Origin of the sequence: Streptomyces sp. NBC_00203 (genome assembly GCF_045206325.1) — a bacterium.
In the GTDB taxonomy this organism is placed as follows: Bacteria; Actinomycetota; Actinomycetes; order Streptomycetales; family Streptomycetaceae; genus Streptomyces; species Streptomyces lutosisoli.
In genome coordinates, this window is the sequence record NZ_CP108126.1 from 10592789 (window position 1) to 10650459 (window position 57671).

A 57671-nucleotide genomic window follows, 5' to 3' on the forward strand; every position below is an offset into this window, starting at 1 on the left:
TGAACCCGTACTGCCCGTCCACCGGCTGCCACGGTCCGCCGCGCGTGCCGTAGACGGCCTGGCCACAGGTGGACAGGAAGGAGCCGACCCTGCGCACGACGGCGGCCTGGTCGGCGGGAACCACGCCGGTGCGGTCGGGGCCGACGTTGAGGAGGCAGACCATGTTGCGCACCCAGGAGTTGACCAGGATGTTCATGATGGTGCCGAAGCTCATCACGGGTGCGCCGGCCTTGTAGCCCCAGGATCCGCAGATGGTGAAGTTCTTCTCCGCCAGACGCCCGCTGCGTATCGCCCCGGCGGGGATTGCGCCGCCTTCCTCGCTGAGGTAGTCGCCCATCCAGCCGGAGCGCGGGTTGACCACGATGTCGGGCTGGTGCTTGCGCACCACGCCCATCACACCGAGGGGGCGGCCGGTGCCGGCGTCGGTCTCGCTGTAGGCGGCGTCCACTGGCCACTGGTTGGCGCCGTCGCGGAGCTTGCCGGGTTCCCAGAAGAAGGCGGAGTCCGCGTCGGAGCCGTGCTGACCCAGCCAGCCGCCGTCGAAGTAGATGTCGTCGATCTTGCCGTACTGGGTCATCAGCTCCTTGACCTGCTGGTACACCTCGTTCTTCATGATCCGCGCGTTCTCCTTGTGCGCGGGATCGGTGGTGTAACCCCACCTATTGGGCAGGCAGTTGGTACCGGTGACGTCGTAGTAGCCGGGATAGCGCCAGCTCATCGGGGAGTAGTAGAGACCGACCCTGAGCCCGGCGTCGCGTACGGCGGTGACGTACTCGCCGATCAGGTCCCGCCGCATCGGAGCCTGTCCGGCGTGGAAGGCGTTGGGGTGGGTGGACGGCCACAGGGCGAAACCCTCGTGGTGACGGGTCGTCAGCACGGTGTACTTCGCACCCATATCCTTGGCCAACTGCGCCCAGTCGGCCGGTTTGTAGGCGCTCGCCGTGAACTGCTCGCCGGTCGTGTCGGTGAAGTACTTCCGGTAGTTCTCGGGCGGGACGGCGGAGTTCTCCATGTACCACTCGCCCCTGGCCGGGCCGGAGTAGACCCCCCAGTGGATGAACATGCCGAGCTTGGCGTCCTGCAGCCACTGGATCTTCTCGTCGGACTGCTGCTCGATGCCCAGCTCCGACTGGGGGACCCGCAGCGGGAGAAGAGGCAGCGGCTGGGGGGCGGAGGCGGCGTGCGCCGGTGTCACCAGCGTCGGCGAGACGGCTGCGGCAACCGTCATGGCGGCCATGCCGGTCAGCACTGTGCGGCGACTGATCGGTTCGGACAAGGATCTCTCCTGACTCTTCGCAGAACAGCACGGACGGTGGTACGGCGCAGGTCGGAGCAGGCACAGGGAGGGCGTCCCCGCGTGAACCGCATGTCACCGCACCATCCAAGAACATGGGATGTATTCGTGGGTACGGAAGGGGTTGCTGTCCATAGGCGGGACGTGAATCCCTGAATTCGCAGGAGTTGAGAGGTTGCCTTCTGGCTACCGGGACGCTCGTCGTGGGATGTATTTACCTTAGCGTAACTATTGACGGGGACATGTCGCGTGCCTAGTGTCCTGCGACGGAACCGAACAGATTCCAACAATCTGAAGCCCTGTCCTTGGGAGTCGAGTGCCGGCGTGGCTGCCTGCCTCGGGACACGCACCGGTGGACGGGCAGCCGCACCCGGCAAGGGAGAGACAGATGAAGGGCATGCTCAGGGCACGCAGGGTCCCGTGGTGCGGGAGGCGTACGGGGGTGCTGACCGCGGTGACCGCCTTGCTCGCGGCGTTGCTGACCGGCTTGGGCGCTGCGGGGTCGGCGCGGGCGTCCACTGTGGATACGACCGTGTCGTATGTGCTGGTCAACCGTGGCAGCGGCAAGGCGCTGGACGTGGCCGGGGCGAGCAGTGCCGACGGGGCGGGTCTCACGCAGTGGACCCGTACCGACAGCGCCAACCAGCAGTTCCGGTTCGTCGACTCGGGCGGCGGCTACTACCGGCTCAAGGCGCAGCACTCCGGCAAGGTGCTGGACGTCTACAACTACTCCACCGCCGACCACGCGGATATCGTGCAGTGGAGCGACCTCAACGGTACCAACCAGCAGTTCCGGCTGGCCGATTCCTCGGACGGTTACGTCCGGCTGATCAACCGCAACAGCGGCAAGGCCGTCGAGGTCGACAACGCCTCCACCGCGGACGGCGCCAAGGTCGTGCAGTACACCGACTGGGGCGGGGCCAACCAGCAGTGGCAACTGGTCCGCGTCGGCGCCGGCAGCGGCGGCGCACTGCCGTCGACGTTCCGGTGGTCCTCCAGCGGCGTTCTGGCCGGCCCGAAGCCGGACGCACAGCACCCTGACGCGGCGGCGATCAAGGACTTCTCGATCGTGCGGTACAACAACCAGTGGCTGACCTTCGCGACCACCGCCAGCCCTTCCGGCTGGGGTCTGGTGCAGTTCAACTTCGACGACTGGTCTCAGGCCGCCTCCGCACCGCAGACCTACCTTGACACCTCGCCCATGGGCTCCGGCTACCGGGCCGCGCCCCAGGTGTTCTACTTCGCGCCGCAGAACCTGTGGTACATGGTCTACCAGACCGGACCGCCCACCTACTCCACCAGCACCAACCCCGCCGACCCGCACTCCTGGTCCGCGCCGCGCACCCTCATCTCCCAGGAGCCGCCGATCGTCACCCAGAACAAGGGAAACGGCACCTGGATCGACTTCTGGGTCATCTGCGACACAGCCAACTGCCACCTGTTCTTCAGTGACGACAACGGCCACATCTACCGCGCCCAGACCAGCCTGGCGAACTTCCCGAACGGGTTCGGGAACACGCAGATGGTCATGTCGGACACCAAGAACAACCTGTTCGAGGCGACCAACGTGTACAAGGTCGTCGGCAGCGACCAGTACCTACTCCTCCAGGAGGCCATCAGCAACACCTCGGGTCGGCGCTACTTCCGCTCCTTCACCTCCAGCAGCCTCACCGGGAACTGGACACCCCTGGCCGCCACGGAGAACGAGCCCTTCGCCAGCCGCAACAACGTCACCTTCCCCGGCGGTGCCTGGACCCAGGACATCAGCCACGGCGAGATGGTCCGTGCCGGCAACGACCAGACCCTGACCATCAATCCGTGTCGACTGCAGTACGTCTACCAGGGCATGGACCCGGGCGCCGGGGGCGACTACATCCGCCTGCCCTGGCGGATGGGTCTGCTCACCCAGACCAACTCCACCTGCTGACCGCCTGGACCATCGCCGCGGATCCACGCACCCCGCCGGGCAACTCGCCCGGCGGGGTAACGGCGCTGCCTGCCGTGCCGCCACCGCAGCCGACCCGGGCTGACCCTGCGTGACATCGCTCGGCAGGCGGGTTTGCCGTGGGCCGTCGACCTCAGCCGCGGTGGTGCTCCGCCGTACCTGTCACCAGCAGGGCGGTGGTGCGGGAGGCCGTGAAGATCCTCTCGGCGCTCGGCCGGGTCCGGGCGCACAAGGGGCGCGGGCTGTTCGTCGCGGACGACGAGGGCATGCTCATCACCAGCCGCTGGGGCGGCTTCTTCCGCCCCGTCGACCTCGATCACGTGCTCATGCTGTTCGAGTTCCGCAGGGTTCAGGAGATGGCCGCGAGCAGTCTGGCCGCCACCCGTGCCACGCCCGCCGAGCTGCGGACCATCGAGGTGGCCATGCAGCAGTGTCGGCACGGGTTCGTCAACGGTCAGGTCGAAGTGTTCAACGAGGCGGACAAGGACTTCCATATGGGCGTTGCCGTCGCCTCGCACAACACCTTCCTCGTCAGCGCCGTGCGTGACGCGCGCCGACTGCAGCGGCAGTCCAGCGCGATAGGGATCCACGACACGCTCGGTGAAGGAACCGAGGCCGCGGTCGTGGAGCACGAGGTGATCTACCGGGCCATTCGCGACGGCCGGCCCGACGAGGCGGCCGAGGCCACGGCGACACACCTCGACAGGACCCTCGAGGACTACCGGCGGGAGATCCAGCGACGCCTGTTCGGATAGACGTAGAGGTGCTCCGACCTGCCCCGGCGGTGGCTCCGTTCAGTAGCCGTAGATCATCTTGTAGGCGACCTCGGGGAGGAACTGTCCGGCCGAGGAGCCGGTGCCGGCGCCGCAGTTGCCGTCGGACTCACCAGGGACCTTGATCCACAGGAGCATCTCGGCGCCTCCGCCCAGCCGGGTGGGGGTGCCGATCCGGCGGCCTGAGGGGTTGCACCACTGGCCGTTGGAGCCGTTGCCGTTGCGGCTGGTGTCCACGACGAACGGCTTGGTGTAGCCGTACCGGGCGCTGAGTTCACTGTTGACGGCGTTGCCGTACGCGGTGTTCTCGGCCGTGGTCAGGTAGTTGGAGACGTTGAGCGAGAAGCCGTGGGCCTGTTGGAGGCCGGCTTCGTGGAGGCGCCGGGCCATGGTCGCCGCGCTCGCCCAGGCCGGGTTGCCGGCGTCGAGATAGACCCAGGTGTTGGGAGCCTGGCGGTTGAACTCGGCGAGCGCGCCGGTGAGCATGCCCTCGCGTTCGTCGATCTGGGCCTGGGTCATGCAGCCGTAGTCCCCGAGGGAGTCCGGTTCGAGGACGACGACGGCCGGACGGCCCGCGATCCCGCCCGCGAACTGGGCGATCCAGTTCGTGTAGGCGGACGGCGAGGAGGCTCCACCCGCGGAGTGCCCGCCGCAGTAGTCGCGGTTGTAGATGTTGTAGGCGACAAGGATGGGCAGCTTGTCCCGGGCGTCCGCGGCGCCCACGTACGCGCCGGTGGCGGTGCCGATGGTGCCGCTCCAGGAGCCGAACCAGCGGGCCGTCGGGGTGTTGGCGATGGAGGCGTTGATCGCGGGCGCCCGGCCGTCACCTTGGTTGGCGGCGACCCACCGCTTCGCGCTGGAGTCGGGGTCCACGTAGAACCCGTTGGTCATGGTCGTCGGGTCGGCCGCGTGGGCGGACGGTGCGGTGGCGAGCGCCAGCGGCAGCGAGGAGAGCGCTGCTACCAGAACGAGCAGTCTGCGGCGCATGACGGTACCTCGGCTTTCTGACAGGGATGCGTCCGAAGGTCGGCGGCGAGCATGGGGGAGCGCTCCCACCGGAAGCGCTCCCCACGGCCCGGTCGGTCAGCAGGTCGAGTTGGTCTGGGTCAGGAGTCCGAGCCGCCACGGGAGGAGGTTGTAGTCGCCACCCGCGTTGGGATTCACGCCCTGGTAGAGGTACTGGAGTCGGCAGGCGGGAATGGTGAGTGTCTGGTCGTAGCCTGCGCGGATCATCTCGCCGTGACTGACGTCCTTGCTCCAGGCGCCCGAGGGGAAGCTGACGTTGTTGGCCCGGGCGAAGGGATTGCTCTCGGATGCGGCGAGCTGCGTCCAGGAGCCGGCGAGGCTGCTCGTCGTCCAGGACCGGAAGTAGCGCCGCCCGTCGGACCCGATGGCTTCGACAAGGAGCAGGTACTGGTTGCTGCCTTGCACCTTGTACACGTTGCTCGCTTCGAACAACGCGTTCTTGGAGTCCTGCAGTGCGATGACCGTGTTCGTGAACCCGTTCGGGAACTGGCCGACGGTCGTCTGGGAGCGGTACAGGTGTCCGTTGTCGTCGGAGGAGAACAGGTAGCAGTTGGCGCTGTCGCAGATCACCCACATGTCGACCCAGTAGCCGTTGCCGATGTTCTGCCGGATGATGTCCGGCATCGAGGCGTAGAAGTTACGCGGCGCGCTCCAGCCGTTTGGGTTGCTGATGTCGGGGTTGGTGGAGTACGACGCGTTGCCGGTCTGGTAGACGAGGTACCACAGGCGTTGCGGCGCGTTGTAGAAGACCTGCGGCGCGGCCCGGTAGCCGGTGCCGATGGCGGTGCGGTCCAGGTAGTGGTGAGTGGCCGAGCCGGCCTGGGACCAGTCGCTGAAGTTCAGGTACACCAGGTTGTAGCCGGAGGAGCTCGCGGTGCTGGCGAACACGTGGTACTTGCCGTTGTAGTAGACGACCGTCGGGTCCTTGATACCGGCGATGTTGTGGGTCGCGTCCGGCTTCGGCGCGATCAGCGGGCCGCTGGAGCTCCACGAGTACCTGCCGGGCAGGGCGGCGGCAGACTTGGCCGAGCGAACTGCCTTGCTATGAGCGGTGGTTGATCCGCTCGCGGCGGTGGGCGTGCCGCCCAGCGCGGTCAGTGTCGCGTTGTAGGCCGGCTTCTTGTTGCCGTTGCGGTCGAACAGCAGCGGGTTCTCGTTGCTGCGCCAGGAGTCGCTGTCGCGGATGCCCCAGACCGTGATGCCGGTGCACCGCGGGACGTTCATGCAGGCCCTGACCGTGTTCGCGTACGCGGTCGGCGAGGCCTGCGCGATGTCCAGTTCGGTGATCTGGACGTCCACGCCGAGGGCGGCGAAGCTCGACAGCGTCGTCTGGAAGCTGGCGGGGGGACCGCCGGCGCCGAAGTGGGCCTGGAGTCCGACGCAGTCGATGGGCACGCCGCGCGCCTTGAAGTCGCGCACCATGCGGTAGACGCCCTGGGTCTTGGCGGCGTTCCAGTCGTCGATGCTGTAGTCGTTGTAGCAGAGCTTGGCCGCAGGGTCGGCCGTCCGAGCTGTGCGGAAGGCCTGTTCGATGAAGCCGTCGCCCAGCAGGTTCTGGAATACCGAGGAGCGGTGCTGGCCGCTGCCACCGTCGGCGAAGGCCTCGTTGACCACGTCCCAGGCGTAGATCTTTCCCTTGTAGTGGTTCGCCACGGTGGTGATGTGGTTGTTCATCACGGATCGCAGGGTGTTCGCGTCCCTGATGGAGCTGACCCAGCTGGGCAGTTGGGAGTGCCACACCAGGGTGTGGCCACGCATGCGCTGACCGTGGGACGTCGCACGGTTGACGATCTGGTCGCCGGGGCCGAAGTTGAACGAGCCGCGGGACGGCTCGGTCGTGTCCCACTTCATCTCGTTCTCGGGTGTGACCATGTTGAACTCGCGGTCCAGGATGCCGGTGTACGTACGGTCGCCGAGCCGGCCTGCGGCCACCGCGGTGCCGAAGTACCGTCCGGACTGGGCTGCTTGGGCGCCCAGGGTGGAGGTCCGAACGGTGTCGGGAGCGTCGGGCGCGTCTGGCGCGCCCGACGCGGTCCCGGGTGTCACCAGGACGGTCGCGGCCAGCAGGCCCAGGACCGAGGCTCGGCGACAGCCGAGCCGTTTCAGCGGGTTCATGGTTCTCCTCGGGTGGGTGGGGGGTTGGGTGGTGCGATCGGTGGGCCTCTTCAGGGCGTGGTCAGCTCGAACCGTGCGATGCGCACCGAGCCGCCGAGTGCCTGGGTGGCGTGGTTGAAGAGGGCGAAGCGGTAGCCCATGAAGAACCGCCAGTCGTTGCCCAGGGAGAAAGCGGGTCCGAGGCGGGTGAAGTTGGTGCCGTCGGTGCTGTAGGAGAAGGTCCCGGGGCGGGGCGCGCCGGGGCGGATGTCCGCGTTCGCGCGCAGCCAGATGCGGCTGCCGGAGACGGTCGCGCTCGCGGCCTCGGTGCCCGTGCCGGTGGTGTTCCAATTACCGTCCATGGCCAGCCCGTTGACCATCACCACCCGCGTCGTACCGCCGTCGCGCTTGAGGCCGATCCAGGCGGAGGAATCACGCAGCAGCGCGAGTCCGGCGCGGTCGCCGTCGCGCATCGCGGAGTGGTCGAGCTGGACCGTGGCGGTGGAAGTGGGCCCCTGGATGCGGTGGGTGAGGGTGTTGCGGGCCCAGTAGAGGTCGTTGGTGACGGTCGCGGTCCGCAGGGTCAGGCCGTTGTTCACCGACCACTTGGTGTTGTCCGGGTTGTGGTTCCACTCCCATCTCGGCTTGAGGGCTGTGCCGTCGAAGGTGTCGACGCCGGTCATGGGGGTGACCTGACGGGGTGGAGCGGGCACGGCCGGACTGGGATACGAGGTGCCCCATGCGCCGTTGACGAGTTGCACGACGGGCCAGCCGTCCGGGGTCCAGGTGACCGGCGCGAGGGCGGGCATCCGGCCGCCGGGGTAGGCGTCGACGAAGGCCATGTAGTACCAGGCGCCGTTCTGCGTCTGCACCAGCCCGCCCTGGTGCGGGACGCCACCGCCGGGGATCGGCCCGTGCAGGTCGAGGAGGACCTGCCGCATCGTGTACGGGCCGAAGGGGCCGCCCGATGACTTGAGGATGTACTGGCCGTTCGCGGGGCGGGTCAGGAAGATGTAGTACTGCCCGTTGATCTTGTAGAAGCGGGAGCCTTCGAGCGTGCCGACATTCGACGGTGTGGTGAACACCTGCTGCGTGCACACCTGTTCGCGGCCGTCGGGCGAGAGCTGGGCCACACTGATGGTGGTGTTGCCGTACGCCACGTACAGGGTGTCGTCGGTGTCGACGAGCAGCCCGGCGTCGTAGTACGGCGTGCCGATCGTGGTGAGCCTGTTCCAGGGGCCCTCGGCGGCGGTGGCGGTGTAGACGTACGTCCGGGTGAAGTCGATCTGGCCGAGCCAGTAGAACGTTCTGTTGCTCGGCCGGTAGGCCAGCGACGACGCCCAGACTCCCCGCACGTAGCCGCGGGCGCCGTTGAGGTCGTACTTGGCGCCGAAGTCGAGGACGGGTACCGAGTGACCGGCGATCTCCCAGTTCACCAAATCGTACGAGCGCAGGACGGGTGCGCCCGGCGAGTAGTGCATCGTCGAGGCCGAGGCGTAGAAGGTGCTGCCGACGCGGATGACGTCGATGTCCGCGAAGTCCTGCCAGATCACCGGGTTCGTGAAGGCCGCCGCGGTCGCGAGGGTCGACCCTTGGGCGGAGGCGGTGCCGCGGGCCGCTGTTGGAGGAAGCAGGGCGCCGGCGGCGAGGCCGGTGGCGGCCGTCAGCGCGCGGCGACGAGACATCGCTTGATGAGTCCATGACATCTGCACGTGTGGCGTTCTCCTTCTGTGGCCCAGCCGTTGGCGGTTGGAGTTGTCCGGAGGTGCCCTGCTGGATCGCGCGGAGCAGCTGCTCTGTATACGAGATGTCGAACATGGATCGACTTGTCGAGCATTCTGGATGATAGGGGGCCGGTGAATCCCGTCAATACCTCGCGCATGAATCGTCGTCAGCTTCGAAACATTCGAAGATGTTTGATCCCATGTCGCTGTAGGTCAGTTGCCCGGATGGTGTGGATGCGTCACCTTCCACGAGGCTATATGGCCGGATCGTCAAGGCAGTGTGGTGATGGGTGTTGACATGTTCGACGACCTCTCTAGTATCCCTGAGGTCTTAGTTTCCGAATGGTTCACGAAATTGCGAACCGCCCATCTCGCTTCTCTCCAGTGTCATGGACGTGACATCGATCTTCGTGTCACCCGCCCATGGCGCCCTTCCGTGAAGGAGCCCTTGGTGCCCAGACGATCAGGCGGACGACTACTCCGCCTCCTCGCGACCATCGTGCTGACGGTCACCGCGTCCGTGACGGCCTCCGCTCACTCCACCGCCTCGGCCGCGCCCGGCAGCCCGGCGCTCACCCCACCGTTGGGCTGGAACAGCTGGAACAGCTTCGGGTGCGGGGTCACCGAGGCTCAGGTTCGCCAGGCCGCCGACGCGATGGTGTCCTCGGGGATGCGGGACGCCGGTTACCGGTACGTGGTGGTCGACGACTGCTGGTTCGACCCGCAGCGTGACGCGGCCGGCAACCTGCGGGCCAATGCGGCCAAGTTCCCCAGCGGGATGAAGGCGCTCGGGGACTACATCCACGGCAAGGGGCTGAAGTTCGGCATCTACCAGGTGCCGGGCGAACGCACGTGCGCGCAGACCAGCGGCGGCTATCCCGGGTCGACGGGCAGCAGGGGGCACGAAGCTCAGGACGCCGCCACGTTCGCCGCCTGGGGTGTGGACTACCTCAAGTACGACTGGTGTTCCTCCAGCGGCACCCGTGACGAGCAGGTCGCGCGGTTCACGGTGATGCGCGACGCACTGCGTGCCACCGGGCGGCCGATCGTCTACAGCATCAACCCCAACAGCTTCCACGCCATCACCGGCGCCACGTACAACTGGGGCGAGGTCGCCGACCTGTGGCGGACGACCGAGGATCTGCTCGACATCTGGCAGAACGGCAACACCAACAGCTATCCGATGGGCGTCGGCAACGTCCTGGACGTCACCGCACCGCTGGCGGCGCAATCAGGCCCGGGACACTGGAACGACCCCGACATGCTGGTCGTCGGCCGTCCCGGTCTGTCACTGACCGAGTCCCGCTCGCACTTCGCCCTGTGGGCACTGCTGAGCGCCCCGCTCATGGCCGGCAACGACATCCGCACCATGTCCCCCGACGTGAGCGCGATCCTGCGCAACCCGCGTCTGCTGGCGGTGAACCAGGACCCGCTGGGCGCGGGCGGGCGCAGGGTGCGCGACGTCGGCAGCACCGAGGTGTTCGCCAAACCCCTGTCCGACGGCTCGGTCGCGGTCGGCCTGTTCAACCGGGGAGGCGCCACGGCGACGGTCACCGCCGCGGCCGCGCAAGTGGGGCTGTCCGGTGGGCCGTTCACCCTCACCGACCTGTGGACCGGCGGTACGTCGAGCACGTCCGGCCAGATCTCGGCGAGCGTCCCCGCGCACGGCGTGGCCGTGTTCCGGGTGAGCGGTGGCAGCCCGCTGGCCGCCACCACCTCGCGGCTGCGCGGCACCGGATCCGGCCGCTGCGTGGACGTGGACAACGCCTCCACCGCCGCCGGGGCGACGGTACTGCTCTGGGACTGTCATACGGCCGCCAACCAGCTGTGGACCACGTGGGCCGGCGGAGAGATCCGCGTCTTCGGCGACAAGTGCCTGGACGCCTACAACCAGGGCACCACCGACGGCACCCGTGTCATCACCTGGCCCTGTAACGGCCAGGACAACCAGAAGTGGTCCGCCGGTTCCGACGGGTCGATCCGCAACGTCCACGCGGGGCTGTGCCTCGACGTCGACCGGGCCGGCACCGCGAACGGGACCCCGCTGGTGCTGTGGACCTGCAACGGCCAGGCCAACCAGAAGTGGATCCGCGCGTGAGCAACCGCGGCTTCAGAAGGGGAGTTTCACGATGACGAGGACAAGATCCCTCTTATGGTCCGCCGTGGTCGCGGTGGTGGTCGTCCTGAGCATGGGAGGCACGGCACTGGGCCGCGGCCAGGGCGAGAAAACCCCGCGCACGGTCTCTACCACGGCGGCCGCATCCGCCGGCGCCGCTGCCCCGACCGCAGGGTGCGGCAAGGCTCCCGCCCTGACGAGCGGAACGCACACGATCCAGAGCGGCGGCAAGAGCCGGACCTTCATCCTGCGCATCCCCGACGGCTACGACCGTAACCACGCCTACCGGCTGGTCTTCGGGTTCCACTGGCTGGGCGGCACCTCCACCGATGTCGCCACCGGCCGCACCGTGGAAACGGGCACCTGGGCCTACTACGGACTCCAGCACTTGGCGAACAACAGCACCATCTTCGTCGCACCCCAAGGCCTCAACAACGGCTGGGCCAACAGCGGCGGGGAGGACGTCACCCTCGTCGACGACATCCTCAGGCGCATCGAGACGGACCTGTGCGTCGACACGACACAGCGCTTCGCCCTGGGCTTCAGCTACGGCGCCGCCATGTCGTACGCCCTGGCCTGCTCCCGCGCGACGGTCTTCCGCGCGGTCGCGGTCCAGAGCGGCGGGCAGCTCAGCGGATGCAGCGGTGGCACCCAGCCCATCGCGTACCTCGGGGTGCACGGCCTCCGTGACAACGTCCTCGGCATCTCCGGCGGACGGGAGTTGCGGGACAGGTTCGTCAGGAACAACGGCTGCACCCCCCAGAATCCGCCCGAGCCGGCCCAGGGCAGCCTGACGCACCGGGTCACCACCTACTCGGGCTGCTCGGCCGGACATCCGGTCGCCTGGGCCGCCTTCGACGAAGGACACATCGCCGCTCCGCAGGACGGGGCCACCGGTGACAGCGGCTCCAGGACCTGGGTGCCGCAGGAGGTCTGGAAGTTCTTCACGCAGTTCCAGACCTCCGACCCGCCGCCGGGGACGGTGACCTGCCGGGTCACCAACACCGTCAGCGCCTGGAACACCGGCCTGACGTCGAACATCACCATCGCCAACACCGGCACCACCCCGATCGACGGCTGGTCCCTCGCCTTCACCCTGCCCGCCGGCCAGACCATCACCTCCGGCTGGAACGCCGGCTACTTGCCCGCCTCCGGCCAGGTGACGGCCAGGAACGTCGCCCACAACGCCACCGTCGCTCCAGGCGCGTCGGTCGACATCGGCTTCCAGGCGACCCATACCGGCAACGCCGCTCCGCCGAGCTCCTACACCCTCAACGGCACGGCCTGCGCCGTCACAGGGAGTGCGGCGCCGAAGTGACGCACATCCGGATGGTGTGCCGGGGCCGGCAGGCACCGCCCTGCGTCACACCGGCTCCATGCTGCCTGACGGCTGTGCCCGCCCGGGAGCCTTCCCGGGCGGGCACCGGCCTCAGCTCAGGACGTCCTGTCAGGACGTCGTGCCGGTCACCGTGCCTCCCGACTTGGTGATGTGGTACGTCGTGGTGGCGCCACTCCAGAAATGGAAGGTGAGCTTGACAGGCGTGTTGTCCTTGACCGCGTTGAGGAAGGCGGGGGTCAGGCGGATGGACTTCTTGGCATAGTCCGGCGCGAAGGCGGTGTTGAACTGCTGGTACGGGGTCCAGCTGGTCGGGCCGGCGTTGCCACCGTCGGCGTACGTGGCCTGCATCGTCGCCAGCACGTCACCCCGGAACTGTGTGGGGATGGGGAACGACGCGGTCGTACCGGTCGTGTTCGACTGGACCGGGGTGTCGTAGGTGATTACCTGGATGCGCCAGGGGACTCCTTGGGAGAACCCGGCCTGGAGCGTCGCGTTGACCCCGGAGGAGCGGTCGCCGACGAGCCGGGTGAGTGTGGCCGCCTTCAGGGTGAGCCGGTTGCCGGAGAGGGTGTAGTCCCGGCCGCTGACCAGCTTGGTGGTGCCCTGCTTGAGCGCCGTGAAGGTGGCGCCGTTTAGGTTCAGGGTGAGCGAACGGTCCTTGACGGGGCCGGACTTCGGCACGAAGACGCTGTCGGAGGAGGCTGTCGCCGAGCGTGTCGTCCAACTCGACTTCATCTGGCGGAACAACCCCGCGTCCTTCCAGCGCAGCTTGCCGCGGTCGTAGAAGGAGCCGTTGTCCCACAGCACGGTGGTGACCTTGTTGGTGCGGGCGGCGTGGCCGAGCGCCTCGAAGTACTTGAGCATCTCGCCGCGTTCGACCGCGCCGGGACCGTTGTCGTAGCCGAGCAGGCCGTACTCGCCGAGGACGACGGGGATGCCCTGGGCGACGAAGGTGTCGCGCATCCGCTTGAACGTCTTGTCCAGGTCGCCCTGGGCCTGCGCGTCGAAGCGGGTGGAGCCGGCGACGTTCACGCTGAACGGGAAGTAGCCGTAGTAGTGCACGGTCGCGATCAGCCGGGAGTCGTGCAGCGACTTGATCGTGGTGACCAGGCTGTCCATCAGCCGCTGGTCGGGGGTGCAGACCTCGGTGGGCAGCATGAGCAGACGGTTCTTGTTGTTGCCGCCCGAGGCCCGCACGACCTTGTGGAAGGACGCGTTCAGCTCGTTGAGCAGCTGCGCCTTGCGGGTGTTGTCGGCGTTGTCGAACTGGGGCTCGTTGACGCTCTCGAAGACCAGCTGTGCGGGCTCGTTCCGGAACGAGGTGGCGATCTGGGTCCAGGTCGCGTCGAAGCGGGCCAGGACCTTGTCGTGGTCGGTGGACATCTTGCTGGTCCACTGCCAGGAGTCGTGATGCACGTCGATGATCACGTAGAGGCCGTCGGCGATCGCCCAGTCGACAACCTGCTTGACCCGGCTCATGTACGCCGGGTCGATGGTGTACTTCGGCGCCGCTCCCTGGTGGTCGCTCCAGGTCACGGGGATACGGATGCTCTTGAAGCCCTGGGCGCGGACCGAGTCCAGCAGTGCCTTGGTGGTGCGCGGCTGCCCCCAACTTGTCTCCTCGGGGCCGGCGTCCAGACTGTTGCCCAGGTTCCAGCCCGGCTGCATCGCGGCCACGGCCGCCGTCGCGTCGCCGGGCACCGGGACCGGCGCCGCTGCCGCGTGAGGCTCGGCGTCGTCGCCGAACGTCCCGAAGACCGCGCCGTAGGCGAGAACACCCGCGGCGATCAGCGCCAGCGGCGCACCCACCGCCAGCCGGATCCTGCGTCGGCGGTGCTGTGGGGCTTGCTGCTTCCTCATTGCTCATCCGTTCTGGAAGATCGAGCCGGTGTTGCCTTCCAGTGGTCGCCGCCGGGCAGGAGGTTGCCGCGTTTCACAGAAATGCCACAGACAAGCGGTCCATGAGGCCGACGCTGAACAGGGCCGGGGCCGTGGCGACGGGCGACGCTGGTCTTCGCGAGCATCGGGGTAGCGGTCACTTCCGTGACGCTGAGCACCGGAGTTGTGGTGATCCGGGCTAGTGGCCAGGGCACGGACGAGGGCTGTCCAGGCTGCGGCCATGACTCGATGCCGGTGCACGAGCGGTATCTGCGCCGGCTGTGGGACGTGCTGCTAAGCAGCCGGCGAGTCGAGATCGAACTGACCATGCGCCGCTTCGTCTGCGAGAACGCGGACTGTGAACAACGTACGTTCGCCGAACAAGTGCCAGGTCTGACCAGCCCCTACGGACGCTGCACCGGGCGTCGAGCAGAGCGGATGCGCGCCCACCATGCTCTCGCGCATCGATGCCTCGGCCTACGGCATCCCCTGGGGGTAAGCCCATGAGGCGGAGCTTGCGCGTGACGAGCACTCCCACGCGCTGGCGAAACGCCCCTACGACCTGCGCCACGTCGGCATCTCGTTCCGGCTGGCCTCCGGAGTCGACGCGGCGGAGTGCGTGCGCCGAGCAGGCCAGGAGCAATGCTCAGGACTTGTGGATCAGCTTCGGGAGCGAGCGAAGGGCGTACCTTCCCAGGTGATTGATCGAGAAGTCACTGAGTAGACCTGCGTTGCAGCGCGGGTCAGCAAGGCACGCCCATGCTGAGCGTAGTCATCGCCGAGGGTTCCACCGAGTACGGCTCCTTGATCGACGAGATCGTGCGTGAGGGCGCCCGCCGGATGCTCGCCGCCGCGCTGGAAGCGGAAGTCAACCAGTACATAGCCGAGTTGGCGGCTGAGACCGATGCGGCCGGGCGCCGTCTGGTGGTCCGCAACGGGCACCACCGGTCCCGGACTGTGGTCACCGCGGCCGGACCGGTCGAGGTCTGGTCAGAGGCGGAATACGGGTGGGAGAGACTGGGAGTTAGGGAAAATTTCGTCTCGCCTCCCAGATGTCGCGGGGGAAGGGCGCCTGCTGGGTATCTGCCCTGGTCAGGCGCCCTTTCTCGTGCTTCTAGAAGAAGACCAACTTCTTCGGCGAGTACGACACCAGCAGGTTCCTCGTCTGCTGGTGGTACAGGCCTCACGCGTCGCTGACCTGCGTAAAACGTGGCCACATATGGCTCGTTGGAGCCGTCGGCCCGGGAATGGTCCGGATCTTGTCCTCAGCGAGACGGGCCTGGTCATCCGTCGACGCCGCATCCCTCGGCTCGTGGACTGCTCCAAGCGGATGTGTCGGCCCGCCCAGTACTACGGCGAGGTGGGCTGGTGCGGGGAGCGGAGCACGAGCAGGGTGATCTCGCTGGGGGCGAAGACGCGGAACGGTGGGCCCCAGAAGCCGGTGCCGCGGCTGGTGTAGAGGAGGGTGCGGGGGCCGTGGTGGCTGAGGCCGGCGAGGGCGGGCTGGTCGATGCGGACCAGGTGGTGGAAGGGCCAGATCTGGCCGCCGTGGGTGTGGCCGGAGAGCTGGAGATCGACGCCGCCGGCTGCCGCCCGGTCGACGAACTTGGGCTGGTGGGCCAGGAGCAGGACGGGGTGGTCGGGGTCGGCGCCGTTCAAGGCTCCGGCGAGGTGGGCGCGGTGGCCGGCCAGGCCGGAGGACTCGGCGGTGACGTCGTCCACGCCGGCGACCACGAGGGTGTCGCCGCCGCGTTCGAGCAGCAGATGGCGGTTGCGCAGCGGCTCCCAGCCCAGCTCGTCCATCAGGTCGACCCAGCCCTGGGCCTCGCTGTAGTACTCGTGGTTTCCGGTGACGTATACACGGGCCCGGGTGGCCCGCACGGTTCCGAGTGGGGCGGCTTGGGCGCGGCGGCGTTCGGCCGTGCCGTCCGCGATGTCACCGGTGTGGCAGACCAGGTCGGCTTCCAGGGTGTTCACCGTCTCGCATACCTGTGCCGACCAGCGAGTGCGATCGAGTGGGCCGTAGTGGGTGTCGGTGATGAGGACGACGCGGATGCCGTCCAACCCGGCACCCAGCCGTGGGAGTTGTACGTCGAGTCGGCGCACGCGTGGCACGCGGCGGGCCTCGGCGTACCCCCAGGCGAGCAGTACGGCGGTTATGCCGAGGATGGCCCAAGTGACAATTCGGGCCCGGTCCTGACTCTCGCCGACGCCGGCCACGGTCAGGACGAGCCGCAAGGGGACGCCGAGCAGAACGGACCAGGTGAACAGAACCCAGCTGGTGCCCAGCAGGGTGTCACCGACGATCGCCGCCCGGTCCTGCTGGCGCCGGCCGTGGCCGCGCACCATCGCGAGCGGCATACCGACGAGGCCGAGGGCGAACAGGGCGGTGCCGGCGAGGGTGACGGGCAGCGGCCAGTGCTGGCCGCTGTGAAGGAGCACCCAGCAGGGCACGGCCAACAGCAGGACGGGGGCGATCAGGGGGATGTAGCGCATCAGGCGGTGCAGTCGGCTCTGCCGCGGCGCTTGCGCTTCACTGTCGGCGGGTCGGGTGTCGCTGGTGTCGGTCACGCTTCCCCTCACCTGTTTCTTGCGAGGATGCCCCGGCGTTCACGCTGGGGAGGAATCGCATCCGGGTGTTGCGACGTGGAGTGTCGCCGCATCTGGTTCCGGGCGCGGAGTGACCGTACCGCTGCCGGTATCGCCGAGGTGATGCGAACGCACGTGCGGGTGGTCGCTGGTTGGGGTGGTGACTGCGGGATCGGGGTACGTGTGTGCGGCCGTCGTACGTATGGTCCTTCGGTGGGTTCGGGATGTCATGTCGTCCCGGCCGGAGACCGTGGGGGCGAGATGACGCAGGTGAGGGCGGCTGCGGAGGCCGGGCATGCCCGCTACACCTACCGGCTGCGCGTGTCGTCCACCGCCCGCACCGCCCTGATGGCGGAGTGGGGCCGGTGCCGGTGGGTGTGGAACGAGTGCGTTGCCAAGTCCAGGGCCGTCTACCTGCAAAACAAGGCCACCGGGGAGAAGCAGACGTGCGGTCCGGCGCAGCTCGACAAAATGCTGACCGAGGCCCGCGTCCGTACGCCGTGGCTGCGTGAGGGCTCGTCGGTTCCCCAGCAGCAGCTCATCCGGGACTTCGGCAGGTCCCGCGCGAAGGCACAGAAGGACATCAAAGAGCGTCTGCCCATGACGCGCCGGGCCGGGATGCCGACGTACAAGAAGAAGCACGAAGCCTCGCCGACGCTGAACTACACCAAGCGCGGGTTCCGGCTGAAGGACGGGCGCCTGTACCTGGCGGGTGGGATCGTGCTGAACGTGGTGTGGTCGCGGGACCTGCCCGCCGACCCCACCTCGGTCCGCGTGTACCAGGACAGAATCGGCCACTGGCACGCCAGCTTCGTCGTCCCCGCCCCCGTCGAGTCGTTGCCGCAGACCGGCGCGGTGATCGGCGTGGACTGGGGCGTGAAGGAGACCGCCACCACTACCTCCGACGCACACGACCTCCCGCACTCCGAGCACGGCAAGAAGGCCGCCGCGAAGCTGTCGCGGTACGACCGGATGATGGCCCGCCGCAGACCCGCCAAGGGGCAGGCGGCATCCAAGGGCTACCACGAGGCGAAGAAACGGCGGGCGAAGGCGTACAAGAAGGTCGCGAGGCAGCGTGAGGACACCGGCCGCAAGTGGGCCAAGAAGGTCGTCCGCGACCACGACGCCATCGCCGTCGAGGACTTCCGCCCGAAGTTCCTCGCCAGGACCACCATGGCCCGCAAGGCCGCTGACGCCGCCATCGGCGCCACCAAGGCCGCTCTGATCGAGATGGGCCGCAAACACGGGCGGGACATGCGCCTCGTCCACCCCGCGCACACCACGATGGACTGCGCGCACTGCGATGCGAGAGCCAAGCACGCACTGCCGCTGGGTGAGCGCACCTACACCTGCGCCGCATGCGGAACCGTATCCCCACGGGACAAGAACTCTGCACGCGTCATGCTCGTCCGGGCTGGTCTCAACCCGGCTGGTGCCGATGGCGGAAGACCTCCTGGAGCGCTGCTCCAGGAGGCGGCCTGAGCCAGGAATCCCCTCCCTTCAGGAAGGGGAGGATTCAAAAACCAGGCTGCCGTCTCGCGCACTGTATCCGGTCGCCCTCGGGCCGGCCGGACCGGCGTTCATGGGCGCGGCCCCTTGTGCAGAACGCACGACGCCGACCACTACGGCCGCTACCAGGATTCATTCGCAGTGCTCCGGCCTTCAGGCCGGGGGTGGAGCGATTCTGATGGTGGCGACGCGGAGCGCCATGGTGGCTGGTCGCGGCGGAGCCGGGCGATGCTCACCGGCCAGTTTCTGCTGTTCGATGTACTGCTTGACCACCGAGAGTGGGGCGCCGCCGCCGACGGATCCGGCGAAGCAGGACCCGGACCACAGCTTGCTGGCGCGCCAGTAGTGCAGTACCAGGTTGAGGGCCGTTTGCCAGGTGCTATGTGAACCACGGGAATGCGATTGAGTGCGCTCAGTCGAAGCGCAGGTCGGAGAGCTGCTTCTCGAGCGAGGTGATGTCGGCTTCGGGTGCCGGATCGGCTGCCCTGGCGGCCAGTAGCATGGCCAACTCCCCACCTGCCCGCCGTATGCGTGCGGGCAGGCCCTGCGTGTATGCATCGCCGCCGGAGCCCCAGTCCTCGGACGCGGCGTAGACCGCCGTGGGGACGATGACGGCGCGCAGGTAGGCGAACAGCGGGCGCAGGGCGTGTTCCAGGACCAGCGAGTGGCGGGCTGTGCCCCCCCGTTGCCGCGATCAGGACCGGCTTGCCAGTGAGGGCCTCCGGATCGATCAGGTCGAAGAAGGACTTGAACAGCCCGCTGTACGAGGCGGTGAACACCGGAGTTACGGCGACCAGGCCGTCGGCGCCCGTGACCGATTCGATCACGGTGGCCAGCTGTGGTGCGGGGAAACCGGTCACGAGGTGGTTGGCGATGGCGACGGCCAGGGCGCGCAGCTCGATGACCTCGACCTCCACCTCGTGGCCCCGGTCGGCGAGCTCGTCGCGGACCGCATCGGTGAGCCGGTCGGCGAGCAGCCGCGTGGAGGACGGGACGCTCAGCCCCGCCGAGACGGCGACGAGCTTCACGCGGCGGTCACCTCCTCCGGTTCCGAGGCGGCGACGAGCTGGGACTCGTGGGTGGGCGCATCAGGCGAGCACTCGGTCCCATTCCTCGTTCAGGCGACATTGGTGTCGCGCTCGATGGCCTGTGTGTTCACCGCTGAGACGGCACTTTGCGAGCGGGATTCTTCCTTCGATGACGCTAGGGTCACGCCGGACATCGACGGCTGTCATCCGTCCTGCGGCAGCATCTGTCGCACAGAGGAGAACATCGACGAACTGCGGGCCGGGGTTGCCGAGTTGCAGGTCAAGGTCGCGGACGAGTCCAGCCCAGCGATCCGCTGGGAACGGGAACGTCGCCGTCTGGCCTACCTGGAGCGGTTCATCGACGGGCAACAGCGCGGACGCCCGAGCGGGGATGCGCGGTGAAGGCACGAGCTGTGGTCGCCCAGGCGCCCGCTCATCGAGTACCCGATGGACACCACGAGGGCGGTGGTCGACGCACTGCGGGACGCAGGATCGCGCAAGAATTTTGCGCATCTTGCGTTCACTTGCAGTCTCGGAGCGCAAGCCCGCAACCGCCACTGAGTCGCGGACCGGACTATGCGAGCCCGTAGAACGCGCCTCGATGCCAGCCACTTGACCGCCTCATTGGCCCGCAAGTCACGCACGCGCCGCCATCACTCTTGAGTCATGGGTGCTTCTGGTGAAAATTGTGCCGCTCTAGCTGTAGACCCACTTATGTTGCTCTGCAATATTTCGATGAAACAACGCAAAATCCTGCCTGCCGATTCCCTTATGGAGATCATGCATCTCCGTCAGGTCGGCTCCTGCCACCCGAACGCACTGCACCCCGCTTCGCACCGCACCGTTCGTCCTGCACCTTTCTGCACCACTCCGCCAGGAATGAGCCGCCCTCGCCGCCCCACCGGCGCGCGAGCCTCCGCAGGAAGTGACCCCGCATGACTCGACACAAGCAGAGATCCCCAAGGCGGCGCGCAGCGACCGCCGCGCTCGCCTCCGCCGTCATGGTTCTGGGCCTGCCCGCCGTCGGCGCACACGCGGCCGGCGGCCCCAACGCCGCCGCTGACGCCGCGACAAAGGCGGGCAGCACCCGTGGCGCGCACGCCGCCGCCAACGTCACCGACGGCGACACCGACACCTACTGGCAGGCCGGAAAGAAGTCGGCCCAGTGGGTGCAGACCGACCTCGGGCGGACCAAGCGCGTCCGCCAGGTTGTACTGCGTCTGCCTGAGCACTGGCAGACCCGCAAGCAGACGCTGGCACTCCAGGGAAGCGCCGACGGAAAGAGCTTCGCCACGCTCAAGTCGTCGGCGCAGTACGTCTTCAGCCCCGGCAACGACAACACGGTGAAGATCTCCATGCCCGCGACTCTGGCCCGGTACATACGGGCCGATTTCAGCGCCAACTCGGTCGCCGGTACCGCTCAGCTCGCCGAGCTGCAGGTCCTCACGACCGCCGCCTCGACCCCCAACCTCGCCCAGGGCAAACCCTTCAGCGAGAGCGGGCACGCCGACGTCTACGGCGCGGCCAACGCCGGTGACGGCAACCGCAACACCTACTGGGAGAGCACGAACAACGCCTTTCCGCAGTGGCTCCAGGTCGATCTCGGCTCGTCGGCCAAGATCAACCAGGTGACGTTGCGGCTGCCCAGCGGCTGGCCGAGCCGCAGCCAGACCTTCAAGGTCCAGGGCTCGACCGACAACCAGAGCTTCACCGACCTTACGGCCTCGAAGGCGTACACCTTCGACAGTTCCAACGACCAGTCGACGACCATCACCTTCGACACGACCACGACGCGGTACGTGCGCGCGCTGTTCACCGCCAACACCGGCTGGCCCGCCGGGCAGGCGTCCGAGCTGGAGGTCTACGGACCGGCGACCGGCGACACCCAGGCACCCACCGCGCCGACCAACCTGAGCTACACCGAGCCCGCCACCGGGCAGATCAAGCTGACCTGGAGTGCGGCCACCGACGACACGGCCGTGACCGGCTACGACATCTACGCCAACGGCCAGTTGCGGTCGAGCGTCGCCGGGAACGTCCTGACCTACACCGACACCCAGCCGGCAGGCAGCGACATCACCTACTTCGTGCGGGCCAAGGACGCCGCGGGCAACGTCTCCGCCAACAGCAACAACGTCACCCGCAAGGGAACGAGCGGCGACACCCAGGCCCCCACCGCGCCCGGCAACCTCGCCTACACGCAGTCCGGCAGCGACGTGAAGCTCACCTGGCAGGCGTCGAGCGACAACGTCCAGGTGACCGGCTACGACGTCTACGCCAACGACCAGCTCGTCAAGACCGTGGCGGGTGACGTCACGACCTACACCGACACCCCGTCGCCGACGGCCACGGTCACCTACTACGTGAAGGCCAAGGACGCCGCCGGGAACGTGTCGGTGGCGAGCAACAGCGTCACCCGGACCGGTTCCGGTTCCGGCTCCGACCTCGCCCAGGGCAAGCCCATAGAGGCCTCCTCATACACCTTCACCTACGTCGCCACGAACGCCAACGACGGTCAGATCAGCACCTATTGGGAGAGCGGGGGCGGCGCCTACCCGGCCACCCTCACCACCAAGCTGGGTGCCAACGCCGACCTCAGCCAGGTCGTCGTCAAGCTCAACCCCGAAGCTGCCTGGTCCACGCGCACGCAGAACATCCAGGTGCTCGGCCGCGACCAGGACGCGACCGCGTTCACGAGTCTCGCCGCGGCGAAGGACTACACGTTCAACCCGTCGAGCGGCAACACGGTGACCATCCCGGTCTCCGGCGCCGCCGCCGACATCCAGCTCAAGTTCGCCTCCAACACCGGCGCCCCCGGCGCCCAGGTCGCCGAGCTCCAGGTGATCGGCACCCCGGCCGCCAACCCGGACCTGAAGGTCACCGGCATCACCAACTCGCCTGCGGCCCCGGTCGAGTCGGATGCCATCAGCCTGACGGCGACCGTCACCAACAGCGGCACCAGGCCGTCCAAGGCCACCGACCTGAACTTCACGCTCGGCGGCACCAAGGCCGCCACGGCGGACGTCCCGGCCATCGCGGCCGGTGAGTCGGCGACGGTCACCGCGAGCATCGGCACCCGGGACGCGGGCAGTTACCCGCTCGGCGCCGAGGTGGACCCGTCGAACAAGGTCATCGAGCAGAACGAGGCGAACAACTCCTTCACCCGTTCCGACGCCCTCGTCGTCAAGCCCGTCTCCAGCTCGGACCTGGTCGCCGCGCCGGTCGCCTGGACGCCCTCCAGCCCCTCTACGGGCGACAACGTCACGTTCACCGTAGCCATCAAGAACCAGGGGACGACGGACTCGGCCTCCGGCACCCACGGCGTGACGCTCACGATCCAGGACTCCAGCGGCACCACCCTCAAGACACTCACCGGCACCTACAACGGCACCATCGCCTCCGGCCAGACGACCGCACCGGTCGCCCTCGGCTCGTGGACGGCCGCCAACGGCAAGTACACCGTCAAGACGGTCATCGCCGACGACGCCAACGAACTGCCGGTCAAACGAACCAACAACACCACCACACAACCCCTGTTCGTCGGCCGAGGCGCCGACATGCCGTACGACATGTACGAGGCCGAGGACGGCACAGTGGGCGGCGGCGCGAAGGTCGTCGGCCCGAACCGGACCATCGGCGACATCGCCGGCGAGGCGAGCGGCCGCAAGGCGGTGACCCTCACCGGGACCGGCCAGTACGTCGAGTGGACCACCCGCGCGGCGACCAACACCCTGGTGACGCGCTTCGAGGTCCCGGACGGCACCGACACCACGCTCAATGTCTACGTCGACGGCCAGTTCCTCAAGGCCATCGACCTCACCTCGAAGTACGCCTGGCTCTACGGCAACGAGACCGCGCCCGGCAACTCGCCCGGCTCCGGTGCTCCGCGCCACATCTACGACGAGGCGAACCTGCAGCTCGGCAAGACCGTGCCGGCCGGTTCCAAGATCCGCCTCCAGAAGGACGCGGCCAACACCTCCACCTACGCCATCGACTTCATCAACACCGAACAGGCGACGGCGATCCCGAACCCGGACCCGGCCGCCTACACGGTCCCGGCCGGCTTCTCGCACCAGGACGTGCAGAACGCGCTCGACAAGGTCCGCATGGACACCACGGGCAAGCTCGTCGGCATCTACCTGCCCGCCGGAGACTACGAGACCTCCAGCAAGTTCCAGGTCTACGGCAAGGCGGTCAAGGTCGTCGGAGCCGGGTCGTGGTTCGCCCGCTTCCACGCTCCCGCCTCGCAGGAGAACACCGACGTGGGCTTCCGGGCCGAGGCGACCGCCAACGGCTCGTCGTTCACCGGCTTCGCCTATTTCGGCAACTACACGTCCCGGATCGACGGTCCGGGCAAGGTGTTCGACTTCTCCAACGTCTCGGGCATCACCATCGACGACATCTGGGCCGAGCACATGGTGTGCCTGTACTGGGGCGCCAACACCGACAACGTGACCATCAAGAACTCCCGCATCCGGGACACGTTCGCCGACGGCATCAACATGACGAACGGTTCCACGGACAACCACGTAGTCAACAACGACGCCCGGGCCACGGGCGACGACAGCTTCGCGCTCTTCTCGGCGATCGACGCGGGCGGCGCCGACGAGAAGAACAACCTCTACGAGAACCTGACGTCGACGCTCACCTGGCGTGCGGCCGGTATCGCCGTCTACGGCGGCTACAACAACACCTTCCGCAACATCCGGGTCGCCGACACCCTGGTCTACTCCGGCATCACGATCTCCTCGCTGGACTTCGGCTACCCGATGAACGGCTTCGGGACCGATCCGACGACGATCGAGAACGTCTCCCTGGACAGAACGGGCGGCCACTTCTGGGGCTCCCAGGTCTTCCCGGCCATCTGGGCGTTCTCGGCCTCCAAAGTCTTCCAGGGCATCCGGGTCAACGACGTCGACATCGACGACTCGACCTACGGAGGCGTGATGTTCCAGACCAACTACGTAGGCGGTCAGCCCCAGTTCCCGGTGAAGGACACGATCTTCACCGACATCTCCATCACCAACTCCAAGAAGAGCGGGGACACGTTCGACGCGAAGTCCGGGTTCGGCATCTGGGCCAACGAGCTGCCCGAACCCGGTCAGGGACCCGCCGTCGGCGAGGCCACCTTCCGCAACCTGCGGATGAGCGGCAACGCGGAGGACGTCCGCAACAAGACCACCACCTTCACGATCAACATCCAGTGACTTGCTCCTCGGGCTGAAGCCCGAGGATTCTGGCCTTCTTGTCCGACCCTGTGCCGCTACGCGGCACGGGGTTCGGGCGGGGATCCGTGGCTTCCTGTTTCGTCGCGCTGTGCCGGGACGAGTCCTGGTCTTACCGGCGCTCCGCAGGCTGCAACCGCCAGTCCGGCGGCCGTTTTGACGTTGATCGCGGCGTTGTGGTCCCGGTCATGGAGGGTCCCGCAGGCGGTGCAGGTCCATTCCCGGACGTGCAGGGGCTTGGGCCCGTTCTTGGCCCCGCACGCCGAGCAGGTCTGGGAGGTCGGTGTGAACCGGCCGATCTTCACCACAGTCCGGCCGTACCGGGCCGCCTTGTACTCCAGCATGGTCACGAACGCCGACCATCCGGCGTCGTGGACACTCTTGGCCAGCCTGGTGCGCGCGAGTTCCTTGACCGCCAGGTCTTCCACGCCGTCAAACTCCCGCCTGCCCCGCGACGCCATGCACGCGCCCCCACCCTCGAACGCACCGCTCGACAAGGTTCAGCCAGGACGAGCCGGTCGGTGTGAAGTGGCTAGATCTGGGCGATGCATGGCTGGTCACTCTGGGCCGAAACCCGGTTGCGCAGTGTTGGAGGATGAGGGACATGGTCACCGAAGAGCGCGCCGCGCCGACCGAGCCCTCAAGGAGCCTGTCCCCCGGTGGCCGGCTCGCCCGCCCTTTGCTCTACGAAGAGCCGGCCCAGCGGCCCCATCACGTGCAGCGTGCCGATGTCCCACAGCGTGCGCATCACCATCACCATCGGCGGTGCGGACGGCCGGGCACGGGACTCATCCAGCCCGGCCTCCCTGGCCGCGGGCGGGCGACGTGGGGCCGATCCGCTGAACCGAGCCCAGCCCCAACGACCTCGTGCATGGTCAGCGTGAGCACATGATCGGCCGTGCCATCAGCGATGCCGTGTTCCACCGGAATCCGGGCTGATGAGTGGGCGAACCCGGCCGCAGGTCTGAGCACCCAGTCCCTGATAACCGGCATCAGCAGACCTGCCTCGATGGTGCTTGGCGCAGGGGAGCGGCCGATGCCTCGGAGGGCCGTGTGGACTGGTTCGATGACGCAGTCGAGCGGGCGGCAGGAGGGCCCGAGGGCATAGGGGTGCCCTGAGCAACGGGGAACGTGGGAGTTGCCCGAGCTGGGGCGTCGCGGGGTGAGCGAGCCCCGACAGGCCCTGCCGAAGACTGCATGAACGGATCGTCCACGATGCGGAAAGCAGCTTCCGTATGGATGGGTGGGGCTCTAGTGCCTCACGTGACGGCGAGTGTGTCAAGACCTCCTCTCTGGGAGGCGGGTGAGGTCAGGCTCCCTGGTGCGCAGCTGCCGCCACAGCTGTTCGTCGACCCGGTCGAGGAAGGTCAAGGCCTCGCGCTCGACCGCTTCGGCAGCAGCTCCGGTCCGGCCGTGGTTGTCGATCCGCTGGTACGCCAGGTGGAGCTGTTCCAGAGCGCGGTGGATCTCCGCCGGCGCCACGGGGACGATCTTCGCGACGGGCCGTACGTAGTTCGGCCACCACCCGGTGACCGCCTCGCGCAGCAGCACGCGCAGCTGCCCCGTCCTGCCGCATGCGCCGACGAAGCAGGCGGGCGGCGGCCGAAGTACCTCGAACAATGCCTGGGTCTGCCGTTCGGACCCGCGCCAGCGGTTGCGCCGTTCCGCCTCGGCGTAGCGGTCGCGGGTCATGCCTACCCCCAGGGCCACCTGCTCCACCGTCAGTCCGAGGAGCGTCCGGCACTGCAGGAGCGTGGCCGGTTCGCCGAGCAGATCACCCGGCGAGCACCACAACGCGGCTGCCAGTGCGTTGATTTGATGGACTGTCGGCGCCTCTGTGCCCCGCTCCCAGGCCAGGAGCGTGTCGGGGTGGAGGGGGTGCCCTTGGAAGGCCGAGACGGCCCAGGCGACCTGGCCGCGCGTGAGTCCGAGCTGCTCGCGCACGCGGGCGGCGTGGCGGGGCTCGAGCGGGGGATAGGCGGAGTCTTCTTCGCCCTCGGACGGGCTGTGGAGATCGTCTTGGGATGGCATAGCCGGACACCGTAGGGCCGGGGGCCGCCCCAGCCAAGACCTGCGGATTCCGCAGGAGTTCAGGACGCCGGTTGACGCGCGTTGACAGCCCCGGCCGACGGCGATTGTGCGTACCTCCAAAGAATCACAGGAATCAATTGGTCTGCCTGGAGGAGTTGACGACCAGGGGTCCTGTTCGTATGGTCGCAGCCGTCCACAGTGGAAAGTAAATTCCGCAACAGGGAATCGCGTCGTTCTCCGCACTCCGGAATCCGGCACGATTTCCGTATCCCTCCGGGCAGGTCCGTCCACTTGTCCGGCCGTGCTTCGCTCTCGACCGTCCCAGCCGTGCGCCGGCCGGGCGGTCTCTCGGAGGGACTGTCCCCATGCGCTCCCCTAGGCTCTTGACTCACGACCGCTCCGCCCCGTCCCTCCCCGCCCATCCCGCGGACGAAGTGCTGCCCATGCGGCGGATGATCCCCGCCGCCCTGCAGCACGTGGGCAGCATGTACGCGGGCCTCGCGGCGCCTCCGCTGATCATCGGCGGCGCGATCGGCCTGACCGCGGCACAGCTCACCGTTCTGCTGGCCGCGAGCCTGGTCGTCGCGGGCCTGGCCACCGTCGCCCAGACGCTGCGCTTCTGGGGTGTCGGAGCCGGGCTGCCCGTCACCAACGGCGTCTCGTTCGCCGTGGTTTCCCCGGTCCTGGCCGCTTCCGCGTCACGGGGGCAGGACACCCTGCCTCTGGTGTTCGGCGCCACCCTCGTCGCCGGGGTCGTCTGCTTCCTCCTGGCGCCGGCCTTCTGCCGGCTCGTCCGCTTCTTCCCGCCCGTCGTCAGCGGTTCCGTCATCACGTTGGTCGGCCTCTCGCTGCTGCCGGTGGCCGGCAAGTGGGCCCGGGGCGGCGACCCCGAGTCCTCCGGCTACGGCTCACCGTCCAACCTCGCGCTCGCCGCCGGAACCCTCGCCTTCACGCTTGTCCTCCACCGACTCCTCAGCGGACGTTTCCTGCAACGGGTGGCGATCCTGCTCGGCCTCATCGCCGGCACGGCCGCCGCGGTGCCGATGGGCAAGGTCGACTTTGACCACCTCTCCCAGGCACCGCTGTTCGCGCTCCCGCAACCGTTCGCCTTCGGCGCCCCGCAGTTCGAGGCGCCGGTCATCGCCACCATGCTCGTCGTCATGCTCGTTTCCATGACCGAGTCCACCGCGTCCCTGATCGCGGTGGGATCGGTCGTCGACAGGCCGGTCGACGACCGCGTCATCGCGGGCAGCCTGCGCGCCCAGGGACTGGGCACCGCACTCGGCGGCGCCCTGGGAGCCTTCGTGAGCTGCGCCTACGGGCAGAACGTCGGCCTGGTCGCGATCAGTCGCATCCGCAGCCGGTACGCCGTCACCCTGTGCGGAGCGATCCTGGTCCTCATGGGCCTCGTGCCGGTCCTGGGCTCTCTGGTCGCGCTCGTGCCGCTGCCCGTACTCGGCGGGGCGGGAGTCGTCTTCTTCGGCTCGATCACCGTCGCCGGAATCCGGACCCTCGCCAAGGCATCCCTGGCCACCGGGCACAACGGCATCATCGTGTCCGTCGCCCTCGCCTTCGGCCTCTTCCCCATCGCATCGGCCGACTTCTACGACCGGCTCCCCGCGCCCGTCACCATGGTGCTGGGATCGGGCATCACTGCGGGATGCCTCGCCGCCGTCCTCCTCAACCTGCTCCTGAACCACTTTGGACGGGGCAGCGAGGCCAACGAGAGCCACATCCCCACCGCACAGGTCAACGCCTTCGACGGCATCGACAGTCAGGCACACCTCCCCCCGCGTTCAGTCCGACAACGACGATGAATCAGGGCATGCCGCGCGACTCGTCACGCGGGCCCTCCAGCGGCTGCTGTTCGCCTTGGCCCGAGCGGCGCAGAACCCTGCCACACATCCCCGCCTCGCAAGCTGTGAGACCGCGTTTGGGATGGGGGACATGGTCACCAAAGAGCGCGCCGTGGTACTGGCTGAGGCTCTGCTGTCGAGAGAGCGGCAGGCGTGGCCATGGATGGCGCGCCTGCCCCCAGTCATTGTCCTCGATGTGGAGGAACACGCTCTCGGGTGGCTGGTCTTCTGGCAGTCAGTGGAGTGCGTCCGCAGCCGTGAGATCGAGAAGATGTTGGTGGGCCACGGCCCCTACCCGGTGGACCGACAGGACGGGGGTATCCACCACATCCCTGTCACCACATATGTCGGCGAGGACTCTAGCCACTTGCCCCTGAAGAAGTCGTTGGTGCCGCTGGATTGACCTATGGGGAGAGCTGGTCCGGGCTGTCGGTGGCCGCGACAGTTGAGCTGGGGCGCCGGCAGCCGGGGGTGGTGGCGGTGTTGCGTATCGCGGCAGTGCAGGACACGTGGTGGGAGGTGCTGCCGGAGCAAGCGCGACAGCTACCGGTCGAGCCGGCCCAGATCGATGCGTACCTGGACGACGAGCGATTCATCGCCCCGTGGCGGGAGCTGTTCGCCGACCGGCGGGGGCGGCCGTCGGTTCCGGTCGAGACGCTGCTGCGGCTGCTGTATCTCAAACACCGTTACCAGCTCGGTTACGAGACGCTGTGCCGTGAGGTTGCGGACTCGCTGAGCTGGCGCCGGTTGTGCCGGATCCCTTTGACCTCCCCGGTGCCGCACCCGACCACGTTGGTCAAACTGATGCGCCGCGGCGGCGCGCAGACCGTGGAACAGCTCAACGCCGCATCGCTGGGCAAGCTGGTCGAGGACAAGCTGGTGCGGTGCCGCAAGCTGCGCATCGACACCACCGTGATCGAAGCCAACATCGACCACCCCACGGACGCCGAACTGCTGGACCACGGCGTGCGCAAGCAGGGCCGACTGGTGCGCCGGATCAAGGCCGCGGGCGGCGCCAGGCGCACCCGCTTCCGTGATCGCAGCCGATCAGCAGGGCGCCGCTTGAAGGAGATCTCGCGCACCCTGCGACGACGCACCGGCCAGGCGATGGGCGAGAACGACCGGCTCACCGGTGAGATCGCCACCGTGGCGCGCGCGACACTAACGGGACGCGGCCACGGTGGAGCGCAACGCCCGCCGCGCGCTGGGCAAACGGCCTTCGGGACGCCTCGCGCGAGTGGTGGCGGAGCCGGCCGAGACCTCGGCCGGCACTCGCCAGCTGCTGGAGCAGACCGCTTTGCGGCTGGCGGGCATCCGCACCATCCCCGACCGGCTGGTCTCGTTAGCCGACCCCGATGCCCGGCCGATCCGCAAGGGCAAGCCTCAGCACCCCACCCAGTTCGGTTACACCACCCTGGTCGCCGAGGATGAACGCGGCTTCGTCGTCGACCACCAAGTCAACCGCGGGAACCCGCCCGACGCACCGCAACTTGTGCCCTCGGTCGAGCGAGTGACCGCGCTCACTGGCCGACCGCCCGGCACCGTCGTCGCCGACCGCGGCTTTGGCACCGCCGCCAACGACCGGGGCTGGCCGAACTCGGCGTCCAGCGGATCGGCCTCCAACGCAACGGAACACCGGGAAAGACTCGACGCGAGCACGAGCGCACCCGCCCGTTCCGCCGGATGCGGAACTGGAGAGTCGGCATCGAAGCCCGTATCAGCCACCTCAAGCGCAGCTTCGGCTTCCGCCGCACCCGGCTGCGCCGCCTGGCAGGCGCGCAGACCTGGGCCGGACTCGGGATCTTCGCCTACAACCTCCACCGGATGACTGTCAGCGGCCGGTGAGGACGCAACTACCCCTGGCCCCGGCACAGGAGTGAGCCCGCAGCAACAGGCCTGCCACCAGGCCAAAACCCTTTTTCAGGGGCAAGCAGCTAGCCGCCCGGTCAGAAGGCGTGCGCCATCAGCTCCGCGAACAGCGCGTGCTCGTCGACATCGAGGCCCCGCGAGCGGAACCAGCCGCAGATGTTGGCGCAGTCGCGCTGGAGGAAGGTCATCCCGTTGAGGTTGCCGACCAGGTCGACGATCTGTGGCAGGTCGATGATGACCAGCCGCTCGCCCGCCGCCAGGATGTTGTACGCCGAGAGGTCGCCGTGCACGAAACCGTTCTGCACCATCGTCGCGAGCGCATCGGTGAGCTGCTCGAAGTACGCCGCCAGCAGCTCGGGTGAGGGGCGGGTCTGGGCGAGCCGGGGTGCGGTCGCGACGGCGCCGTCCTCGTCGACGACAGTGATCCACTCCATCAGGATCTCGGTGCCGTCGATCTGGACCGGGTAGGGAACCGGCAGCCCGAGGTTCCAGAGCCGCACCAGCGCACCCCACTCGGACACCGCCCACTCGCCGGCCGCGACCTGCCGGCCGAAGGTGCTCTTCCGCTTGAGGGCCCGCTCGTCACGTGAGCGCTTCATCGAGCGGCCCTCGGTGTAGGACGCGGCGCGGTGGAAGGTCCGGTGCTCAGGAGAGCGGTACCGCTTGGCCGCCATGACCACGCCGGCGGCGGGGTCGAGCGGGTCGGCGCGTTCGACGAGGTGGACGTCGGCCTCCTTGCCGGTCTTGAGGACGCCGAGCTCGGTGTCGATCGCGCCCTGCGAGGTCACCACCCAGTCCGGGAGCGGCTCGGGGCCTCGGCAGAGGGGTTCGACGCTGAGCCAGGTCGACCAGCGCTGGCCATCCACAAGGGCGTCGTAGGCACGGAAGTCGAAGACGAACCGGTCGTCGATGTCGCCCAGGTCGTCCGGCGGCGGGACGTGGCGGTAGGGGTCGCTGATGAAGTCGTCAGGAAATGCCGGGTGCTGAGGGTGCTGCGAGAGATCGTCGTGAGACATCGCTGGAGGTGCTCCATGAGGTGAGAGAGGATCGGTCTGCGGGCAAGCCGAGGACAGTCGTAGTCACGGTCGTGCCTCCTCTCGTGGAGCACCGGGCAGCTCCCGGTGTCCCGCCCATGGTGAGGGGCGGAGACGGGGAGCGGCAACCGAATAAAGTCGGCCCGCGTCGAGCGGCCCCAGCGGTGCCGTAGGTTCCGGCGTGATCCTCCGTACCGGGCTCGTCCCGGCCCTGTTCGGGCTGACGTTGGCCGGGTCGTTGCCGGCCGGACCCGCGGTGGCCGAGCGAGCCCCGACGCCCGGTGCGAGCGGGATGGGAGACCCGTATTTCCCACAGGACGGCAACGGCGGCATCGACGTGCTGCACCACGACGTCCGGGACGGCTACCGGGATTCATTCCTTGCCGACTGGAACACCGATCCTCGCGCTGCGTAAACGTCTGCAGAGCCGACGATGAAAGGGGGCGGCAGTGTCTGACGCCGTTGCCGTCGGGCACAGCGCAGTACAACCCCTTGGCGTAACTTGCCTCAAGGCTCCGTCCCGCATCCCTCGTCGGCAGTAACCCCAGGTCGGCCCAACGAGTTGGGGGAAGCGTGACCCAGGTGAACGACAACGCTCGTACGATGTCCGATGCTTCCGCGGAGAACTCCGTTCTCCTTGCCACCACCCCGCCCGGGCATGCGGAGGCCCGTGACGGAGACGTCGCGGTGGTGGGCGTGGGGATCCGGCTGCCCGGGGGGATCCGGTCGCTCGACGGGTTGTGGGCGGCACTGGCGGAGAGCCGGGACCTGGTCGGCAAGGTGCCGGGCGACCGGTTCGACGTGTCGCGGTTCGTGTCGTCCGACGGACGTCCGCGCTCCGGCCGTACGTACACGGCCGCGGGCGGCTTCCTGGACGACGTAGCCGCCTTCGACGCGGAGTTCTTCGGCATCTCGCCGAAGGAGGCATCCAGGCTGGACCCGCAGCAGCGGCTGCTCCTGGAGTGCGCCGTCGAAGCGTTCGGCGACGCGGGCATCGACCCGGCGGCGCTGGCCGGCAGCGACACGGCGGTGATCATGGGCGTGTCGTCGCACGGGTACGGCGATCTGCAACAGCGGCGGCCGCGCACGATGAACGCGTATTCCATGAGCGGTACGGCGTCCTGCAACACCGCGAACCGGGTGTCGTACGTCTTCGATCTGCAGGGTGCGTCGTTCGCGGTGGACACGGCGTGTTCGTCGACGCTGACCGCGGTGCACCAGGCGTGTCAGGAGGTGCGGTCCGGGCGCAGTGCGCTCGCGCTCACGGGCGGCGTGAGCGTGATGCTCAATCCGTTGGAGAGTGTCGGGTTCGCGCAGGCGTCGATGCTCTCGCCCACCGGGCGGTGCCACCCGTTCTCCGAGCGCGCGGACGGCTTTGTGCGCGCGGAGGGAGCCGGTGTGCTCGTGCTCAAGCCGCTGTCTGCGGCGCTGGCGGACGGCGACCGGATCCACGGGGTGATCCTCGGCAGTGGTATCAACACGGACGGCCGTACAGTCGGGCTGGCGCTGCCGAGTGCGCGCAGCCAGGCTGCGCTGCTGGCGCGGGTGTATGCCGAGGCGGGCATCGGCGCGGACGAGGTGGCGTACCTCGAGGCGCACGGCACAGGTACCCAGGCTGGGGATCCGGTGGAGTGTGCGGCGTTGGGTGAGGTGCTCGGGCGGCGCCGTACCTCGGGTGCGCCGCTGCCGATCGGATCGGTGAAGTCGAACCTGGGGCACCTGGAGGCGGCGGCAGGCGTGCCCGGCCTGCTCAAGGCGCTGTTGGTGCTGAGGGAGCGGCGGATTCCCGCGACGCTGCACACGACTCCTCCGAGTTCGCGGATCGACTTCGCCGGGCTGGGCCTGGAGCCTGTGGCCAAGGCGCGCCCTCTGTCGGGGAAGCGGCTGGTGGCAGGGGTGAACTCCTTCGGGTTCGGCGGTGCCAACGCCCACGTGGTGCTGTCGGCAGCCCCCAAGGCGTACGACCGGTCGCGTCCCGGTTGCGCCGGCCCACTCCCGCTCGTCGTGTCCGCTCGTACGCCGCAGGCGTTGGAGGCTGCCGCCGTCCGGTGGGCGGAGCACCTGGAGGACCTGGTCCCGGACGCCTTCTACGACACGGCCTACACGGCGTGCCGTCGTCAGGCCCGGTATGAGCATCGTTTCGCGTTGCTGGCCGAGGACCCGTCAGCGGCGGCGCGGGCGCTGCGGCAGGTGGCACGTGGCGAGCCCGCACGGGGCACGGCTCGTGCGGTCGGTGTGGAGCGGGGTCGTATCGGACTCGTCTTCAGTGGCAACGGCTCCCAGTGGGCCGGGATGGGGGCGGAACTCCTCGGTGCCGAAACGCACTTCACGGCTGAGGTAGACGCGGTCGACGAGGTGTTGCGCCCTCTGCTGGGCTGGTCGGTGCGGGAGGAGATGGCCGCCCCCCGCGGGCGGGAGGTGTGGCAGCGCACCGAGATCGCCCAGCCGATGCTGTTCGCCCTCCAGGCCGGGCTGGTCGCGGCGCTGACCGCGCGCGGTTTCGCTCCCGCCGCGATGTGCGGGCACAGCGTGGGCGAAGTCGCGGCCGCCTACTGCGCGGGAGCCCTGGATCGTGCGGCCGCCTGCCGGGTGATTGCCGCGCGCAGCCGGTCCCAGGGCGCGACCGCCGGGTGCGGGCGAATGGCGGCCGTCGGGCTCGGTTCTGCGGACGCCGAAAAGCTGATCTTCGAGATGGGGCAGGCGAAGCGGCTGGTGGTCGCCGGGATCAACAGCGCCCGGGACGTGACCGTCGCAGGGGACGCCGCAGCGCTCGCCGCGTTCGGCGAAGAGCTCGGCGAGCGGGGGGTGTTCTTCCGCGACCTCGGGCTGGACTACGCCTTCCACAGCCCGGCCATGGACGAGTCGCGCGGGCCGCTCACGGCCATGCTGTCCGGGCTGCCGACACGGCCCGCTCACATCCCTCTGGCCTCCACGGTCACCGGGCGGCTCAGCAGCGGCGAGGTTCTCGACGCCGAGTACTGGTGGCGCAATGTCCGCGAGCCTGTCCGGTTCGCCGAAGGGGTGGACGTCCTCGTCGGCGAGGCCGGCTGCGACGTCCTGGTGGAGATCGGCCCGCACCCGGTGCTCGGCGCGTATCTGCGCCGTGTCACGACCGGTGCCGGGCAGGCCGTCGCCGTGATCCCCACCCTCACGCGCACCGCCTCCGGCCCCGACGCGCTCGACGCCACTGTGGCGCAGCTGCTGGCGTGCGGGGCCGAGACCGACTGGAGCATCCCGTTCCCGCATCCAGGCCGGGTGGCCGATGTGCCCGCCTATCCGTGGCAGCGTGAACGCCACTGGAACGGCGATCCCGGGTGGTGGCTGGAGACCGCGGCCGAGGAGGACGGCGAGACGGCGCAGCCGCCCCACACGCTGCTCGGCGTACGACAGCCGGGAGCGCGGCCCGCCTGGCAGCAGGAGCTCTCCTCCGGCGCCCTGGGATGGCTCGCCGATCACCTGGTCGGCGAGACGGTGGTCGTGCCGGCAGCCGGATACGTGGACATGGCCCTGACCCTCGGGCAGGCCGTGCACAACACGCCCGTCGAGGTGCACGGTTTGTCGATCAGCCGTGCGCTGAGCCTGCCGGGCGACGACGAGGACCGCACCATGTCCGTCCACACCGCGCTGGAACGCGACGGCCGTTTCACCGTCTCCAGCCGTGACGGGAGCGGTGGCGCATGGGTCGAACACGCACGCGGCCGCGTACGCAAGCTGCTGCGAGCCTGCCCGCCCGGTGCCGACCCGCACACGCTGCGCGCCCGCATGCCCCGCGAGATGAGCGCGGGCGACCACTACACGGTCTGCGCCCGTGCCGGGCTGCCCTACGGTTGTGCGTTTCGTACCCTGACCGGCCTGCGCACCGACGACGGGGAGAGCCGTGAAGTACTCGCCTCCTACGCCGCCACCGCCGACCTCGACGACGCTCCTCTCGCCCATCCGACCCTCCTCGACGGCGCGCTCCAGGCGGGCCTGCCGCTGCTCGCGGCGGCCACCGACCGGCAAGCGGCCGACCCCGACCGCGCACCGGCCGCTTTCCTGCCCGTCGGCATCGACACCGTTCGCTGCTGGCAGCCGCTGCCCCGCACCGGCCTGATCCATGTACGCCTGCGTACCCGCACCGCACGCGAGGCCGTCTGGGACATGACCGTCATGGCCGAAGACGGCACCGTGGCCTTGGAAGCGCTCGGCTGCCGACTGCGCCGCTTCGACGCGACGCGTTCCCCCGCCCCCCAACAGCTCGCCGAGGTCCTGCGCGCCGCCCCGCTGCCCACGAGCCGGGCCACCCCGTTGTCCTGGCCCACGCCCATGGACACCCTCGCCACCTGCGCGGACCAACTCTCGCGAGCCGCCCAAAAATGGCGGACACACCCGTACGACCGCGCCCGCGCCCGTTGCCTGCGCATGAGCGCGCACCTGACCGCAGCCGCCGTACGCGGACTCCTGCCGGGCGCAGTGGAGTTCACCTTGGACGACCTGATCGCGGCCGGGGTGCGGCCCCGGCATCTCAGGCTGCTGACCGCCCTGTTCGAGCACGCCGTACAGCAGGACGTCCTGACCACGCAGGGGAACGGCCGGTGGCGCGTGGCGGAGGAACCACAGCCGCACCGGCTGTTCAAGGAAGCACTCCTGGCCTTCCCGGCCGAGGCCGCCCCCGCGCAGGCGTACGGCGTGTGCGGGCTGCATCTGGCGGACGTGCTGCTCGGGCGCGCCGATCCGCTCACGCTGCTGTTCGCCGAGCCCGACGCCCTCGCCGCGCGCATCTACGACAGCACGCCCGTGATGCACCACCAGTACCGCACCGCCCGGCTCCTGCTTCAGACGGCCCTCGCGGCCTGGCCCGAGGGGCGGCCGCTGCGTGTGCTGGAGGTCGGCGCCGGAACAGGCGGGCTGACGGCCGCGCTCCTGCCGCATCTGCCGCCCGAGCGCACGCACTACACCTACACCGACGTGTCCTCGGCCTTCTTCCCGGCCGCCCAGGTCCGCTTCGCCGACCACGACTTCGTCCACTACCGCTGCCTCGACCTCGACACCGACCCCGTCGCCCAGGGTTTCACCCCTGCCTCCTACGACCTTGTCATCGCCGCGAACGTGCTGCACGCCACGCGGGATCTGCGGCGCACCCTGCACCGGATCGGTGACCTGCTGGCCGACGGCGGACAACTGCTCGCGGTGGAGAGCCACGACGAGGCCGCACTCACACCGGTGTTCGGGCTGCTGGACTCCTACTGGGGCGCCGAGGACACCGATCTTCGGCCGGACGGGCCGCTACTGGCACGCGACCGATGGCCCGGACTGCTGGAAGAGTGCGGATACACCGGCACCGTGCAGCCCGGCGACGCCACACAGCCCGCGCACGACCACTACTCCGTCATCCTCACCGTCCGGGCCCCTCGCCCCACACCCGCGCCGATGCCGGCGACCGCATCGCCCGAGCCGCGTTCGGTGCGCCCGCCCGCAGTGGCCGACCTGACCAGCGGGCCCTTCGCCACCGCGGCCGCCACGGTCCTGCGCGCCGATGCCCGGCGCGCAAGTGAAAGTCCGCTGCGGTGGTCAGAACTCCTCGCGGACACCGACGACGTGATCCTCCTGGCCGACAGCGGCGAGGGCAGCGCGACCGGGAGCGGGGGTGGCCCGGCCGCTGCCACGGAGGCCGCCGTACGCCACTTGGCCGTGCTGCGAGCGCTCGCCACCGCCACCCGGCAGCTGCCCGCGGACCGAGGGGTCACCGTCTGGCTCGTCGTGTGCGGCGCCCGTGACATCCCGCCGACCGCCGCCGCGGCCGTGTGGGGAGCGGCCCGCAGCCTGGCCAACGAACAACCGCGGCTGACCGTCCGACGCATCGCCCTGGCTGCCGGTGCCGAGGACAGGCTCGCCGAGGAGCTGACGGCCCGCCCGGCCGACGACGAGGTCCTGCTGACCCGCCAGGGACGGTTCGTGACGCGGCTGCGTCCCTACGCACCGCCTCCCGCCCCGGCTCCGACGGCATGGACAGCGGGGACGTCCGCCTCGTACACCCTGGTCCTGGAGGAGCCCGGTCTGCGCTACCGGCTCGGCTGGCGGCCTGCCCGAACGCCCCGGCCGGGCCAGGGCGAGATCGTCGTCGAGGTCGCGGCCGCCGCGCTCAACTACCGCGACATCATGGCCGCGACCGGCCTCGTACCGCCGCCCGAGGCGCCGCGCGGGCTCGACGCGGAACCGATCGGCCTGGAGTGCGCCGGCACGGTCGTCGCCGTGGGCGCCGACGTCGAACACATCCGTGTCGGGGACAGGGTGGCCTGTCTGACCCTCGGCGCTTACGGCTCGCACGCGTGGGTCCGCGCGGACCGGGTGATGCCGCTGCCGGACGGCATGGACTTCACCGAGGCCGCCACGCTCCCGACCGTCTTCCTGACCGTCCAGCATGCCCTGGACCACCTGGCCCGCCTGCGGCCCGGCGAAACCGTGCTGGTGCACGGCGCGGCCGGAGGCGTGGGCCTGGCCGCCCTGCAGTACGCCCAGCACGTCGGCGCCCAGGTCATCGCCACCGCCGGCAGTCCCGCCAAGCGTGACCTGCTGCGGCTGCTCGGCATCGAGCACGTCCTCGACTCACGCACGCTGCGCTTCGCCGACGAGATCGACGCCATCACCCAGGGCCGGGGCGTGGACGTCGTCCTCAACTCCCTGGCCGGTGAGGCCATGGACCGCAGTCTGCGCGTTCTGGCACCGCACGGCCGGTTCGTGGAGCTCGGCAAGCGCGACTTCCTCGCCGACAACTCGCTCGCCCTGGCGCCCTTCCGCGACAACCTCTCCTTTTTCGGAGTGGACGTCGCCGCCCTGCTCACCGACGCCTCCGCGCTGGCCGACGCCCATCTGACGGCGATCACCCGGGCCGTCCACGAGGGCATCTACCGCCCGCCGGCCCATCGCGTCTACCCGGCCGCCAGGATCCGCGAGGCGTTCGCCGTTCTGCAGCACTCCCGGCACATCGGGAAGGTCGTCGTCGCCTTCGACGCCGCCGAACCGTTGCCGGTCCGCCCCGCTGCCACCCCCCTCGTCCTGGACCCGGAGGCGAGTTACCTGGTCACCGGCGGGCTGGGCGGCTTCGGCGCCGCCACCGCCCGCCACCTGGCCGCCCGCGGGGCCCGCCACCTGACCCTGGTCGGCCGACGCGGCGCGCGCACGCCCGGCGCCGCCGAACTGACCGCCGACCTCGCTGAACTCGGCGTGCGGGTGAACGCGTACGCCGTCGACGCGGCCGACCCGGACGCCATGCGCCGGATCCTCGACGGCCTCGACGCCGAAGAGCGGCGCCTGGCCGGAATCGTCCACGCGGCGATGGTGCTCGACGACGCCCCACTGCACGAACTGGACGACGAGCGCGTACGGGCCGTTCTCACCCCCAAGATGGCGGCCGGTCACGTGCTGGACGAGCTGACCCGCGACCGCCCGCTCGACTTCTTCGTCGTCTACAGCTCGGCCGCCGCCGTAGCAGGCAACCTCACGCAGTCGTCGTACGCGGCCGCCAACCTCGCCCTCGAAGCCCTCGTACGCGACCGTCGCCGGGCCGGGCTGCCTGCCCTCGCGGTGCAGTGGGGCGCGATCGCCGGATCCGGCTACGTGCATCGCACCGAACGCGACGACGAGATGACGGCGCTGGGCATCGGCGGACTCGCCACCGCCGACGCGCTCGCCGCCCTCGACCGGCTCCTCGCGGACCCCGACCCCGACACCACGGCGGTCACCGTAGGGCACATCGACTGGGCAAGAATGCACCGATTCCTGCACATCCTCTCCGCACCGCGTACGGCCGCGCTGCTGCCCCCGGCCGAACACACCGACGGTGCGGAGTCACTGCGACAGGCGCTCAAACAGGCCGCGCCCGGCAACGCCGCCGCACTCGTCGAGGACGTCCTGGCCGACCTCCTCGCCCACGTCCTGCAGACGACGCCCGACCGCATCGACCGGACCCGACGCCTGGACCAGCTGGGCGTGGACTCCCTGCTGGCCGCCGAACTCGCCGCCCTGCTGCAGCAGCGGCTCGGCTGCGACCTGCCCACCATGGAACTCGCCGGCACACCGAACCTTCCCGCGCTCGCCCAGCGTGTGCTCGCTCGCCTCAACCCCACCCGCTGACAGGCCCGATGAGGAACGCTTCCGTGCCCGCACTCGTCCCCCTCACCCACCGCCCCCAGGCAACCGCACGCCTGTACTGCCTGCCGCCCGGCGGTTCCGGCCCGGAGTACTACCAGCCCTGGGCCGACCTCCTGCCGACCGCCGTCGAGGCCTACGCCGTCGCCCTGCCCGGCCGCGGCAACCGCCGTGACGAGCCGTCACCGACCGACTCAGGAGCACTCGCCGCCGCGCTCGCCTCCCTCACCGACGATGCCACCGACCCGCGGCCTTTCGCCCTGTTCGGGCACAGCTTCGGCGCCCTGCTCGCCTACGAGACCGCGCGCCGCCTGCGGCGCACCGGTCGACGCGAGCCTGTACTCGTTGCTTTCTCCGCCTTTCCCGCACCCCACCAGGGGGAACTCGACCGGCTCCTGGCCACCCTGCTTACTTCCGGCCTCAACGCCTTCACCGACATGGTGGGGCCCGTCCCCGCCGAAATTCTCGAAGACCCGGTGGCCGTGACGAGTCTGTGCACGCCCTTCCTTGCCGACCTGGTCCTCGCCCTGCACCACCGCCACCACGACGAACCACCCCTGCAGATGCCTCTGGCCCTGTACGGAGGCGACGCGGACCCCTTGGTCCCGCCGGACTGTCTGGAGCGCTGGAACGACCTGTTCACCACCCCCGCCACGCCCTACCTCTTCGCCGGACGCCACACCTACCCGCAAGACCAAACCCCGGCGCTGGTGCGCCGGCTCGCCAAGGACCTACAGATGGCGGCCCGATGACCCGTGACGGTGCGCGCTGGACGGCCGCCGTCGTCGTCTGCCTAGGCGTGTTCCTGCTCGGCATGGACCTGACCGTCCTCAACGTCGCCGTACCCGACCTGGATCGCGACCTGAAACCCTCCATGGCCCAGATCCAGTGGATCGTCGACGCCTACGCCCTGGTCCTCGGCGGCATCGTCCTGACCGCCGGAGCCCTCACCGACCGGATCGGCCGGCGCCGCGCATTCACGCTCGGTCTGGTCGTGTGCGGCACTACATCCGCGCTTGGCGCACTCGCCGAGGAACCGGGCCGGCTCATCGCCGCGCGCTGTGGCATGGGCGCAGGGGCCGCCCTGCTCATGCCCGCCACCCTCTCGATCATCAGCAACCTCTTCACCGACCCCGCCCCGCGGCGCCGGGCGATCGCCTTGTGGGCCGCCGCCCTCGGCCTGGGCGGCATGACAGGACCCGTGCTCGGCGGAGCCCTCGTCGAGACCTTCTCCTGGCGCGCCGGGTTCTGGGTGAACGTCCCCCTCGTGGCCGTGACCCTGATCCTCACCCTGCTCGCCGTACCGAAGACAGGATCCAGCCGTACCGGGGGCCACAGCGAGGAGCGGGTCGACCTCCTGGGCGCGCTGCTGTCGGCGTGCGGGCTGCTTACGCTCGTCTGGACAGTGATCGAAAGCCCGGTCAAGGGATGGACGAGCCCGCCGGTGCTGACCGGGTTCACCCTGGCCGCCGCCCTGCTGACCGTGTTCGTCGCACATCAGAGGCGCCGCGCCGAGCACGCGATGCTGCCCCTGCCCCTGCTGCGCCTGCCCGGCGTGATGCGCGGCGCCACGTCCCTGACGCTGCTGTCCTTCGCGATGTACGGAGCGCTGTTCGTCATCACCCTCTACCTCCAAGGGGTCCTGGGCTACACCCCCTGGGAGGCCGGCGTACGCACGCTGCCCCTGGCTGTGGCTCTCGCCGCAGGCTCACTCGCAGCACCGCCGCTGCTGGCCCGCCACGGCGAACGAACGCCGCTCACGGCCGGACTCGCCCTCGTCACCGCCGCGTTCGCCATCCTTGGCCACACCCAGGCCACCTCCGGCTACGGACACCTGCTGCTCTTCGAAGTCATCGCCGGACTGGGCGCCGGGCTGGTCGCGGCCGTCGGCACGGACACCGTCATGGGGGCGATCCCGCCGTCCCACGCCGGACTGGGATCCGCGGTGAACGACGCCACCCGCCAGGTCGGAGCCTCCCTCGGCGTCGCTGTCCAGGGCTCCGTCCTCAGCACGGTTGTCACCGACCGCCTCGGTACTGTGGCCTCGGCGACCACCCCGACCGCCGTGCTGCCACCGTTCCCGGCCGCACGGCAGGCGTTCGTCGACGGCCTCACGACAACGGCCCTGACCGCGGGGGCCATCACCTTGGCGGCGGTCCTGGCGGTCATTCCCTGGCGCAACGTGATTCCGCTCGCCACGACGTCCCGTGAGAGTCCTGAATGAGCGGTACGGACCCGGCACCATAGGCCCAGCCGCCACTTTCGCGGCTCCTTGACTTGCTCCTCGGGCTGAAGCCCGAGGATTCTGGCCTTCTCGTCCGTTGCTGTGCCGCTACGCGGCACGGGGTTCGGGAGAGAATCCGTGGCTTCCTGTTTCGTCGCGCTGTGCCAGGACGAGTCCTGGTCTGACCTGCGCTCCACAGGCTGCAACCGCCAGTCCGGCGGCCGTTTTGACGTTGATCGCGGCGTTGTGGTCCCGGTCATGGAGGGTCCCGCAGGCGGTGCAGGTCCATTCCCGGACGTGCAGGGGCTTGGGTCCGTCTTTGATGCCGCAGGCCGAGCAGGTCTGGGAGGTCGGTGTGAACCGGCCGATCTTGACCAGGGTCCGGCCGTACCGGGCCGCCTTGTACTCCAGCATGGTCACGAATGCCGACCATCCGGCGTCGTGGACACTCTTGGCCAGTCTGGTGCGCGCGAGTCCTTTGACCGCCAGGTCCTCCACGCCGATCGCTTGATTGTCGCGGATCAGCTTCGTGGAGAGCTGGTGGTGGAATTCTTTGCGCGCGTCGGTCACCTTCGCGAGGGCGCGGGCGACCTTGAGGCGGGCCTTCTCACGGTTCTTGCTGCCTTTCTGTTTGCGGGACAGCTCCCGCTGAGCTCTTTTGAGTTTCTTCTCCGCGCGGCGCAGGAACCTGGGGGAGTCGATCTTCGTGCCGTCGGACAGGACCGCGAAGTGGGTGAGCCCCAGGTCGATGCCGATGGCCTGGTCGGACTCGGGCATCCGGGCGGCGTCGGCGGCCGGGTCGGTGTCGATGGCGAAGGAGGCGAAGTACCGCCCGGCCGCGTCCTTGATCACGGTGACCGAGCTGGGCTGGGTGGGCAGAGTCCGTGACCACTTCACCTGCACCGCCCCGATCTTCGGCAGGTTCAGCCGCCCGTTGTCGGTGATCGACCAGCGGGCGTTGGCCGTGAAGCGGATTGACTGCCGGTTGTCCTTGCGGGACTTGAAGCGGGGTGCACCCATCTTCGCGCCCTGCCGCTGGCCCTTGAGGGAGGCGAAGAAGTTCTTGTAGGCGGCCTCCACATCGCGCAGCGCTTGCTGGAGCACCACCGAGGAGACCTCACCCAGCCAGGCCCGTGAAGCGGTCTGCTTCGCAGCGGTGATCAACTTCTTGGACAACTCGCCGGCCGTCGGGAAGGCCTCGCCCGCTCGGCGGGCGTGTTCGCGGGCGCGCACGGCGTCGTTGAACACGACGCGGGCGCACCCGAACGCCCTCGCCAGGGCTGCGCGTTGGCCGGAGTCCGGGTACAGGCGGAAGCTGTACCGAAGTTGCATGACGGCCACGATACATATTTGGGTTATGGGTGAGATGCAGAAGATTAGAACTGGTCGGCACTGTGTTTTCGTGATGCATGTGCACTTGGTCTTCGTGACAAAGTTCCGGCACAACGTATTCACGGACGATCACCTGGTGAGGATGGAGGAGATCATGCGGTCGGTGTGCGCGGACTTCGGGTGCGAGCTGGTGGAGTTCAACGGCGAGGACAACCACGTGCACCTCCTGGTGAACTTCCCGCCCAAGGTCGCTGTCACCAAGCTCGTGAACTCCCTCAAGGGCGTCTCCTCTCGTCGACTGCGCCAGGAGTTCCCCGACCTGGTACGCCACTACTGGCGGGCCAACAAGCTCTGGTCCGGTTCCTACTTCGCCGGCACTGTCGGCGGCGCCCCGCTCTCGGTGGTCAAGCAGTACATCGAACAGCAGAACCGGCCGGTGTGAGCACCGCCCCGGCTCCGCCGCGACCAGCCATCGCGGCGCTCCGCGCCACGGTGGTGTACACGCGGCGTCCGGCTCCGCCGGACCGGAATCCGCGACGCTCCGCGTCGCCACCATCAGATTCGTTTCACCCCCGGCCTGAAGGCCGGAGCACTGCGAATGAATCCCGGTAGCCGGTGACAGAAGTGCGGCTCCGCCCGCAGCAGGGCGACATCGGCCAGGCAGTCCCCGCCCAGCGCGACCGCAAGCGCCACATCGAGCACGACCTTGCCCGGATCATGCACCGCCCGCTGCTCGCGCCACGGCGCCCATGCCGCTGATATCGCGCTGTCCAGCCCGGTCTTGCGGACCGACTCCGCCAGCAGCACGGACCCGGCCTGGGAAGCCACTCCGCGGCCACCGCCCTCGACACGGACACGGGGGTACGACCCGGTACCCTTCTTCGCCTGAGGAGTGCAGCTTTCCCGACGACGACATGGACCCTAGACAAGTCTCATCGTCCCAGGTCAGAGGCGCTCCTCACCTATTTGACCAAGCATCGGACACCCGCAGTCGCGAAAGCGTGAGATTAGCTCAGAGAAGGCTACGGGGACTCGGACGGGTCCAAGGCCAGCTCTGCCCAGATGGTCTTGCCGGTGCCGGTGTGGCGCGTGCCCCATCCGCGACTGAGTTGTGCCACGAGCAGCAGGCCGCGACCGCCCTCGTCGTAGGTACGGGCACGCCGCAGGTGGGGCGCTGTGTTGCTGGCGTCCGAGACCTCGCAAATGAGGCGGCGGCCCCGGAGCAGGCGCAACTCGATGGGCGGTTCGGCGTGCCGGATCGCATTCGTGACCAGCTCACTCACCACCAGTTCGGTGACGAAGGATGCCTCCTGCGCGTTCCACGTCTCGAGTTGCGTGCTGACGAGTTTGCGCGCCTCGGCTACCACGGCGGGATCGGCTGGCAGGTCCCAGGTGGCGACATCCCGGGGGGCGAGCGTTTGGGTGCGGGCGACGAGCAGGGCGATGTCGTCGGCGGGGTCCTCGGGAGGCACGGTGGCGAGCACGAGGTCGCAAAGATCGTCCAGGGACGTCACGGGGCCGGCGAGGGCGCTGCGCAGACGCGCAGTCCCCTCGTCGATGTCCTGCTCGCGGGACTCGACCAACCCGTCGCTGTAGAGAGCGAGCAGGCTTCCCTCGGGGAGGGTGACCTCGATGGTTTCGAAGGGTAGCCCGCCCAGCCCCAACGGGGGACCGGCAGGTACGTCCAGGAAGTGCACGGCGCCCGCAGGGCTGACCACGGCGGGGACCGGGTGGCCCGCGCGGGACAGCGTGCAGACGCGGGAGACCGGGTCGTAGACCGCGTACAGGCAGGTGGCGCCGAGGCCGGTGGCCATCTCGGCGGCAGGGTCCCACGAAGCTCCGTCGGCGTCCGTGTCCGCCGAGAGCCGGATGACCAGGTCGTCGAGATGGGTGAGCAGTTCGTCGGGGGGAAGGTCGATGTCGGCGAGGGTTCGGACGGCGGTCCGCAGCCGCCCCATGATCGCCGACGCCTGAACGCCGTGCCCGACCACGTCGCCGACGACCAGGGCGACGCGGGCGCCGGACAGCGGGATCAGGTCGAACCAGTCCCCGCCCACCCCTGCCAGTGTGTCCGTCGGCAGGTACCGGAAGGCCGCCTCCACCGCGGGCTGAGCGGGCAGCCGCTGAGGGAGCAGGGCTGTTTGCAGCGCCAGTGCGGTCTCCCGCTCGCGAGCGTATCGGCGCGCGTTGTCGATGCAGACCGCGGCCCGGGCGGTGATCTCCTCGGCCAGTAGCAGATCGCCCTCGCTGAAGGACTCCGGCTGTTGGTGGCGCAGGAAGACGACAACGCCCAGGGTGTGGCCACGGGCCGTCAGCGGCACAGCCATGACGGAGTGGATGCCGAAGGTGCGGACCGACTCCTCCCGTCCGGGATGCCCCACCGACCAGTCGGCGGAGTCCGGGTCGAATTCGGCATGGAGCACGGCCCGGCCGGTGGTCAGGCATTCCGCCGTGGGGGAGCCCGCGGCGTAGCTGTCCACCTCGCCGGGGCGCAGCACCGCCTCGGCGATGCCTGGAAGCACAGACTGCTGGGCCACCCGGCGCAGCAGGAACGAGCCTTCCGCGGTCAGCCCGGACATCGCCGCTCCCGGTGGCGGCGTCTCGGCGCGCTCGACGTCCGGAAGGAGATCGACGGTGGCGAAGTCGGCGAACTCCGGGACGGCCACGTCGGCCAGTTCCTGGGCCGTGTGCGCGACGTTCAACGTACTCCCGATGCGGGTGCCGGCATCGTTCAGCAGTTGGAGCCGTTTGCGCGCCCAGTACTGTTCGGTCATGTCGTGGGCCGACAGCCCCACGCCGCGCAGTACGTCGTCCTCGTCCCGTATCGGGAACAGCGAGAGGGACCAGGCCTGCTTGCGGATCTCCCCGGCGACCTGTACCTCGACCTCCACGTCCTGGGGTTCACCGGTCTCCCGCACTTGCGCCATGCGCTGCTCGACCCTTGCGAAGTCGGGGTGGGCCACCAGCTCGGCATGCCGAAGCCCTCGCATCTCCGCTTCACTCAGATTCAGGGCGCGCTCGGCGTAGTGATTGGCCTGTCTCAGGCGCAGGTTCGTGTCGTACGTCTCCAGCGAGCAGCAGGACGTCTGGTAGAAGCTCCACGCGGGCAGCTTCTCCGTGTACTGGGCAGCACTGGCGCCGACGAGCGGGGACAACACCAGCCAGTCGGGGGCGCTGCCCTCCTCCCGCCGGTGGTGGGCGAGCAGACGGGCTTCCACTCGGTGCCCGTCCTGGTGCTGCAGCTGAACCGTGCCGTTCCACCTCGGCAGGGCCGACAGCTGACGCAGTGCCTCTGCGGAGATCTCTTCGTCGAGCAGGTCGGCGGCCGGTCTGCCGATGACCCGTGCAGACGCATAGCCGAGCAGTCGGCAAGCGCCCTCACTCCACTCAGCGATCATGCCGTGGTCGTCGACAACGGCACGCGCCGTGAGTGAGTCGTCGGACGTGTCGTCTGAGCTCGGCGGGTCGACGTCGTGGGTGTTTCGCCGTCCCTCCACCGTCTCACCTCCACCCGGAGTGCGCTTTCCGATCAGGTGTGCGTCTCTCGTTCTCTTGCATCCCATAGTGCTACGTTCCGGGTGTAACCTCCCGGCATGCACTCTTGGGCCAAGCCTGGGCCCCGGGTTCGTGCCTGTCACCTCTCACGGCGACAAGGGCACAGCATTAAAAACTGGTTACGATCCGCCTGTCGGTGGTGGCACTCGGTGCTGACGGCCACGTCGGGGTGAGGGTTTCTGCTGCTCCCAGTGAACCGGGACTCGATCGGACTCCTTCCCATGCGCAGGGAGAGTGCCGCACGGACGGGGTGGCGATCATGAAGTAGGCGAACACGGTGTTGGCTGGGCGGTACCGGCTGGAACTTCCTGGGCAGCGGAGGTATGGGACAGGTCTGGCGAGCGGCGGACCTCGATCTGGATCGGCCTCTCAGTGGCCGGGTGCCACCCAGCCTTTTTCCTTGGCGGCCTGCGGTAGTGCCCATGTTGAACCGCTACCGGGATTCATTCGCAGTGCTCGGGCCTTCAGGCCGGGGGTGAAGCGAATCTGATGGTGGCGACGCGGAGCGTCGCGGATTCTGGTCCGGCGGAGCCGGATGCCGCGTGTTCCCCGCCCGTGGCGCGGAGCGTCGCGAGGGCTGGTCGCGGCGGGGCCGGGCGGTGCTCACACGGGCTGGTTCTGTTGTTCGATGTACTGCCTGACCGCCGAGAGTGGGGCGCCGTCGACGGTGCCGGCGAAGTAGGACCCGGACCAGAGCTTGTTGGCGCGCCAGTAGTGCCGAACCACGCGGGCGGCGCGGCACCGCAACATCCACCTCTCAGACGCGCGGCGCATGGCCTGCATGGCTCCGAGCTTCCGCTCGACCCGTCCGGGTGCGTCGAGACCGTCGGCGAGCTGGCGGGCGATGATGCCCAACAGTCGCTGTTCGGCCTGCTCGTAGAGGCTGCGGGTACCGGCGGCGAGATCCTCGACCATCCCTGGCTGAATGGGCACCGATCACCCCCAAAGCTGAGACGTGCCTCGCTGGAACTGGCAAGCTCGCAGCGGCCCGCCAGGGCGAACCCGACCTGGTAGCGGCCGCCTGCCAAGCCGACGAGTCCGTCCCGCTGGACCTTGCGCTCGACCTCGAGCGGCTCGCCGGCGGCGAGGATGGCCGTGCCGCTCCGCGCCCTGGGCAGAGCGGCCGGGACGGGTTCGGGACCGGCCGGGCGGGCGCCGTAGCGCATGGTCAGGTAGGCGATGTCCTCCGGCCGCAGCCGGGACGGAACCGTGGTGACCAGGTGCCCGTCGAGGAGGAAGTGGACGCTGCGGTGGTTCGCCCAGACCGTCAGTGTCCTGCCTGCCAGTGCTTGGTGGATGCCGACTCGCTGCCGGCCGGTCACCAGGGTGATCTCGCCGCTGGGCGGCACCCGCACTTGGAACTCGACTGCGGTTCCCTGCGGCGGCAGGACGGGCGGTTCGACGACCTCGACGGCCAACTCCGGCTCGACGACTGCCTGTTCAGGATGCTCGTCATCGCGGTCAACCGCGGTGTGGGGCCGGAAGAGACTGATGGGGGTGGGCATGTCCAAGGCCTGGTGCGGGCGTTGGTGGTTGTAGGCGTGCACCCAGCCGTCGATCGCTTCCTGGGCCGCGGCCAGCGACTCGAACGGCACTACGTGATCGAGGAACTCCTCGCGCAGGGAGCGGTGAAATCTCTCGATCTTGCCCGTGGTGGTGGGCGAACGCGGCTTGGGCGGCCGCTGGGTGATGCCGTTCTCCCGGCAGATGCGCTCGAACAGCACCTCCACCGGCTGGGGGCGCGTATGACGGCCGGTGAACTGCTTGCCGTTGTCCGTCAGCACCTCGAAGGGCACCCCGTAGCGGCGCATCGCGGCGGTGAAGGCCGAGCACACAGCGCGGGCGCTGGGCACGGCCACGACGGATGCGATCACGACGAACCGGGAGTGGTCATCGATGCCGGTGACCATCTTGCACTCCCGCCCGTCGGCCAGCGGAACCCCTCCGACCAGGTCCATCTGCCACAGGTTCATCGGCGCCTCACGCTGCCACCGACGGTACTTGCGCGGATGCTGCTGTTCCTGGGCGCGGACCGGGCCGTCGCGGGACAGCACCCGGTGGACGGTGGCCCGTGACGGGGCCGACTCCAGCCCGTGACCGGCGAGTTCGTGACAGATCCGGCGGGCACCCCACCGGGGGTGCCGGCGACGCAGCTCGCAGATCTCGGCTTCAACCTCGGCCGACAGGCGCGTGGGGCTGTTCCGCGGCCGCCGGGAGCGATCCAGCAGGCCCGGCATGCCCTCCTGCTTGAACCGCCGTCGCCAGCTGCTCGGGCGGGCGGCCGAAGTCCAGGGCTCGGCCCCGGCGTTCGAAGCGCCAGGCCGCCAGGACCGGCTCGATCAACTCCCAGCGGGCATCGGACAGGTCACTCGGATACGGGCGTCGCTCACTCATGTCCTGGACGTACTGCCAGGAGGCGAGTGCGCCCAGGCGTGAAGTGTCGGCCGCGGAAGCACAGCGCAGAACAGGGCGTCCTGGGATGAGACAGGCGCGAGGCGCATCCCGCCTCAGCTACCACCCCACCCCACCCTGCCATCGAGGCTCGAAGCGCACCAACACCACAACCCCGCACATCAAAAAACGGGAATTAACATGACGTTGAAGATGAAAACGACCTCTCACACCAACCCAGCAAACCGTCAACCGCGCACTGTCCGCAGCCCGGGCACCCGTCGAACGCGGAGTCGCACGACTGAAGTCATGGCGTATCTTCCGCAGAGCCCGATGCAGCCCGAATCGAATGTCGTCAATCGCCGCCGCCGTCCTCACCCTGGAGCGGCAACGCTGAAAGAGCTCACTGCCTCCAGCAGTGCTGCGGTTGTCCATGCCCGAGATCGGCAGCCGCCGCGCTCTCCGCATCGAGGTCACCGACGCGGGGCCGGTACCTCAACGGCAGACGTCGCCCGACGGCCCCCACCCCGCCGAACACAAGGAGAACGGTCGCGGGAGTGGCTTCGTCGCGGCCCTCTCCACACGCCACGGAATATCCCGTCGCCCCGAGAGGACCACCCGATGGGCCGATCTCCACATGGAGACTTGACCACCCGCGGCCCAGCAGCCGCATATCCCTGAGGGGACGTCGCGGCCGGCACGAACCCCAGCATGCACCGCTGCGGCCTTGTACCGGGCTGAGCCAGCGGCAGCGCGGTGTGGCGGCTCCGATGTTCCTGGTTGCGGAGTCGCCGAGGAGCTGGATTCGATCAGCGACGGCCTGGTGGAGATGGCGAACCTGGCCGGCTCGGCAATCGGCCTGGCCACCACCGCCCTCCTGGATGCCGGTCGTACGCGGTGAGTTCTTCGCCGACCGGGGCGTAGTTGCCCGCAGGGTGGGGCCGGGCCTGTTGCGCGGAGGTCATCGGGCACCGGCCTTGGCCTGGACGTGGGCGACGTAGCGGACGGTGAAAATCATCGGGAGGGCGAAGCCGGCGACCTGGATGAGCGTGGCGGGGGTCGAGTGGGCGTTTCCGGCGTGCGCCAGGACGGCGAGCACGACAGCGGTCAGGGCGAAGGCCGCGGTCCACACGGCGGTGATGATGACGTTGGTCTGGATGAACGGCTTGAGCCCCCAGACCTCGCGCGGGGTGGTGCGCTTGGCGATGCCCAACGTGAACGGCTTGCCGATGGCCAGCGAGACCCCGGCGATGACCGCCAGTGTGCCCGCCGACAGCGCCGCCGAGTAGTCGTGCACACCCGAGTCCGGGTTGGCGAAGGCGATGACGGCCAGCACGGCGAAGAAGACCGCGGAGCCGATCTCGATGATCAGCGCGTCGAATCCGGCACCTGCCCGTATCTGCTGGACGATCACGGCCACTGCGACCACCAGGGCGGCCAGCGCCGCCCACTGCCAGCTCCCCGAGGGCAGCGCGGCGAAGACGATCCAGGGGAGGAAGGTGCGCAGGTAGGACATGACGTCTCCGCTTCAGCATTTTCGTTCCGACATGTCAAAACTAGAAGGTGTGATACTGACATGTCAATACTGGAATGTAGACTGTTGAACATGAGCCTTCGACATGCGCTGCTCGGGCTCCTCTCCGAGCGTCCCGCCAGCGGCTACGACCTGCTGAAACTGTTCGAGACGTCGCTGGCCACCGTCTGGCCCGCGACCCAGAGCCAGATCTATACCGAGCTGACCAAGCTGGCGGACACAGGGCTGATCAAGGTGGCATCCGAGGGTCCGCGAGGCCGCAAGGAGTACGCCCTCACCGACGAGGGACTGGCCGAGCTGCGGCACTGGCTGACCGAGACCAAGCCGCAGCGGAACACCCGCAGCGACATTCTCCTGCGGGTGTTCTTTCTCGGGGTGCTGACGCCCGAGCAGGCGCACGGCTACCTCACCGAGCTCATCGAGCTGTCCGATCAGGGGTACCAGAGTCTGCGCCGACTGGAGGAGTCCGTCGACTGGGATGACGGCAGTCTTTCGGTCTACGGCCGGATCGCCCTGGAGTACGGCCTGCGGTTCAACGCCATGCGCCGCGAGTGGGCCGAGTGGGCGGCCGGCCAGATCACCTGACGGCCGGCGGACCGGGGATCGCGTACGGGCCGAGTGATCGCCATCGTTCAGCGATCACTCCCGCTTCTTCGCGGAGTTCACGGCATGCGCAGTCGGGAGAAGTCCCGCCCGGTTCGCGTCGCCACCAGGGAAGAGGGAGCATTCGTGTCCGGGCGAAGACGGGCCACGAGGAGGGCATCTTCGGGTGCGAGGCGTTGATCGCCAATGTGCGGTGCCGGGTGGGTCGTTGGGCGGGACGGCGGCGATGATGATGTTCTCGGCCGGCCTCGGCTTGCGCTGGATGCGGTACCGGCGCAAGGCGGAAGGGTGTTCGAGAAGGCGGCGGCCAGGTCCACGGTGGCGGCCGCTGCGCCGCCGGGTGTCCTCAGCCGTCGTGCCTGCGGGCGATATAGACAGTGTTGGCCGCGGTCCCGCCCTGGAGCGGATTGTCGAAAGCGACCACGTGCGCAGCGGTCTCCGTGAAGACCTCCGCGAGCACCGAGCCGAACTCCTCGTCCGGCGGGTCGTTCGACCACAGCGCGAACACGCCCCCGGGATGGAGCAGTTCGGCCAGAGCGGTCAGACCGGCCGGGCGGTAGAGCGCGGCATGGCCGGGGTGCAGCACATGGCGCGGTGAGTGGTCGACGTCCAGCAGGATCGCGTGGAAACGGCGGCCAGGAGTCTCGGGGTCCAGACCGCACGGAGCCGCACCGGCGGCGCCGCCGGCCGTGCTCCCCGCAGGCACCGGTCCGCCCGCCGCCGCGCTCCCCGCAGCCATCGCGAAGAAGTCCCCGCGCACCAGCCGGCACCTGGGGTCCGACGCCAGTCCCGCGCCCAGCGGTACGAGCCCGCGCCGGTGCCAGTCGATCACCTCGGCCAGGGCGTCGACGACGATCAGCGAGCGCACCCGCGGATCGTCCAGTGCCGTCCGGGCCGTGTAACCGAGGCCGAGTCCGCCCACGGCGACATCGAGCGGGCTGTCGGGCAGCTCCGCCAGGCCGAGCCGGGCCAGCTCGACCTCCCCCGCGGTGAAGAGGCTGGACATCAGGTACTCGTCGCCGAGCTTCACCTCGTACACGTCCTCCCCCGACACGGGGTCCCGCCGACGCCGCAGGCTGATCTCGCCCATGGGCGTCGCCCGCCAGTCGATCTCCTCGAAACGTGCACTCATCCGGTGTCCTTCTTCGCGTCCTTGTCCGCTGCCGCGGGCGGGTTGAGGTGCGCCGCAGGAAGGCACCGTACGGGCCGGGGCGAGGCCCGATGCCCTGCAGGGTCCCACACGGAGTACTTCCGGCGGGGCGATCGCGCGGCCGTACACCGCCGCATCCAGCAGCGCAGCCTGAATTCCAAGGCGGTGCTCACTCTGACGAGTTCAGGGCGAAGGCATGAAGCCGGCGGACCAGTGCGGCGCAGCCGCCAGCGGTAGATCATGTTGTCGACGACGATGCGCCGTGCTCCCATACGGCCCAGTGCCGTGACTCCTCCTATAGATGTTGGCGAGTCCTGTAGACGTTGGCGAGCGACTCGGCGGATGTGGTGCCAGTGCCGTCCCGGACAACGTAAGAAGCACTGCCGCCCGCAGGGACACCACTCAGACGTTCGCCCAGGTCAGCCGCACGGTAGGCCGCCTGATCGAACTCCTCAAGCGGGTGTCGCAGCTTCGAATCCTGCCGGGGCACACAACTAAAGGGCCCGTCCAGGAGGTACCCCCTCCCAGGCCGGCCCTTCGCCGTTTCAGACGCCGTGCCACATGCGTGCCGCTCCAAGCCCCGATCGACGCGGTCACTACGGGACACGGCCTTGATCTCTACTGCCGGGTTTGCCGAACTGCCGGTGACGCCGCCACGCCAAGCCGATGGATAACGCCCCAGTGGTAACGAAGGGTTAGCTGACGCCACATACGGTTGATCGGGTACGAAAGGCTCCCCATGGCGGATGAAATGGCCTAAATTATTCCGATTAGTATGAATAGGCGTGTGTGGATCGCTGCAGGTCCACATCCGATCACATGCGGTCCAGCGGGCACCCCAGCGGTGAGCGGAGGCGACAGTCGGCAGTGGTGAATACCAGAGGCGGCGAAGCGGACAACACCGGCCCGTCCATACCCCACGTCCCCCATCCGCTGCACCAACCGCAGGGCCTGCGGACCATACAGACCGTACGGCCCTTGAAGCGACACCGCGTGCGGATGCGGCTGCTCGACGCCGTGGACGAGGACCGGCGCGATGTCGAAGTGCTGCTGACCGCGCTCCAGCAGGTGGTAGCCGAGGTGCACGGCCTGGGCGGCATGGTGCATCTCCCGGGTGGCGGCATGAGCGGCATCCTCTACCTGGTCGCCGACAGTGGCCTGCCGGAGTCGATGACCCGGCCCTGGCTGATCATCCCGGCACGGGGAACTGCGCCGCCCAGCGGGGCCGCCCGCAACGACACCACCACCTGGCAGCGCGACCTGGCCCCGCCCGACCCGGTGCCAGGCCGGGACCCGGCCGCCCTGTGGCCTTCCCGACTCCCCGCCGGCATCGGTCACCTGGCCGTCCCCATTCCGAGTCGTGGCCGGCGACGCGGCGCGCTCTCCGTTCTCTTCGCCCCGGGCGCCGAGCCCGACGCGTCGGAGCGCGCGTTTCTGAACGAGGTGGCGGCCTGGATGTCCAGGAGGCTCAAGTCGTCCGGGATCCTCAATCCGTCCCCCACCCTGATGCGCGCCTTGGAGAACGGTCCAGAACCGCGGGAGGCCGCCCCCCTGTGCGACGCGGAAGGGACGCCCTCCGTCACGTACACCTGGGACCTGCTCACCGGCGAGCTGACCTCCGACCGGCCCGTCGTGGAGGCGCTGACCGGCATCGATCCGGAGGTGATGAGCGGCGGCATCGAGGCGTGGGCGGCGCTGATCCACCCGGACGACCTGCCAGCGGCGGTAGCCGGCTTCGACACGGGCATCCAGCTGCGCGGCGGCTTCCAGAACGAGTACCGGATCCGGCGCCAGGACGGCACGTACCTCTGGATCGAGGCCCGTGCCCGGACGATCACGGACGAAGAGGGGACGCCGGTGAAGGTGATCGGCACCCTCCGGGACAGCAGCGAAACGCATACCGCCGCCGAGTCGGTAGGGCGGGCGCTGCGACACATGAGCGACGGCTTCGTCTCCCTGGACACGGACTGGCGCATCGGATTTCTCAATCAGGCCGCCGAGCGGCTCTTCGGTGCCGCGGCAGATGTGGCCGGAGCCCTGCTCTGGGACATTCCCGCGGTACGTGCCGTACCGGGGCTGGAACAACGGTGCCGGGCCACGGCGGCCGAGGGCCAGCCGGCCGGATTCGACGTACCGGGGCCGGACGGGACGTCCTGGTACCACCTGCGGCTGGTGCCGGTGCCGGAAGGCCTCACGCTCTACATCACCGACACCACCGAGCGGCATCTGCTGGAGGCCGAGCGGGCCGCCGCGGAGCGGGCGGCCGCGGAGCGGGCGGCCCTGGTGCAGCGGATCACGCGGGAGCTGGCCGAGGCAGTCACGGCCCAGGATGTGATGGCGGCGGTGGCCGACGGCGTGATGACACCCCTCGGGGCCACCGGACTCATCATGCTCGGCGTGGTCGGCGACCGGGTGACCGTGATCGGCTCCCGAGGCCATTCAGAGCGCTTCACCCGGCTGATGGACGGGCAGTGGACAGTGAGGGACGCCACGAACCCGGTGGGGGACGCCCTGCGCACCCGCACCCCCCTCTGCATCTCCTCCCCGGAGGAGTACCTGAAGCGTTACCCGCGGGCCGAGACCCTGATCCGGGAGGGCGGCAAGCAGGCGTGGGCCTTTCTGCCGCTGGCGGTATCGGGGCGCGGGATCGGCGCGGCGGTGATCTCCTTCGGCCGACCGCGGGTGCTGGACGATGACGAACGAACGCTGCTGACCGCGCTCAGCGGACTGATCGCGCAGTCCCTGGAGCGGGCCGGGCTCTACGACGAGGCGACGACCCGGGCCCGTACGCTCCAGCACAGCCTGTTGCCGCAGGCACTGCCCAAGCTGCCCGAGGTGACGGCGGCGGCGCGCTACCAGTCGGCCAAGCAGGGAGCCGACGTCGGCGGCGACTGGTACGACGTGATCCCGCTCTCCGCGGCCCGGGTGGCGCTCGTGATCGGCGACGTCATGGGCCACGGCATGGCCGAGGCCGCCATCATGGGCAGGCTCCGCACGGCCGTCCGCACCCTCTCGGAGCTGGAGCTGCCGCCCGACGAAATCCTCGGCCACCTCAACGACATCGTCGGCGAGCTGGGCACCGATGCCTTCGTCACCTGCCTGTACGGCATCTACGACCCGGTGACCCGGCGTCTGTCGTACGCCAGCGCCGGTCAGCCGCCCCCGGCGGTGGCCCACCCCGACGGCACCGTCACGTTCCTGGCCATGACTCCGGACCCGCCACTGGGGGTGGCCGCTCCACCCTTCGAAACCCTCGAGACCCTGCTGCCCGCCGACAGCCTGCTCGCCCTCTACAGCGATGGCCTGGTCGGGAGCAAGGACAGGGATGTCACCACCGGCATGAGCCACCTCGCCGAGCTCCTCGTTCAGTCCGTGAACGCCATGCCGACCTCATCGGCGGACGCGTCCGACCTGGACGCCCTCTGCGCCACCCTCACCTCCGCTCTCCTCCCCGCCCACGGCGCGCTGATAGACGACGCAGCCCTGCTGCTGGCCCGCACCCACCCGCTGGACGCGGAAAACGTCGCCGACTGGCCATTGCCGGAGGACCCGGTGGCGGCGGGCCAGGCCCGGGAGCTGATCCGCGCCCAGCTCACCGCCTGGGACCTGGCCGATGAGGACCTCATCATGACCACCGAACTCCTGGTCAGCGAGCTGGTCGGGAACGTCGTCCGGCACGCCTGCGGACCCATCCGGCTGCGCATGCTCCGCAGCCGCGCACTGATCTGCGAGGTCTCCGACGCCAGCCTGACCACCCCGCACATCCGCCACGCCTCCGCCACCGACGAGGGCGGCCGCGGCCTCCAGCTCGTCTCCGCACTCTGCCAGCGCTGGGGCACCCGCCACACCCTCACCGGCAAGACCATCTGGACCGAACAGCCCCTCCCACCGCCTCGGTTCTCTTTTTAAGAGCGCACGTCAGCAACCACGCCAGACACAGGGGTCGGCCACGGTCAACGAAGGTGTCCTACAGTCGCGTTGCTGTCCGCCTCACCAGGTATCGATGCCCCAGGCCAGCGGATGGAGTCTCAGAAGCCGTATCTCACCCGATCTTGGAACGCGTGGATCGAACGGAATTCCTGGTCGGGTGATCTTCCGGCGGTGCGCGCATGAAAGCAGGGCCTCCTGGTAGCTCGGGGGTGCGACCCCATTCCGAGCGGTTCCCGGAGGCCCTGTTGTCGTTGTTGTACGCGCCCGAGCCCGTTGACTTCAACTCGCCCGCCGTGTCGTGCGATTGCCTCGCGCACGTGTACGGCAATGCGGCCGATCATCCCGATCGGGTGCGCCGGTATCCGTCGGACATGACGGACGCGGAGTGGGCGGCCATCCGGTCGTTGCTGCCGGTACCGGCCTGGCTTCAAGGGCGGGGCGGACAGCCCGAGGGCTACTGTCACCGGCAGCTGCTGGACGCGATCCGTTACCTGGTCGCGGGCGGGATCTCGTGGCGGGCGATGCCCGCGGACTTCCCCGCCTGGGCTCGGGTTTACGCCTTCTTCCGCCGCTGGCGCGAGCACGGGCTGATCGCCGAGTTCCACGACCGGCTGCGCGGGAAGGTCCGTGAGTGCGAGGGCCGCGAGGCCGAGCCCAAGGCGGGGATCATCGACGCGCAGTCGGTGCGGGCCGCCGCGACAGTGCCGGCCGCCTCACGCGGCTACGACGGCGGGAAGAAGGTGCCGGGCCGCAAACGGCACATCGTGACCGACACCCTCGGTCTGCTCCTGGTCGTCGCGGTCACCGCCGCGAACATCGGAGACCGGGACGCCGCGGCGGGCCTGCTGACCCGGCTGCGCCGCCTGCACCGCGGCATCACCCTCGTCTGGGCCGACGGCGGATACATCGGCGGCCTCTTCGGCTGGTGCCGGGACAAGCTCGCTCTGACGTTGGAGATCGTCAAGCGCACCGACGACATGACAGGGTTCGTGGTGCTCCCCAGGCGGTGGGTGGCAGAGCGCACGTTCGCGTGGCTGATGAACTCCCGCCGTCTGGCCCGGGACTACGAGACCCTGCCCGCCACCAGTGAGGCGATGATCCGGTGGTCGATGGTCACGCGGATGAGCCGGCGTCTGGCGCGGCGACGGGCCGCCGGCCGGCACTGAATGCCCCGACGCCTCCAAGAGGAGCCACCCGCGCTCCGCCAGGCGCCGGGCTTTGGACCGCGCCCCCTCGACCTTCGTCGGCGTCGCCCCAAGGCCCAGCTCCACCGCGATCTCCTTGGCCCGAAGCGGCCCGTGACCTGTGGATCGCTGCTGTTCCAGCACGCCCAGAATCCGCTGATAGTCCGGCGCCAGAACCGTCACCGGCAGCCCTTCCCGCCAGGGCGGCACCGTCGAGCCCGGCACCGGCGCGAGCGACGGCACCGCTTCCTCCTCAGCCTCGGTCCCGGTCACGGCAGTGGATTCGGCCGCAGAGACGGCCAGGGCCTCGA

At 69.1% G+C, this 57671-nt stretch carries 30 protein-coding genes and 11 pseudogenes (1 of these 41 cut by a window edge); 21 read left to right on the forward strand and 20 right to left on the reverse strand.

Features of this window, described 5'->3' with window-relative positions:
- A protein-coding gene (locus OG975_RS47030; protein ID WP_406335949.1) for an alpha-L-fucosidase crosses the window boundary here: on the reverse strand, positions 1 to 1276 show its 5' portion. The gene continues 644 nt to the left of window position 1, outside the view; the window shows 1276 of its 1920 coding nt (coding positions 1-1276); the start codon lies at positions 1274 to 1276; the stop codon falls past the left edge of the window.
- 406 nt (positions 1277 to 1682) lie between these two features.
- Here OG975_RS47030 and OG975_RS47035 point away from each other — a divergent pair, with 406 nt between their 5' ends.
- A complete protein-coding gene (locus tag OG975_RS47035; protein ID WP_406335950.1) occupies positions 1683 to 3221 on the forward strand; it encodes a non-reducing end alpha-L-arabinofuranosidase family hydrolase in 1539 nt (512 codons plus the stop codon).
- A gap of 182 nt (positions 3222 to 3403) precedes the next feature.
- A pseudogene (locus tag OG975_RS47040) lies at positions 3404 to 3994 on the forward strand (FadR/GntR family transcriptional regulator); the annotation flags it as partial.
- Positions 3995 to 4033: 39 nt separating this feature from the next.
- On the opposite strand, the gene OG975_RS47045 reads toward OG975_RS47040, so the two are convergent.
- The 3 genes from OG975_RS47045 to OG975_RS47055 all read right to left on the reverse strand — a co-directional run bounded on the left by OG975_RS47045 (position 4034) and on the right by OG975_RS47055 (position 8817).
- Positions 4034 to 4999 (reverse strand): glycoside hydrolase family 6 protein, encoded by a 966-nt coding sequence (locus OG975_RS47045; RefSeq protein WP_406335951.1) that lies wholly within the window; start codon positions 4997 to 4999, stop codon positions 4034 to 4036.
- A 96-nt stretch (positions 5000 to 5095) separates the two neighbouring features.
- Positions 5096 to 7153 carry a non-reducing end alpha-L-arabinofuranosidase family hydrolase gene (locus tag OG975_RS47050; protein ID WP_406335952.1) on the reverse strand — a complete coding sequence of 686 codons (2058 nt, stop codon included), beginning with the start codon at positions 7151 to 7153 and terminating at the stop codon, positions 5096 to 5098.
- Positions 7154 to 7203: 50 nt separating this feature from the next.
- Entirely contained in the window at positions 7204 to 8817 is a 1614-nt protein-coding gene (locus OG975_RS47055; protein ID WP_406335953.1) for a glycoside hydrolase 43 family protein, read from the reverse strand.
- A gap of 490 nt (positions 8818 to 9307) precedes the next feature.
- Between OG975_RS47055 and OG975_RS47060 the strand changes: the two genes are divergently transcribed.
- Entirely contained in the window at positions 9308 to 10954 is a 1647-nt protein-coding gene (locus OG975_RS47060; protein ID WP_406335954.1) for a glycoside hydrolase family 27 protein, read from the forward strand.
- Between the two features lie 91 nt (positions 10955 to 11045).
- Positions 11046 to 12290: a cellulose binding domain-containing protein gene (locus OG975_RS47065; RefSeq protein WP_406335955.1), complete on the forward strand. Its 1245-nt coding sequence runs from the start codon at positions 11046 to 11048 to the stop codon at positions 12288 to 12290.
- Between the two features lie 129 nt (positions 12291 to 12419).
- On the opposite strand, the gene OG975_RS47070 is transcribed toward OG975_RS47065, so the two are convergent.
- A complete protein-coding gene (locus OG975_RS47070) occupies positions 12420 to 14171 on the reverse strand; it encodes a cellulase family glycosylhydrolase (protein WP_406335957.1) in 1752 nt (583 codons plus the stop codon).
- 777 nt (positions 14172 to 14948) lie between these two features.
- Between OG975_RS47070 and OG975_RS47075 the strand changes: the two are divergent.
- Positions 14949 to 15176 (forward strand): annotated as a pseudogene (locus OG975_RS47075) (transposase); the annotation flags it as partial.
- Positions 15177 to 15539: 363 nt separating this feature from the next.
- Here the strand turns inward: OG975_RS47075 and OG975_RS47080 are convergent.
- Positions 15540 to 16760 (reverse strand): metallophosphoesterase, encoded by a 1221-nt coding sequence (locus OG975_RS47080; protein WP_406335958.1) that lies wholly within the window; start codon positions 16758 to 16760, stop codon positions 15540 to 15542.
- Positions 16761 to 17039: 279 nt separating this feature from the next.
- Here OG975_RS47080 and OG975_RS47085 point away from each other — a divergent pair, with 279 nt between their 5' ends.
- The gene (locus OG975_RS47085) at positions 17040 to 18260 is read left to right on the forward strand and encodes an RNA-guided endonuclease InsQ/TnpB family protein (RefSeq protein ID WP_406335959.1); all 1221 of its coding nucleotides are present in this window, start codon (positions 17040 to 17042) and stop codon (positions 18258 to 18260) included.
- Between the two features lie 270 nt (positions 18261 to 18530).
- Here OG975_RS47085 and OG975_RS47090 read toward each other — a convergent pair.
- Both OG975_RS47090 and OG975_RS47095 read right to left on the reverse strand, forming a co-directional pair.
- Positions 18531 to 18632, reverse strand: a pseudogene (locus OG975_RS47090) (IS200/IS605 family transposase); the annotation flags it as partial.
- A 153-nt stretch (positions 18633 to 18785) separates the two neighbouring features.
- Positions 18786 to 19264, reverse strand: a pseudogene (locus tag OG975_RS47095) (CE1759 family FMN reductase); the annotation flags it as partial.
- Here OG975_RS47095 and OG975_RS47100 point away from each other — a divergent pair.
- Both OG975_RS47100 and OG975_RS47105 read left to right on the forward strand, forming a co-directional pair.
- Positions 19151 to 19717 carry a hypothetical protein gene (locus OG975_RS47100; RefSeq protein ID WP_406336809.1) on the forward strand — a complete coding sequence of 189 codons (567 nt, stop codon included), beginning with the start codon at positions 19151 to 19153 and terminating at the stop codon, positions 19715 to 19717. The pseudogene OG975_RS47095 and the gene OG975_RS47100 sit on opposite strands and share 114 nt — an antisense overlap.
- Before the next feature lie 533 nt (positions 19718 to 20250).
- Positions 20251 to 24522: a discoidin domain-containing protein gene (locus OG975_RS47105; RefSeq protein ID WP_406335960.1), complete on the forward strand. Its 4272-nt coding sequence runs from the start codon at positions 20251 to 20253 to the stop codon at positions 24520 to 24522.
- A gap of 56 nt (positions 24523 to 24578) precedes the next feature.
- Here OG975_RS47105 and OG975_RS47110 read toward each other — a convergent pair.
- A pseudogene (locus tag OG975_RS47110) lies at positions 24579 to 24968 on the reverse strand (RNA-guided endonuclease InsQ/TnpB family protein); the annotation flags it as partial.
- Positions 24969 to 25818: 850 nt separating this feature from the next.
- Positions 25819 to 26571: a helix-turn-helix domain-containing protein gene (locus OG975_RS47115; RefSeq protein WP_406335961.1), complete on the reverse strand. Its 753-nt coding sequence runs from the start codon at positions 26569 to 26571 to the stop codon at positions 25819 to 25821.
- Between the two features lie 383 nt (positions 26572 to 26954).
- Here OG975_RS47115 and OG975_RS47120 point away from each other — a divergent pair, with 383 nt between their 5' ends.
- The 3 genes and pseudogenes from OG975_RS47120 to OG975_RS47130 all read left to right on the forward strand — a co-directional run bounded on the left by OG975_RS47120 (position 26955) and on the right by OG975_RS47130 (position 30272).
- Complete coding sequence (locus OG975_RS47120) at positions 26955 to 28388, forward strand: nucleobase:cation symporter-2 family protein (protein WP_406335962.1); 1434 nt, start codon at positions 26955 to 26957, stop codon at positions 28386 to 28388.
- Between the two features lie 130 nt (positions 28389 to 28518).
- On the forward strand, positions 28519 to 28830 hold the full coding sequence (locus tag OG975_RS47125; protein WP_406335964.1) for a YrhB domain-containing protein: 312 nt from the start codon (positions 28519 to 28521) through the stop codon (positions 28828 to 28830).
- A gap of 77 nt (positions 28831 to 28907) precedes the next feature.
- Positions 28908 to 30272: pseudogene (locus OG975_RS47130) on the forward strand (ISNCY family transposase).
- A gap of 101 nt (positions 30273 to 30373) precedes the next feature.
- Here the strand turns inward: OG975_RS47130 and OG975_RS47135 are convergent.
- Positions 30374 to 31312, reverse strand: coding sequence for a serine protein kinase RIO (locus tag OG975_RS47135; RefSeq protein WP_406335966.1), 939 nt, complete (start codon positions 31310 to 31312; stop codon positions 30374 to 30376).
- A gap of 199 nt (positions 31313 to 31511) precedes the next feature.
- Between OG975_RS47135 and OG975_RS47140 the strand changes: the two genes are divergently transcribed.
- The 4 genes from OG975_RS47140 (at position 31512) to OG975_RS47155 (ending at position 41681) form a co-directional block, all read left to right on the forward strand.
- Entirely contained in the window at positions 31512 to 31745 is a 234-nt protein-coding gene (locus OG975_RS47140) for a hypothetical protein (RefSeq protein WP_406335967.1), read from the forward strand.
- A 188-nt stretch (positions 31746 to 31933) separates the two neighbouring features.
- Positions 31934 to 39442 carry an SDR family NAD(P)-dependent oxidoreductase gene (locus tag OG975_RS47145; protein WP_406335968.1) on the forward strand — a complete coding sequence of 2503 codons (7509 nt, stop codon included), beginning with the start codon at positions 31934 to 31936 and terminating at the stop codon, positions 39440 to 39442.
- Positions 39443 to 39465: 23 nt separating this feature from the next.
- Positions 39466 to 40209 carry a thioesterase II family protein gene (locus tag OG975_RS47150; protein ID WP_406335970.1) on the forward strand — a complete coding sequence of 248 codons (744 nt, stop codon included), beginning with the start codon at positions 39466 to 39468 and terminating at the stop codon, positions 40207 to 40209.
- Entirely contained in the window at positions 40206 to 41681 is a 1476-nt protein-coding gene (locus tag OG975_RS47155; RefSeq protein WP_406335971.1) for an MFS transporter, read from the forward strand. The genes OG975_RS47150 and OG975_RS47155 overlap by 4 nt, the downstream gene beginning before the upstream one ends.
- Before the next feature lie 108 nt (positions 41682 to 41789).
- On the opposite strand, the gene OG975_RS47160 is transcribed toward OG975_RS47155, so the two are convergent.
- Positions 41790 to 43013, reverse strand: a complete 1224-nt coding sequence (locus OG975_RS47160) for an RNA-guided endonuclease InsQ/TnpB family protein (protein ID WP_406335972.1) — start codon at positions 43011 to 43013, stop codon at positions 41790 to 41792.
- 25 nt (positions 43014 to 43038) lie between these two features.
- Here OG975_RS47160 and tnpA point away from each other — a divergent pair, with 25 nt between their 5' ends.
- Positions 43039 to 43455 (forward strand): IS200/IS605 family transposase, encoded by a 417-nt coding sequence (gene tnpA, locus OG975_RS47165; protein WP_406335974.1) that lies wholly within the window; start codon positions 43039 to 43041, stop codon positions 43453 to 43455.
- A 185-nt stretch (positions 43456 to 43640) separates the two neighbouring features.
- Here the strand turns inward: tnpA and OG975_RS47170 are convergent.
- The 5 genes and pseudogenes from OG975_RS47170 to OG975_RS47190 form a co-directional block, all read right to left on the reverse strand.
- Positions 43641 to 43895 (reverse strand): annotated as a pseudogene (locus OG975_RS47170) (transposase); the annotation flags it as partial.
- Positions 43896 to 44035: 140 nt separating this feature from the next.
- Positions 44036 to 46510 (reverse strand): SpoIIE family protein phosphatase, encoded by a 2475-nt coding sequence (locus tag OG975_RS47175; protein ID WP_406335975.1) that lies wholly within the window; start codon positions 46508 to 46510, stop codon positions 44036 to 44038.
- 661 nt (positions 46511 to 47171) lie between these two features.
- Positions 47172 to 47483: a transposase gene (locus OG975_RS47180; RefSeq protein ID WP_406336763.1), complete on the reverse strand. Its 312-nt coding sequence runs from the start codon at positions 47481 to 47483 to the stop codon at positions 47172 to 47174.
- Between the two features lie 584 nt (positions 47484 to 48067).
- Positions 48068 to 48823, reverse strand: a pseudogene (locus OG975_RS47185) (IS481 family transposase); the annotation flags it as partial.
- Positions 48824 to 48863: 40 nt separating this feature from the next.
- Positions 48864 to 48962: pseudogene (locus tag OG975_RS47190) on the reverse strand (IS5/IS1182 family transposase); the annotation flags it as partial.
- Between the two features lie 223 nt (positions 48963 to 49185).
- On the opposite strand from OG975_RS47190, the pseudogene OG975_RS47195 reads away from it, so the two are divergent.
- Together OG975_RS47195 and OG975_RS47200 are read left to right on the forward strand one after the other, a co-directional pair.
- Positions 49186 to 49356, forward strand: a pseudogene (locus OG975_RS47195) (transposase family protein); the annotation flags it as partial.
- Positions 49357 to 49758: 402 nt separating this feature from the next.
- Positions 49759 to 49845, forward strand: a pseudogene (locus OG975_RS47200) (phosphate transport system regulatory protein PhoU); the annotation flags it as partial.
- Positions 49846 to 49920: 75 nt separating this feature from the next.
- Here OG975_RS47200 and OG975_RS47205 read toward each other — a convergent pair.
- Positions 49921 to 50475, reverse strand: coding sequence for a hypothetical protein (locus OG975_RS47205; RefSeq protein WP_406335976.1), 555 nt, complete (start codon positions 50473 to 50475; stop codon positions 49921 to 49923).
- 90 nt (positions 50476 to 50565) lie between these two features.
- Between OG975_RS47205 and OG975_RS47210 the strand changes: the two genes are divergently transcribed.
- Positions 50566 to 51078 carry a PadR family transcriptional regulator gene (locus tag OG975_RS47210; protein WP_406335977.1) on the forward strand — a complete coding sequence of 171 codons (513 nt, stop codon included), beginning with the start codon at positions 50566 to 50568 and terminating at the stop codon, positions 51076 to 51078.
- Here the strand turns inward: OG975_RS47210 and OG975_RS47215 are convergent.
- On the reverse strand, positions 51071 to 51256 hold the full coding sequence (locus OG975_RS47215) for an NUDIX domain-containing protein (RefSeq protein ID WP_406335978.1): 186 nt from the start codon (positions 51254 to 51256) through the stop codon (positions 51071 to 51073). The two genes, OG975_RS47210 and OG975_RS47215, sit on opposite strands and share 8 nt — an antisense overlap.
- Positions 51257 to 51442: 186 nt before the next feature.
- Entirely contained in the window at positions 51443 to 52228 is a 786-nt protein-coding gene (locus tag OG975_RS47220) for a spermidine synthase (protein ID WP_406335979.1), read from the reverse strand.
- Between the two features lie 996 nt (positions 52229 to 53224).
- Here OG975_RS47220 and OG975_RS47225 point away from each other — a divergent pair.
- Both OG975_RS47225 and OG975_RS47230 read left to right on the forward strand, forming a co-directional pair.
- Positions 53225 to 56155: a SpoIIE family protein phosphatase gene (locus tag OG975_RS47225; protein ID WP_406335980.1), complete on the forward strand. Its 2931-nt coding sequence runs from the start codon at positions 53225 to 53227 to the stop codon at positions 56153 to 56155.
- A 392-nt stretch (positions 56156 to 56547) separates the two neighbouring features.
- Entirely contained in the window at positions 56548 to 57342 is a 795-nt protein-coding gene (locus OG975_RS47230; RefSeq protein ID WP_406335981.1) for an IS5 family transposase, read from the forward strand.
- The last annotated feature ends 329 nt before the right edge of the window (positions 57343 to 57671 follow it).

Bases quoted from the DNA above. Each gene is read 5' to 3' on its own strand.
- OG975_RS47035 (WP_406335950.1), top strand. From the start codon at position 1,683: ATGAAGGGCATGCTCAGGGCACGCAGGGTCCCGTGGTGCGGGAGGCGT.
- OG975_RS47045 (WP_406335951.1), bottom strand. From the start codon at position 4,999: ATGCGCCGCAGACTGCTCGTTCTGGTAGCAGCGCTCTCCTCGCTGCCG.
- OG975_RS47050 (WP_406335952.1), bottom strand. From the start codon at position 7,153: ATGAACCCGCTGAAACGGCTCGGCTGTCGCCGAGCCTCGGTCCTGGGC.
- OG975_RS47055 (WP_406335953.1), bottom strand. From the start codon at position 8,817: ATGTCTCGTCGCCGCGCGCTGACGGCCGCCACCGGCCTCGCCGCCGGC.
- OG975_RS47065 (WP_406335955.1), top strand. From the start codon at position 11,046: ATGGGAGGCACGGCACTGGGCCGCGGCCAGGGCGAGAAAACCCCGCGC.
- OG975_RS47070 (WP_406335957.1), bottom strand. From the start codon at position 14,171: ATGAGGAAGCAGCAAGCCCCACAGCACCGCCGACGCAGGATCCGGCTG.
- OG975_RS47085 (WP_406335959.1), top strand. From the start codon at position 17,040: ATGACGCAGGTGAGGGCGGCTGCGGAGGCCGGGCATGCCCGCTACACC.
- OG975_RS47105 (WP_406335960.1), top strand. From the start codon at position 20,251: ATGACTCGACACAAGCAGAGATCCCCAAGGCGGCGCGCAGCGACCGCC.
- OG975_RS47115 (WP_406335961.1), bottom strand. From the start codon at position 26,571: ATGCCATCCCAAGACGATCTCCACAGCCCGTCCGAGGGCGAAGAAGAC.
- OG975_RS47125 (WP_406335964.1), top strand. From the start codon at position 28,519: ATGGTCACCAAAGAGCGCGCCGTGGTACTGGCTGAGGCTCTGCTGTCG.
- OG975_RS47135 (WP_406335966.1), bottom strand. From the start codon at position 31,312: ATGTCTCACGACGATCTCTCGCAGCACCCTCAGCACCCGGCATTTCCT.
- OG975_RS47145 (WP_406335968.1), top strand. From the start codon at position 31,934: ATGTCCGATGCTTCCGCGGAGAACTCCGTTCTCCTTGCCACCACCCCG.
- OG975_RS47155 (WP_406335971.1), top strand. From the start codon at position 40,206: ATGACCCGTGACGGTGCGCGCTGGACGGCCGCCGTCGTCGTCTGCCTA.
- OG975_RS47160 (WP_406335972.1), bottom strand. From the start codon at position 43,013: ATGCAACTTCGGTACAGCTTCCGCCTGTACCCGGACTCCGGCCAACGC.
- tnpA (WP_406335974.1), top strand. From the start codon at position 43,039: ATGGGTGAGATGCAGAAGATTAGAACTGGTCGGCACTGTGTTTTCGTG.
- OG975_RS47180 (WP_406336763.1), bottom strand. From the start codon at position 47,483: ATGGTCGAGGATCTCGCCGCCGGTACCCGCAGCCTCTACGAGCAGGCC.
- OG975_RS47205 (WP_406335976.1), bottom strand. From the start codon at position 50,475: ATGTCCTACCTGCGCACCTTCCTCCCCTGGATCGTCTTCGCCGCGCTG.
- OG975_RS47210 (WP_406335977.1), top strand. From the start codon at position 50,566: ATGAGCCTTCGACATGCGCTGCTCGGGCTCCTCTCCGAGCGTCCCGCC.
- OG975_RS47215 (WP_406335978.1), bottom strand. From the start codon at position 51,256: ATGCCCTCCTCGTGGCCCGTCTTCGCCCGGACACGAATGCTCCCTCTT.
- OG975_RS47220 (WP_406335979.1), bottom strand. From the start codon at position 52,228: ATGAGTGCACGTTTCGAGGAGATCGACTGGCGGGCGACGCCCATGGGC.
- OG975_RS47230 (WP_406335981.1), top strand. From the start codon at position 56,548: ATGACGGACGCGGAGTGGGCGGCCATCCGGTCGTTGCTGCCGGTACCG.